We start from the raw sequence: 49,104 nt of genomic DNA on the forward strand, positions 1-49,104 counted from the left end.
ATGCCTCAATTTTCCCGCAATTACAAAAAAGGGTAAACATATAAATTCTGATACTACAAAAAAGCTGGCGACCTTTAAGTTAGTCGCCAGCTTTTGTTGGTTTCTTAATCATGCGAGCCTAAACACAATTCCGTGGCCGCCTTTTGGATACTCCCATTTGATGTTCTGGTACGGACAGCCAATCCGGCAGCTTCCACATTCATGGCAACCTTCATAGCCTACCTGCATTCGTATTCCTTCCCATTTGTAAACCTCTGCAGGGCAAAATACGGTGCAAAGCTTATCAGGGCACTGTGTCATGCAGACGTCATGGTCCAGAATGGTCAGATGCGATTTCGTGTCACACTTAAACCTTAAAAGAAATTGTTTTTCCTCGATGTTTGTTGTTGACATTATTTCACCGCCTTCCAGGCACGATAGATATCTTGCATGACCTTAAAGGATCCTTTTTCTGCCGTCACACTACGCATGATTTCCTTTTGTTTTTCTCTCTTGGATGTCCCATCTACTGTGAAGAATTTGCTCATTGCTTTGTTCATCATTGGCAGGTATTCCTTGAAGTATTGTGGGTATGTTTCAAAGGTATGTGCAGCATCCTTATACTTTTCAAGATCCTTGATGATAAAGCTTCCGAATAATGCTTCTTTATAACGATTCAGGCTACGCTCACTGAAGTCGCCATCTTTTTGGGCTTCAACAATCGCTTCCGCAGCCATTTGTCCCGATGCCATCGCCATGTTTGATCCTTCACGATGAATGGCATTGACTAGCTGGGCAGCATCTCCTACGACAAGCACTCCGTTGCCGGCAACTCTCGGCACGGAATGAAAGCCTCCCTCGGGAATCAAGTGGGCAAGATACTCAGCAGACTCTCCCCCTTCCAGATAGGGACGCACCATTGGATGCTTTTTCAAATAGTCGAGCAGCTCATATGGCTTTAGCTTTGCTTTGATCATGCTAGAAAGCGTAGTTCCTACTCCGATATTCAAACTTTCTTTGTTTGTATAAAGGAAAGCAGTGCCTAAATTTCCTTGTGTGGAATCACCAAAAATCTCAATCGTCGTACCGTGGTTTCCTTCTAGATTGAAGCGATCATTTATTTTTTCCTTTGGAAGATTGATGACTTCCATGACGGTCAGGGCCACCTCATCTGGCCGGAATTCCCGATGAAAGCCGAGTTGTTTGGAAAGCAGGGAGTTAACTCCGTCTGCCAGCACAACAACATCTGCAAATACTTCTCCATCTGGGCGGTCGGTCCTGACACCTACGACCTTGCCATTTTCAACGATACATTCGGTAACAACTGTTTCATTTATCAATAAAGCGCCTTGATCAACTGCTTTCTTTGCAAACCACTGGTCAAACTGTGCCCGCAGGACGGTAAAATTATTATAAGGTTCCTCTGCCCATTCGAGACCTTTGTAACCAAACTGGACAACCGATTCCTTATCCATCATCCAGAAACGCTGTTCTACAACTGGCCTTTCCAATGGCGCTTCCTTCCAGAATTCAGGGATGATGTCTTCCATCTGTTTTCGATAGAGGACCCCGCCCATAACGTTCTTTGAACCTGGATATTCCCCTCGTTCTATCAATAATGTTTTCAAACCATTTTTGGCGCAGTTGAAGGCACATGATGTGCCAGCAGGGCCAGCTCCTACGACGATGACATCAAATTTTTCAGACATAGCTCATTTCTCCGCCTTTCTCTATGCTGAGCTCCTGGAACTGCTTGATCAGCTTTGGCACAATTTCCAATGCATCACCGACTATGCCATAAGTAGCGACATCGAAAATTGGTGCATTCGGATCTTTGTTAATGGCAATGATCAACTCGGAGTTTTTCATCCCTTCCACGTGCTGAATTGCCCCGGATATGCCGATGGCAAAATAAATTTTTGGAGTTACCGTTTCACCTGTCTGGCCAACTTGTTGCTCATGCTTCAGCCAGCCTGCTTCTACGACATCCCTTGTCCCGCCAACACTCGCGCCAATGACTTCTGCTAGTTCGTGAATCAACTGAAAGCCTTGGATATCGCCCATTCCTTTTCCGCCAGCGACGATGACATGTGCTTCAGCAAGGCTCGCTTTTTTTGTTACGTCCTTCACAATTTGAAGCACTTTTGTGCGCATATCTTCTTCCTTAAGTTCCAGTTCTTCTTCGATGATGATTCCTTTACGGTCTCGATCAGGCTCGATAGCCTTCATAACTTTTGGGCGTACGGTTGCCATTTGCGGCCGGTGTTGTTTGCAGAGAATCGTAGCCATGATGTTTCCGCCAAATGCCGGACGGCTTGCTTCCAACAACCTTTTCTCCGCATCTACGTCCAGCATCGTTGTATCTGCTGTCAACCCTGTGCTTAAATCGGTTGCAACCGCACTGGCGAGATCCTTTCCATTTGGTGTCGCACCATAAAGGAATATTTCGGGTTTGTATTTTTCTGCAAGTATACAAACTCCCTTCATGAACGATTCAGTCCGATAATCTTTCAAGACTGGATGGTCTACAACATAAACTTGGTCTGCTCCGGCATATATTACGTCGTTGGCTAAAGGCAAAACACCTTCGCCGAGCATCACCCCTGAAAGCGGAACTTTCAGCTTGTCTGCAAGCCTTCTGCCCGCACCCAATAATTCCAGCGACACTCCTTCGATCTTTCCGTCATTTACTTCAATGAATACCCAGACTCCCTGGTTTTCTTCTTGCATCCTTTTATTCCCCCTTAAAAATCGCAATCAAGAGTTGGCTGTATTTACTTTCAATAAATCTTTTCGTTCAAGCAAGATTTCCATCAGCTGCTCTACTTGAGAATCCGGATTTCCTTCCAATCTTTTTCCACCTTCGAGCTTAGGAGGACTGAACATTTTTCCGACAATCGTTGGAGACCCTTTTAGTCCAAGCTGTGTTTTATCAACATCCGCAAGATCGTTCACGGACCATATTACTGGTTCATACCTGGCTGCCTTGATCATGTTTGGCATCGGTGCATACTCTATGGCATTAATTTCTTTTTCCACTGTCAATAAGCAAGGAAGCTGTGATTGAAGGACCTCATAACCGTCGATTTGCTTCCGCTTAAGAAGCACTTTTTTGTCTTCCTTATTAACCTCGGAAACTTCGATAACATTTGTGATTGGCGGTATATCAAGACGCCGGGCAATTCCTGGACCTACTTGACCTGTATCCCCATCAATTGCATGCTTTCCGCATAGGACAAGGTCGATCGGCTGCTGCCGTGAAATTTTCTCGAGCGCTTTTGCCAGAGCATAGCTTGTAGCCAGTGTATCGGCACCCGCGAATGCTCTGTCGGAGATCAAATAACCTTGATCTGCGCCAATTTCAACGCTCTTCTTGATGACAGCGACTGCCTGTGGCGGCCCCATGGACAAAACGGAAATGGTACCACCTGTTTTCTCTCTGATTTTTACAGCTTCCTGAACAGCATGGGCGTCATAAGGATTCAATATCGCAGGTGCACTCCTCCTGTCCAGAGTGTTCGTCTTCGGATTGATTTTAATAATCTTTGTGTCGGGCACTTGTTTGACACATACAACAATGTGCATACTCTCCTTTTCCCTCCTTTAATTGTAAACGATTACTTTTGGCTGTTTTCTGTATAGATCGTTCTTCTTTATAAGGTTAGTCTCGTCGATCAAAAATGGAAGGAACGAGTACATCAGAAAACAACGATTTATGAACGGCAATATTGACTGTTTCTTCTTCTGTGAAGAAGTATTCAGTCATTACAGCCAGATAAAAATAAAATGCATGTAATACGATATATGTATCACATTACAAGCATAGTACCAACAAGAAAAAAAGTGAAAAACAAAGATGTGAGGATGTCAGCTTTGATAAGCATCATTCACAGTTTTAGGCTTTCTGCGATCGTAATGGACCGCTCCTTTTCGGGCAGCATTGGCTTGTCATGGAGCAAAATTGATCAATAAGTTGTTGGGGAGTGTTGTATCGTGATGATAGAAACCTTTCTATGTTAAAAATATAGAAAAGAAGCGAATAAAAATATGATAAAAATCACACAAAACCAAATTATCGTGAAATTTTGAGCAAATTATTGCAGGTTTTTGTTCTATAAATGTTTTATTAGAACGGAGATCTCATTGGTGGTATGGTAGAATTAGCCTAAGATGGAACCACCGCCTGATAAGCGGTGGCCTAATATCCATTGAACTAGTATGCCTGTGACAGGATAGATCGTTTTTTGGTAAGCAGGAGCGCCTGTCTGTACAGAATATTTGTTTTTTTTCGCTGCAAACCTATCTTCCTGCATAATATTTGATATTCATAAATCAAAGTATCAAGTTCCTGACTGTAACGTACTGCTTCATCACTTGTGAATCCATTTTCGAGGGCAACAGTTATCATCATTTCCCGGACGCGATTAATTTCGTCCATTAAAGCATCTAGCATTTGGTACACTTCTATTTTCTCCTCTACTACTTTTTGCCTTACAAAAAAATAGATTACTTGAAGAAGTATTGCAAATGCTTGTGAAAATGTAAATAGAATCGCAAAATTAGACAATTTTCATTTCAAATATTTTTTTATTCGACAAAATTTTTGGTTAGTAACCGTTCTGGTGTGGATCCTAACCATACATTTAATGTAATGGCTGAAGGCGAGGAGGTTTTGCTTAATGTTGTCCAATATTAATTGGCCCGTCATTTTGATTATGCTAGGAATTATGGCTTTGGTTATATTCACCATCGTATTCGCCATCGTCAAGTTGATTTCTATATTTTCACAAAAAAAATAGCATACGCATGGTCTGCTGTGGCTATTTCCAAATTTGTTCTAAACCAAAAGCTGTACTGATTCGACCATAGCATGAACTGTGGTCTTTTTTTTGTTAGACGAACAATCTTTTATCTGTCAGCTTCCTGCTGATAAAAGCCACTCGAACGAAACCGATCAGATAGCTTCTTGTAATCATCGGACGGCCGACCGGTGAAGTCATTCTTTGACTTCATTTGTAGGACTGAAACGTCTCGGGGAGTTAGGCGCTGGAGCTAGACAATTCTCGCTTCCCTAAATCTGTAGCAGTTTTATTGGCGAAGATAGATCCATCACTCCGGTTTTTCCCACATTTCTTCCGAGTTCAATTGATAAATCCCATTTTCGCGATTCATAAAGGAATGGATGATGAATTCCCGCCTGATGGTAGCATGATCGTCATGAAACTTTTTAATGTACTCGTTCAGCTCTTTTTCTGGGTATTTCTTATCTGCTTCCAAACCACGGACCATGTATTCAAAAACCATCAGCTTCTTCTTCCGTTGGGCGGGTATATTTTTTAATTTGCCGTCTTTTGTCATGAAATTATCAATGACTTTCTGCCTTTCGATGTTCTGATCGGTCAATGTTTCCACCTTCTCTTCTTTTTTCAAATGGTTGACTCCGTCAGTTTTATATGCAACTCGTTAAATCGGAATCTAATGATCCTTTAATCAGATGTTCCTTCAGTGATTGGCAAATACAAATGAAAAGTAGTCCCTTGTCCCAGTTCGCTTTCCACTTCGATCGTGCCCCTATGTTCTTCCATAATTTTGAAACTAACCATTAGTCCGAGACCTGTTCCGGTTTCTTTTGTTGTGAAGAATGGTTCCCCAATCTTTTCCATGTTAGCAGCGGAGATTCCCTCTCCTTCATCCTTAATGGAAATATGTATTTTATTACCTGGTGCGTTACTGACTTCAATGTATACGAATCCACCTTTTGGCATGACTTCAATCGCGTTTTTTATGATATTGATAAACACTTTTTTTATTTGATTTGGTTCGCAAAAAAGCTTCGGTAAACTGTCGTCATAAAATGTCTTGAATTGAACGTCATGGAGAACAGCCTGCGCTGTCAGTAGATCAACCGTTTCCTTCATGATTTTCGCTATATCTTCTCTAACATACTTAATAGCCTGAGGCTTGGCAAGAATGAGAAACTCATTAATGATCGAGTCAATCCTCTGCAATTCAGACTTGATCACCTGGAAATAAAGAGAATATTGGTCACCAGAACTATTTTCTAGCAGCTGGATGAATCCTTTGAGTGCTGTCATTGGATTGCGAATTTCATGGGCGATTCCGGCTGCCAATTCTCCTAGTATATTCAAAGTGTCGGAGTTTTGCAGCTGTGCTTCCATTTCGAGTTTTTCCGTAATATTCCTGAAGTTTATCAAATTCATACTGTTTTCCAGATGCCGATTGGCTGTGTATTCTAAATGCCTCAGCCTGTCATCATCATAAGGAATCGTAATCCTTCCATCCAGCCTTCCTTTTCGCAGTAGTTCTTCCATTTTTTCATCAAGAAATGTCTCGGTTAAGCCTAGCCTTACCAAAAGCCTTCGAAAATTTTTTTCTTCCAGGTCTTCGGGCTTCAATCCCAGCTTCGATATACCAGAGGAATTGATCTCATATTGCTGGCAATTTTCATCCCAGAGAATCATCCCATCATATGAACTCTCAAAAATTTTCCTGAACTTTGCTTCGTTTTTTCGTATTTCCTGTTCCATCCGGTATCGATCACGGAATAAGCTTTTTACTAAAACCTCTTTGCTGAGAATCTTTTCATTAAAAGCAGTTGGAGTAGAATTTGCAGCCACATCGAGTTCATTCTGATCTTTTACGATTTCTTTTAATAAGGAATTTTCTTGTTTTAATGCGGCTATTTTTTCCTTCAGTGCCTTAATTTCATCCGGTTTGTTAGCACTATCCACCAGAAAGCCTCCTTGTCGGTTTCCTATTACTAGTGATTTCTACATTGAGGTTAAAAATCCCTTTATTTCGTGGTTTTTTCCCGGTATTAACGACACTTTTTGCGTAAAACCTAGCAGACTATCCAAAATAAAGAAACTGAATACTATATTTATTCTTTCTTAAAAAAAAAGCCGAGAATCTCGGCTTTTCCTTTTTTTATAGATATTCATTTTCGTGTTTGGCCTTTAGACGCTGCCATCTTTTTTCCACTTCTGTTTCGAATTCGATCAGCATGTCTTTGTTTTCTTCTGTTAACAAGTGCTTTGTTTTTCCCATGTATTTTAGCCAGTCTGACAAAGGAATTTTCTTGTTTTTCGCTTCAGGGTCATATGTTATGTTCGTAACCCCCTGCTCAACTTCATACAGCGGGAAGAAGTTGGAATTGACAGCTGCTTCGACGATTGTCTGTCCATAGCGATCTTCTGACTTCCAGTTAAGCGGGCATGTGATCAAAAGCTTGCCATACACCGTTCCAACATTTTGGGCATACCATTGTGCCTTTGCCGCCTTTTTCAAAAGATCCTGCGGGAACGCCTCTGTACCTGTGAAAACGTAAGGTATATTGGTGGAAGCCATGATTTGGGCAGTATCCTTATGATGGAACGCTTTGCCTTTTTGGGCCTTCCCTACATTCGAAGTGCTAGTCATATGTCCAAACGGCGTAGAATAAGAAAGCTGAGAACCCGTGTTCATATATCCCTCATTATCATATTCCAGCATGATCAGCTTGTGGCCGCGAAGCGCTGTTCCGATTGCCGATCCCATGCCGATGTCCATGCCGCCATCACCGGTTACCATTACGAATGTGGCATCTGCTGACACTTCGATTTCACCGCGGCGCTTTAATTCTAGGAAAGCTTCGAGCGTTCCCGACAAAGTTGCCGCCCCGTTTTGGAACAGATTATGGATCGTCGTCTGTTTATGGGAGGTGTGAGGATACGCAGTTGTAACAACATACGCACAGCCTGTTTGGAATAGGATGACAAGATCTCCTTCTATGCCTTTGAAGAACATTTCAAGGCCGCCGAAAATTCCGCAACCAGGGCAAGCGCCATGACCGGATGCGATCCGTTTTGGCTTTGAAGTCAGCGCCCTTAATGGTGGAATTTTAACATTCAATTTGTTTTTCTCTTCATCCCTTGTTACCTGGATCAATCCAGACTTATACACATCACCATGCTGCGGCTCAATGACAGGCTTTAGAATTTTTTCAGGTTCGCCCGAAATATGACCGTAGTAGTCAAACGGTTTTTCGGCGTAGCCTTTTTCCATAGCTTCCATTGCCATTGCGAAAAATGCTTCGGCATCATCTGCATAAAAGTCCTTCCCGCCCAAGCCGAACACTCTGCTTAGGACGATCGTTTCATTACTCTTGTCTTCCTGAAGTGCGGACTTGATTTCATGTGTCAGGTTTGGACCATGACCGCCATAAGAATCAGCTCTTTCCCCAACGAGAAGAGATTTCACATTCTTTAAAGCTTCCCTGATTTCCTGAGCAGGGAAAGGACGGATGATGTTAGGGCTGACGACCCCAGCTTTGATTCCTTTCTCCCTAAGCCTGTCGACAACATCCTTGGAAGACTCTGCAGCTGAGTTTAACAGAAATAACGCTACCTCCGCATCTTCCATTTTATAGAGATCGAGAATATCATAACTGCGTCCTGACAATTTTGCATATTCTGCAGTCACTTCTTTAAAAACATCTTTCGCCCTGTATATCGCTTCTGATTGCTGGAAGTGGTTGTTGATCAGGTCATCGCCATTCATATGCGCTCCGATCGTTAACGGCTTCTTTGGATCTCGGGCAAAATTGTATTCAGTCGGTACCTCTCCAACGAATTTTTGGACGACTGCACGGTCTTTGAAATATTTCACCTTCCGCTTTTGATGCGACGTAAAGAAGCCATCGTAAGCAATCATCACCGGCAGGCGGACATCAGAATGCTCCGCTATTTTCAGCGCCATGATATTCATATCATAAACTGCCTGTGGCGTTCTTGCTGTAAGAATTACCCATCCAGTATTAAGGGCAAAATACAGATCCGAATGATCACCACGAATATCTAACGGACCGCTGATGGACCGTGTAACAAGATTCAGTACCATTGGATACCGTGTGCCCGATTGGACTGGAAGCTGCTCTAGCATATACATCAAACCGTTCGCGCTTGTTGCGTTGAATACACGCGCTCCTGTTGCTGCCGCTCCATAACAAATACCAGCTGAACCATGCTCGCCATCTGCTGGGATCAACTTGATATCATGCTCGCCCCTTGCTTTCATCAAATCGAGAAACTGGGCAACTTCGGTAGACGGAGTAATCGGAAAATAACCCATTATATGGTAGTTAATCTGTGCCGCGGCCATTGCCGCCATTTCATTTCCCGATTCAAAAGTGGTCACCTGTTCTGCTGTGCTCATTGCTTTTGCGTTCTCTTCAAGAATGGACATTAAGATACCCCTCCAGTCACATAAGGATAATTTTGTTTTACTTGGTTTTCCTCAGCATAGCCAATCATTTCCCTCAATTCGCTTAATGCCGTTGTCGGACATGCTTCCACACATTTCAAGCAACCTTTGCAATATTGATAGTCGATTCCCTTTAAAAACATTTGCTTACGGCCTCGTTTGTCCTCACCTGCTTCCCAGACAAAGCAGTAATCAGGGCATGCAGTGTCACATGCCGCGCAGTTGATGCAGGCTGCCTGGTTAAATTGTGGCAGGAATCCTTGTCTGGAACCGCTTAAATCTTTGAGAATGCTGTTTGCCTGTGCAGTAATGACTCCGCCGAGTTCCTGTGTTTCATATCCAAGCAGCGGTATCGGACGCTTGAAATCCTTGCCTTGCGCTCCTTGTTCAGACTCGTATGTTTTAAAGTGGACCTCGTTATAGCCTCTTTCGAATGTTCTGATGTTGGATTCCACAAAATGCGGGTATTTCTTTTCGAAAGTTTTCCGGATTACATGCTTCATTGCTTCAGGATCTAGGAAGTCAATAATCCGGTATAAAGCTCCAAGCATTGCTGTATTCACTTTTGTCTTTTCCTCGACTGCGATGGACAGTGCATCGACAATTGCCAGTGTTCCATATTGCAAATGAAGGTCTTGTTTGATTTCATCAAAATCACGTGTTGAATTAACAAGCAGAATTCCATCCGGGCGCAAGCCACTGACAACATCTATTGTTTTGTACAATGCTTCATGGAAGACACCAACAACATGAGGCTCTTCTATCGGACTATGAACCCTAATTTCTGTTTCCGGATCACAAAACCGGACAAAGCTTTTCACCGGTGAACCTTTCTTCTCCGAACCATACGAAGAAAAGTTGGAACCGTTCAGCCCAAGACCGAGCACTCCTGCCTCAGCTAGCATTTTTCCGGCAAGGTTTGCGCCAAGTCCTCCAATCGATTCAAGTCTGATCTCATAAAACCCAAGTTCATTTTTCTTTGATAAGATAGACATAATCTCCCTCCCCAATTTTCATGTTAAGGTAATTGAATGTTACCATTCCCCATCTTTCATTTTATCGAAAGCAAGAAAAGAAAGCTGTGACATATATCAAACATTTGAATTTTTTTATTGCAACACACCTAAAAACAACTCGCCTAATCCATATGGTATAATGATTTCATGATATATAACAGAACGAAAAATGTATCAATACAGTATTAAGTCCTTAATCAGTTACAGTCTGCTGAATCAAAATTCATTTCCTTATTTTTTCATATAAACTGCTTTGGTTTAGCATCATTCTTAATAGGGTAAAACAAGGGGAGTCTTTTTCGGGGGTCTCTAATTAAGGGGGAACTATGAAACAGCGAGATTACTATTATGACAATGCAAAGTTCATCTTGATTTTTTTCGTCGTCTTTGGCCATCTGCTGCGATCCTTTATCGAGGACAATGAAATGATCTACAATATTTATAAAGTCATTTATACTTTCCATATGCCGGCCTTCATCTTGGTTTCTGGCTTTTTTGCACGAGGCTTTAATAAAAAGGGATACGTTAAGAAGATCGCCCAAAAATTGATTCTGCCTTATTTCATTTTCCAGCTGATCTATTCAATTTTTTACTATTTTCTTTACAGTAAATCGACCTTTACAATCGATCTGCTGAATCCTCATTGGTCCTTATGGTTTTTAATCAGTTTGTTTTTCTGGAATCTGATGCTGATTGGCTTTGCTCGGCTTAGCGCAACCACAGGCCTTTTGATTGCTTTTGGACTCGGCCTTGGCGTTGGATATGTCGACTGGATATCCAATTATTTGAGTCTTTCTAGGACCTTCGTCTTCTTTCCGTTGTTCCTGCTTGGATACCATTTAACGAAGAATCATATCCAGGCTCTGACGAGACCTTCGTTTAAAATTGGCGCGCTCCTTTCCTTTACAGTTGTATTTTTAGGCTTTTACTTCCATCCCGAGATTGACTATAAGTGGCTTCTTGGGTCAAAGCCCTATTCCATGATGGAAGCTGCAACGATTTCAAGCATGTTTACGCGCTTAGGCTTTTATTTATTGAGTTTGCTGATGGTTTTCAGCTTCCTGTCGATTGTGCCTAAGAAACAATATTTCTTTACTGAACTTGGGAAAAATACACTCTATGTGTATTTACTGCATGGATTTTTCATCCGGACTTTCCGCGAAAGCGAGGTCCAGAATTTTTTCCATAGTCCCGAACGGTTTATCCTCCTGGTATTTATCGCCTTGGTGCTTACTTTCATCCTGTCAAGCAAGTACACAGCTGCCCTCGCCCAGCCGTTAATTGAATTTAAGACATCAAGGATCAACCGGCTCAAAACCAGATTTGCTGCGATCGTACGCCTCTATCGCCGAAAGTTGTTGAGCCAGTAAAGACCAATTAGTGAATGTTAAGAGTCATTCTGTGAGAATGGCTCTTTCTTTTTTAAAAGTGGGATTTTAGCCTGTCCTTTTTGCCAATACTGAGATATAATTGGAAGTTGACTTACGGAGGATTATATAAAGGAGTTTTATTCATGAATATCGTCTTAACTACGCTAAACGCGAAATATATTCATACAAATCTTGCCATCAGGTATCTGAAGGCGTATGCTCAACCAAAATTTGATGCGAGCATTGTTGAATATACAATAAAAGACCCTGTCATCAACATTGTGTCAGACCTGATCCAAAAGAAACCGGATGTGATTGGATTCAGTTGCTATATTTGGAATATTGAAGAAACGATTAAAGTCATAAACATGATAAAGAAAATTAATCCTGACATTTTGATTGTCGCTGGTGGCCCTGAGGTAACCTATGATGTCCAAGAATGGATGGAGAACGTCCCAAATTTTGACGTGATTGTTTTAGGGGAGGGAGAACAGACATTTAAGCAGCTTCTTGAAGGGTACTCAACCGGACAGGACTTTTCAACAGTGCCTGGGATTGCCTACCGGAGTAAAAGCGGAATCCAGCTGAACCCTCAGCGCAACAAGCTTGATTTAAAAGACCTCCCTACACCTTATCGCTTTGAAGAGGATGCTGCACATCTCTCCAAAAGAATTACCTATGTTGAAACGAGCCGTGGCTGTCCATTCAGTTGTCAATTCTGCCTCTCTTCGATTGAAGTAGGTGTCCGTTACTTTGACAGGGAAAAGATCAAAGAGGATATCCGCTATTTAATGAAAAATGGCGCGAAGACCATCAAGTTCGTGGACAGAACCTTCAATATTAGCCGAAGTTATGCAATGGAAATGTTTCGTTTCCTTATTGATGAGCATCTTCCGGGAACTGTGTTCCAATTCGAAATCACTGCTGACATCATGAGGCCCGAGGTCATTTCCTTCCTGAATGAGGAAGCTCCTGCGGGTTTATTTCGCTTTGAAATTGGAGTTCAATCGACAAATGATTATACAAACGAATTAGTCATGAGAAAACAAAACTTTGAAAAACTAAAACGAACTGTAATAATGGTCAAGGAAGGCGGCAAAATTGACCAGCACCTTGACTTGATTGCTGGATTACCTGAAGAAGATTATCATTCCTTCAAAAAAACCTTCAATGATGTCTTTGCGATGAGACCAGAGGAATTGCAGCTAGGTTTCTTGAAAATGCTGAGAGGGACTGGATTGAGACTAAGAGCCGCTGACCATGACTATGTCTATATGGACCATTCCCCTTATGAAATACTCGGAAATAACGCACTGGATTTCTATGATATCATTAAGATCAAGCAGGTTGAGGATGTGCTGGAGAAATATTGGAATGATCACAGGATGGACCATACAGTTGAGTTCCTTGTCACGAGGATTTTCCCTTCCCCATTCGATTTCTTCCAGGAATTTGGCTCTTTCTGGGAAACAAAAGGGTGGTCGAGGATTGGACATCAGCTGGAGGATTTATTTAAACGGCTTTACGAGTTCCTGCAACAAAAAGAAGTAGATCACCTAGAGCAGATTGTCAGTTTAATGAAATATGACTATCTTGCCAGCATGAAATACAAGCCGCGTAAACCATGGTGGGAGTTGTCCTCAGATAAGAGACAACGGTCCGCCTTATATAGGGAAATCATCAAGAACCCCGAGGCTCTTGGCCAGCAGTTCGTGAATTTAAAGCTTAATGAAAAGGAACTATACAAGCATACCTTGCTTGTTGATATCAGCATCCATTTTGCTAAACTGATCGAAGAAGGAATAGTAGAGAAGGAACGTTCCCATCTCCTTGTCTATTTTGATTCTAAATCAGAAACACCTCATTTTTTCTCTGTTGACAAAGAAAATTTGGCAGAAAAGAAAGCTTAAAGTGCCAGCGCAAGCGTTTCATGACGCTTGCGCTTTTTGTTATTTGCAATCCTTTTCGGTTTTTTGCTTCCCCTTTTTATTAGCAAAAGGCTGTTCATAAAACTTCCCCGCATTTATATCTCCAAATTCCATGCCGAATTCAACATTCACAGGTTTTTGATGACGGCCATCCTGTTTTTTCATTATGCTCTTCCTTTCCTGCCCTGCTTTGAATTCCGGTTAGCAAATTTCCCTGGATCTTCTCCATGTGAAAATTCAGCAGAAAATTCACTTTCTTGAAGATTTTTCTTAGGAGTATTTGTATATTTAGCGACTGCATTTCTTTCTGCCTTTCGTTTAGCCATTTTAACACCTCCATCTTTCATTGTTTCTCAATCGGTCCTTTGCTATGTACGTTTTAATTTCCTTATTTTACAAAATGAACGGTCTTTTAAAAAAGCCAGATAAAACAAATGATAAACGTAAAAAGGAGGAGCAAAAATGGCAAAGAAGGATCAAGAACTAGAACCATTAGATATCGATGAAACATTCCCCCATCAAATCAATGCTCCAAGCTTCAAGGAAACTGGGATGAAAAGGAAAGCACCATTTACGAATAAGCATGGTGTGATCATTGGAGACAGCCTTTACGCTTCTGAAACTTCACCGCTGGAAAATTGGTCGGAAGAGACAGACCCTGCCATCATGGCCGGTGATGAATGGATTCATCCCACCAATGACATTGGCTGGAACACAGCAGAAAACAGAGAGCTTCTCGAGAAAATGAGAAAACCACAGGGCTATCCATTCATGCATCCAACAAAAGATGTCAGCAAGGGACAAGACTAAAGGTTCAAGAAGGACAAAGCTTTCTCCTACAGGCGGGATAAATGAAGCGGATATTCCTTTCTATAAAAAGTTACCAGTCATGATCTTGCCGGCAATGTCCAAACTATTCCTACAGAGAGCTCTCTCTGAAATCATAAAAAGGAGATGATTATATGGCTCGAAATTCAAATAAATTGCTTGTTCCTGGAGTGGAGCAATTCATGGATCAGGTAAAATATGAGATTGCACAGGAATTTGGCGTTACACTTGGATCCGACACTGTTTCCAGAGCAAATGGTTCAGTAGGAGGAGAAATCACCAAACGTTTAGTTCAGCAGGCTCAAGCACAGCTTTCTGGACAAAAACAAGAATAATGTAACCCGAAAAAAGAATATTGACATGGAAAAAAGTCCGGAATCGCATTCCGGACTTTTCTTATTTTTTAATGAGATTGCCTATCCTTTTCCCTGTTTCTCTTTGAGCGCTATTCTTGTTTTCGATCACGTTTCGTTTTATTTCTGGTTTGTATTTTTCAAGGTGAAGATCTGGCTTTATTCCCCCGTTATGAACGGGATGGCTTTTTTGGTTGCTATTGCCGTTCGACTCTGAATTCTTTTTTTCGTTTATTTTTTCCACAACTGGATTTCCTTGCTGTTTTACATCCGAACTGCCCTTTGGAAGCACTGGTTTGACTTTCTTTTCCTTTCCTGGAGCTTCTTGCTTTTTCAGCTCTCGTTCCGGTTCCTTCCTTATCGGCTGCTGGACTTGACTCTCTTGTGCGGCCTTTGGCTGGGCTTTCTGTTCCTTTACAGGCGGTGCAGCAGCAGGCTCTTTTGCCGGAGTGATATTCTTCTCTTTATACACACCAGCCGTAATCCCCTGCTTAACAGCCTTCTCCCTATCATCATTTGTTGCTTCCACAACCTTAAGGTTCAAATTCTCTTCTGCTGTTGTCTGTTTAATTTCCGCCACTTTTTGTTCTAATTTTTGGTCCGCTGATTTTCTCGCCTTCGACTTATGAACTGTTGCGATGATCACTGCATTTTGATTAGTGAAATAGCCATGGTCTTCTATTTTATCAAGAATCATCTTTGCAACAATGGCAGCATCTTTCTTCCGCCAATCCTCTATTTCTGTGATAATTTGTTTCCCTTCAGGATTGTATCCATTTATCTCCAGAACCTTTAACTCATCATTGACCGCCATTTCTATGCTCGGGTTAACATCGATGGACATATATGCATATACTTGCCCATCCTGGTAAATTGGCAGGACTGCGGCCATCATAAGCAGGAGCGCTGCAACCAGTATAAGCGACCTTGCTTTCAGGCTAGTGAAAAAAGGAGCGCGAAATTTTTTCCTTTTGTCCATTTCTGATTCTGGAAAAAAATCGATTTCCTCCCCGATTTGATAATCTTGCCGAAACTTTCGGGCGCGCAAAAACTCGCCTTCGGGGGTCAACAATGTTAGGTAAAGATCATTGATGGCAAGGATTACTCCTTTTCTCATGTCTCCAACACCCCTTTAATATAATCCTTTAAAAATACATAATCCCCAATTAAAATAAGTGCGATGGCAATGATATATTTTCTGTTTCTCTCTATCGTCTTTCTGCTGACATTGACCAATTCTTCAAGTTGTTTGATTGGCATCCGCCTTTTTTCGAGCAGAAAGTTCTTCAATTCTTCATTTTCTACCATTGCCTTTGCAACGAGCATGGCGTTTTTTCGGGCATCCGCATGTTTTGGCGACTGCTCCAGCAAATCCTGGAAGGACAAATCAAACTCAGATAATATCGTTTGGAATTGGAGGATTTCTTCTCTTCTCAAGTCCTGTTCTTTCTTTTTCTGAAACTCATCAAGTGATAAATTGTCTTCTAGTGTAGACCGGCGCTGTTCTTCTTCATTTGGATCCTGAAAGCTGTCAAAGCTCAAGTATTGACTCCGGCTCTGCTGGCGGATATAATCAATGACCCTTCGCTTAATCATGACTTCGGCAAAACTCAACAAAGAACTCCCTTTTTCAGATGAATATTTCTGAATTGCTTCATTAAAAGCGATGAGACCAATGCTAAATTCATCGTCAGACTCATGTATGTACCTCTTGCAGACAGACGAAACAGTCTTGGCAATAAACGGTTTGTAGGAATCAATTAAATCTTCTCGAAGATCAGCATCCCCCTGGTGGATTTTCTCAACGGTTTCCTCCAGCGGTCTGCGTTTTTTCTTTGCCATAAACAATAAACTTAGCAATAGCCTCACCCCATTTCTCCACACATTATACCATAACTGTCCATATATCATATGTGGTCAGGTAGGGAGAAAAACAGCATAAGGCGTTCCTGTAGTACTTGAAATAGTCTAAATCCTTTCTTTTTTTGAGCGATCGCTTTATCACTAAATGGGTACGATTGTACCTGAATGGTTATGGGGGTTTCCTAAAAAAATAAAAATTCCAGTCTGCGATCAATCGGAATTCATGTTTCTTCTTTTAAACAAACTCTGAAGTTATTGTCCATTACGATAAAATCTTAAAATTAGCTTCCTGATCAATAACCCGATCAATACACCTGGAATTACAAACATCATCGGTAAAAACACAGGGCCGGGAAACATTCCAAATATCTTGATTTTAGGCGAAATCATCAAACCGACAGTGACAAAATAGGCGGAAAAAACGAAAGGCAAAAAGGTGATTTTTTCCTCCTCCGGCATGACACTCCGATAGGAATCCCACATCGCAAACATATATAGACATGGGTAAAACATCAGCCACTGATAATCCATTACCTGCATGGCCATTCCTGTTTCACCAAGGAAACTATACATTATTCCTTTGTTAAAATTACTTTTTACGTTAACAAGGAACTCGAGGGAAACGAATAATATGCCCTTCACAAGATTGCCCGTTAGCAGTTGGGTGAATCCCGGCAGTGCGATGCTCCACATTACCGCTTCTAGTTTGGTTATTTTCTTTTTTATCGTCACGACAAGATTCATCCCTTTAGAATATTTATTGGACTTTCATTGTATGAGTGCGAAATTTCTTCCTGCTTCTACTTATTTTAGATTGTCCAAATTAGGCTTTGAATTATCACTTTTCCAGATAATTGTTAAGAAAAGAGCCGGCCATTTGGCCGACTCTTGATCCTTAAGATACATCCATAGGGTTATAAAGTTTTACTTCAGGATTCTTATCCTGGAACCATCTTAAGGCAAATTCGTTTTCAAACAGGAATACTTTTTTACCAAAGCGGTCACTCACTAACAGGCTTCGAGTGCTAGACAAGTTCTCGTTCACATTGTCGCCTTCAATCCAGCGGGCAATTTTAGAGCCTTGTCGTTCCATCATAACTTCCACATTGTATTCATTGCGCATCCTGGCTTCAAAAACTTCGAATTGAAGCTGACCGACTGCACCAAGAAGGTACTCTTCCGTTTTTAATGTCTTAAACAATTGGATGGCTCCTTCTTGGACAAGCTGCTGGATTCCTTTATGGAAATGCTTTTGCTTCATGACGTTCTTAGCTGAAACCCTGACAAAAAGCTCTGGTGTAAATTGGGGAAGCTTTTCATACTGAAACCCTTCCTTGCCAGATACAATCGTATCGCCAATCTGATAGGTGCCTGAATCGTAAAGCCCAATAATATCGCCGGCAACTGCTTCCTCAACAGTGCTGCGGTCATCCGCCATGAACTGGGTGGACTGCGCTAGCTTTAACGTCTTTCCTGTCCTGCTTAGCAGTACGGTCATCCCACGCTCGAACTTTCCGGAACAAATGCGAAGGAAGGCGATCCTGTCGCGGTGGGCCGGGTTCATGTTTGCCTGGATTTTAAAAATAAACCCTGAGAATACCTCTGAGTTTGGATCTACTTCGCCAACTGTGGAGTTTCTTGGCTGTGGAGCGGGTGCGAATTGAAGATAGGAATCAAGAAATGTCTGGACACCGAATGTTGTCAAGGCACTGCCAAAGAATACTGGCGTTAATGTTCCATCGATGATCCGTTCCTGCGAAAAATCATTTCCCGCTTCATCCAACAGCATGATTTCTTCTAAAGTCTGATCGAATAGGGAAGACTCTTTCAGAGAATGCTCCCCTTCAATTTCCCCGTCTTCGTTCAACTTCACAAAGCGTTTGTCCTCATCTACTCGAAATTGTTCAATTCGATTGTTGAATCGGTCATAAATTCCAAGGAACTCTTTTCCCATGCCAATCGGCCAGTTCATCGGATAAGATTCGATGCCAAGTACTTCTTCGAGTTCAGCTAGCAATTCCAGTGGCGCTTTCCCCTGGCGATCAAGCTTGTTGATAAAGGTGAAAATCGGAATCCCTCTCATACGGCAAACCTTGAACAATTTGAGCGTCTGGTCCTCAATCCCCTTTGCTGAATCGATGATCATCACCGCGCTGTCAACCGCTGTCAATGTTCTGTAGGTGTCTTCTGAAAAGTCCTGGTGTCCTGGTGTATCGAGAATATTCACCTTAAAGCCATCATAATCAAACTGCATAACACTGGAGGTAACTGAAATTCCACGCTGCTTCTCGATTTCCATCCAGTCACTTGTCGCAAACTTCCCTGTCTTCTTTGCTTTAATCGTACCTGCGTCACGAATGGCGCCGCCGAATAACAGCAGCTTCTCGGTCAGCGTCGTTTTCCCGGCATCCGGGTGAGATATAATCGCAAATGTTCTGCGTGATAAAACTTGATCTTGTAATTTTTTCATCATTTGATGTTTCCTTTCTGTTTCAAGCAATTCCTTCAATGCTATAAAATCAATCTTATCTTTCTGGAGGGAAGTTTGCAATCCTGGAAATACATATCATAATTTTCAGTTAATTCTGTTCAGGTATTGCTTGCCTGCATAAACAGGTCGAATTTTGCCCAGTGGAATCAACCTTTTTACGTAAAAGAGCAGCCGATTGGCTGCTCTTCCCTTATTACATTCTCGCTTCGATATCGTTCATAAGCTCATCTATAGTGACAGTGATGTCATTCGTTTTCCTGGCTACTGCAATCGTGAATTCCAGTAACTCTTTATATTTATCTACTGGAATCATTGAATTCGTCTTCTCGTATTCATTCATTTTAAGACCGAGATTTTGCAGGATCATAATTGCCTCTTCTATAGATCCTTTCTCCACTTCATACATTGTGATTCCCCCTATTTCTCTGGTTGAATTTCATTATGAAGGAGTGAAACCTTTTTTTAAATGGTAATTTTTTCATTTATCGCTCAATTATTCAATGGGAATAGGTCTTTTATCTTATGATTTTAGAGATACCAGCAAAACACAAAAGGAAACAGCTTTTTTATAGTAATAAATTACCCCTAAAGAACTACGTCTTATTTCCTGAAATTTAAGTTTTTTTATTGGATGATAGTAGCAATCGCTTTGATAAATTCATCCCCAGGCATCCATTTTCCTCCTCCTTGAACAAGCTGATCGCTGCCTCCGCCTTTGCCGTCTATTATTAAAAGGGCATGTTTTGACCATTCTTTCAAGTTTCCCTGAGCGTTCTTACCGCGGGCAAAAACAAATTGGAGGTTATCCTCGTTTTCGGCAACTAATAGGAATACCTTTTCCTCTGCTTGTCCAGTGAGCAATCTTGCAAGCTTTTGAAGTTCCTGGATACTCCTGTTTTGATAAACATGGCTGACAATATTCCCCGAATTGGCTGCAATCAATTCTGCAGCTTCATATTGAAGCAATTGGCTGCCCATTTCCTCGATGGTCTTTTTCTGCCCTAGCAGTCGATTGACAGACGACACCAAATCCTGTTCAGGTGCATTCAGCAGAATCGAGAGTTCCTTAAGGATTGCCTGCTTTTCCCACAGTATGCTCAACACCCTTTGCCCACATACAAACTCCACGCGGATTAGTTTCTTCTGTCTTTCCCATCCGAGGATTTTCAGATTGCCTGCTTCGCCTGTACTGTTTGGATGGGTTCCACCGCAGCCATTATAATCGAATTCTGGTATGATCACGAGCCTGATATTGTTTGCTACTGACAGCGGTTTTCTGAGCTTGTATTGCTTTACTTCCTCCCCATCGATCCATTTACTAAAGATTGGCCGATTCTCTAGGATTACCCGGTTTGCCAGTTTCTCCACCCTATCAGCTTCCTCCGTTGACAGTTTCTCTGTTTCGAGGTCGATTGTAAGCGTCTTTTTCCCTAAATGGAAACTAACTGTTTTATAGCCATACAGCTCTTCAAACGCTGCCGAAAGAATATGCTGTCCAGCATGCTGCTGCATATGATCAAACCGGCGGTCCCAATCTATTTCCCCCTTTATTGGCATTCCTTCTTCCAGCGGTTCTTGTATGTAATGGCGTATCTCACCGTCGATTTCCTCTACACCGACTACCTTTATGCCGTTCAGAACACCAGTATCAAATGGCTGTCCACCACCTGTCGGGTAAAAAGCTGTTTGCGTCAAAACTGCATAGTTCCTGCCTGATTCATCCGCACCTTGCCTGACTAGCTCGGCTGTAAAGGTTTTGGTGTAAGCATTTTGATAATATAACTTATTCTCCATGTTCCTCTTCACGCTCCCGATGACAACTTATAAATCCCAGTATACCATTTTCTAGAGCAGGAACTTAATCAGAACGGAGATCGAATGCTAGGTGTATTTACGTGAAAAGGTCTTTTTTGCACCAATACAGCTCATTGGTGACCTCTTTTCCCAACTTCTGGTTTTTTCGTGCACCAATACGGCTCATTGGTGACCTTATTTCCCTAATTTCTGGTTTTTTCGTGCACCAATACGGCTCATTGGTAACCTTATTTACCTAATTTCTGGTTTTTTCGGGCACCAATTCAGCTCATTGGTGACCTTATTTCCCTAATTTCTGGTTTTTTCGTGCACCAATACGGCTTATTGGTGACCTCATTTCCCTAATTTCTGGTTTTTTCGTGCACCAATACGGCTTATTGGTGACCCCTTTTTCCTAATTTCTGGTTTTTTTGAGCACCAATACAGCTCATTGGTGATCTCTTTTTCCTAATTTATGGATTTTTCGAGCACCAATACGGCTCATTGGTGACCTATTTTCCCGATTTCTGGTTTTTTCGGTCACCAATACAGCTTATTGGTGACCTTATTTCCCTAATTTATGGTTTTTTCGGGCACCAATACGGCTTATTGGTGACCTTATTTCCCTATTTCTGGTTTTTTCGGACGCCAATACGGCTTATTGGGTTCAAAAAAGATTTTCCATTAAGAAAATGCTGGGAATTTATCAGACTGCCAGCAAATTGGATGAGACTACTTAACTTTACAGCCGTCAAAAGGCAGTTGAGGTAACCTCTTTGTCCAAACTTGTATCCTTCTTGTTAACTGTCGAAACAAAAACGACTTTAAAAATTATGGAAGGTATCAATGTAGAACCTAAATGGACACAGTTTACAAAATTGGTATCAAATGAAGCTACTGTTTTACAGGTGAAGCACAAGCATCTGATCGAGACCACCGAATCTTTTCAAATATAGTCATAGTATTTAACCATTAAAATAGAGGTGATGTTTTGTGGTAAGAACTATTCTAATGATCATTGGGGCAATTGTCGTGAGCCGTTTCTTGTTCAGTTTGTTAGCACATCCTGTGCCTCGGAGGGCCTGCCAGTGAATTCGTTCTTTGACTTTATTGGCAGGACCGAAGCGTGCCGCAGCTTGACAAGCGACTTGAGGGGCTTTCGTAGGATCTAGACAATTCTCGAAGTGAATTTTATACTTTCTTAATCTTTCGAAAAAAAGGAGACCTAAATGAAATGGAAGGCCTCCTCTAATCTGTTATTTTGTTAAATGAAATACTATGGACTCATATGGACGAAGAGTAACCCGAGACAGATCATTGTTCGTATCAGCATAATTTGAGAGCAGAACTTGTACATGAAAGCCATCTATTCTCACAGTATCTGGCAATTCAAAGACCGTATCTTTTCCATAAAAATTGTTTACGACAAGCAACTTTTCATTCTTACCGTTTCTGACATAAGCAAATATCTCAGGGTTTTCTTCAAGGATCAGCTGGTAATCCCCAGATGTGATGATGTCATATTGCTTCCGAAGCTGGATCAGCTTTTTATAATGATAGAAAACGGAATTTATATCTGCAAGCGCCTTTTCCGCGTTGACAGTCTGATAATTTTTAGCGGTGCCAATCCATGGGGTCCCTTTTGTAAAACCGGCATTCTTTTCGGCATTCCACTGAACAGGAGTTCGTGAATTGTCACGCGACTTGCTCTGAAGAATTTTCAGGATTTCCTCCTCAGGCATGCCTTCTTCCAATTTCATTTGATACATATTCAAGGATTCTACATCGCGATAATCCTCGATTTTTTCAAAATAAGGATTGGTCATCCCTATTTCTTCCCCCTGGTAAATATATGGTGTTCCTTGCATCATATGAATTGCCGTTCCAAGCATTTTTGCTGATTCCCGGTGATATTTCCCGTCATTACCATAACGAGAGACAATACGAGGCTGGTCATGATTGCACCAGAACAAAGCATTCCATCCTCCGCCTTTATGCATTTCTTCCTGCCATAAAGATAAAATCCGTTTAAGTGCGAGGAAGTCGAAATCAGCGAGTGTCCATTTATCGCCATTTTGATAATCAACTTTTAAATGATGAAAATTAAATGTCATGCTCAATTCTTTACGCTCTGGATTCGAGTATTTGATACAGTTGTCTATTGTGGTCGATGACATCTCACCGACCGTCATGCTGTTATATTTCGAGAATACTTCTTGGTTCATTTCCTGCAAAAACTCATGAATTCGCGGGCCATCTGTATAAAATTTCCGACCATCTCCAGGAGGAACAGAACCGTCATCATCCGGAAAAGTTGGATCCTTTGAGATCAGATTGATCACATCTAGTCGGAAGCCATCTACCCCTTTTTTAAACCAAAAGTGCATCATCTCATATACATCATTGCGCAGCTTTTCATTTTCCCAGTTCAAATCGGCCTGAGTCACATCGAATAAATGCAGATAGTATTGTCCCGTCGCCTCATCATACTCCCAGGCATTGCCGCCAAATTTGGACTCCCAATTAGTCGGGGCGCTTCCATCGTCTTTTGGATCCTTCCAAATATAATAGTCGCGATAGCGGCTGTCCTTTGATTTCTTTGCCTCTTGGAACCACTCATGCTCAGTTGATGAGTGGTTGACAACGATATCCATGATTAGTTTCATTCCGCGTTTATGGGTCTCTTGAAGAAGACGGTCGAAGTCTTCCATCGTCCCATATTGCTCATAAATCTTAAAATAATCTTTAATATCATACCCATTGTCTCGCTGAGGTGAATCATAGATTGGCGTAAGCCAGATGATATCCACCCCAAGTTGGCTCAAGTATTCCAGTTTGGCGATAATTCCCGGAAGATCGCCTGTTCCATTGCCAGTCGTATCGTAAAAACTTTTTGGATAGATCTGATACACAACCGACTTCTTCCACCATGGTTCAGTCATGAAATACTTCCTCCTCCATCTGGATCATTCAGTTCATTCTACTTCTTTCTTTTTCCTAGTCTTGGACATAATGAAGGTCAGTACAAACGGTACAACAAGCGCAATGGCCATTCCAATGAAGAACACTCCCCAATACTCCGTATAGATGGATAGGAATGCAGGCAGGCCACCGACTCCAATCGAAGGCGCCATGACACCACTCAGTGTAATGACTACTCCGGCAATGGCTGAACCAATAATAGCGGCAATGAAAGGGTATCTGTAGCGCAAATTCACACCAAACATCGCAGGCTCGGTAATTCCAAGCCAGGCTGAAATAGCCGAAGTCATCGAAAGACCTTTTAATTTCTCATTATCTTTGTCAGCAAACATCATCGCAAACGCCGCTGATCCTTGAGCGATATTGGAAAGTGCCACCATCGGCCAGAGGAAGGTGCCGCCAATCGATCCGATCAGCTGTAAGTCCACCGCAAGGAAAGTATGGTGCATACCGGTGATAACAAGCGGCGCATAAAGTGCACCGTAAATTAATCCACCAATGATAGGGGCAGCATCAAACAAACCAACAACCCCGTCCGTAATCAGATTGCCAATTGCAAAAGTAATTGGTCCGATCACGATAAATGATAAAAATCCAGTTACAAGCAAGGCAATTGGTGCAACTGTAAGTAGCTGGAAAGCATCAGGTATTCGCTTGCGCAAAAAGATTTCCATTTTCGCCAATACATAAGAAGCAAGCAGGACTGGCAATACTTGTCCTTGGTAACCGACTTTCTCAACGGTCAATCCAAACAAATTCCAGGTTGGGATTTCGCCTTTCTGTTGTGCTGCTCCATATCCCCAAGCATTCAGTAAATCAGGATGTACTAGCATGAGTCCAAGTACAATACCAAGCAGCGGGTTTCCGCCGAACTTATTGACCGCACTCCAGCCAATCAGACCAGGCAGAAATACGAACGCAGTATTGGCAATTAAATTGATGATACTTGCAAAATCAGCCCAGCCTGTATAAACTTCGATTAGCGCTTTTCCTTCAAAGAAAATATCTTTCCCGGTTAGAATGTTATTGATTCCCATTAATAAACCAGCAGTCACAATTGCCGGCAAGATGGGAATGAAGATATCTGCCAGTGTCTTGATCGCCCTTTGCAGCGGATTCAGGTTCTGGGCAGCTGCATCTTTGATGTCTTGTTTTGATGCTTCCCCAATCCCGGTAATCGCTACCATTTCTGCATATACCTTATCGACGAGTCCCTGGCCAATGACTACTTGGAATTGACCGTTCGCCGAAAATGATCCTTTTACGAGATCATTGTTCTCTAATTTCTCCTTGTCTACTTTTCCTTCATCCTTTAAAGCAAAACGAAGCCTTGTCACACAATGAGTAGCTGCGGCGATATTCTCTTTGCCGCCCACTGCCTCAACTATTTGTTCAACAGCTTTGCGATCCATAGTCGATCTCCTCCTGTTACCGTTTTCATTTAATATAAAAAAATCGCTTTACATCTGAACACTTGTATATACATCATGTTGCGATTTTATTTTACTTGTATATACAAGATAAGTCAACTGCTTTACTCATTCTTTTTATATTCCCCAAAACAACTGATTAAAAACGACATTCTCAGCAGATGTCTATTCGAACAAAACCGAATGAACAAGGAGGACAGAAACAGGTTAGCAAACTGGCTAGGAACGAAAAACTAAAGAAACTGCCAACAGAAATTCATTTTGCTTCTGCGGGCAATCTCTTTAGTTTCTGTGTTTATCCTTTTGTTCCAGATGAGAGATTCGAGCCTTCGATAAAGTACTTTTGGAAAAAGAAAAACAAGAAAATGACTGGAAGCAATACTGTAACAGACATTGCCATTAAATAATGCCACTGTGTTTGGACCGTACCTTTAAAGGTTTGCAAGCCTATCTGCAAAGTGTACATGCTTTCATCATTAATATACAGCAATGGTCCTAATAGATCATTCCATGCCCCATTGAAAGAGAAAATCGCCACCGTGATTAAAGCCGGTTTTGTCAATGGAAGCATGATATGCCACCAGATTTGCAAATGTCCCGCTCCATCTAGTACAGCTGCCTCCATCAGTTCATTCGGTATCCCTAACATAAACTGGCGAAGCAAAAAAATGAAAAAGGCACTGCCGAGGAATGCAGGCACTAGCAAAGGCAAGTATGTGTTTACCCATCCAAGTTTGGAAAACAGGATATATTGCGGCACCATTGTAACAAATCCGGGAATCAGCATGGTGGAGAGAACGAGAATAAAAAGTGGATTTCTGCCTTTAAAGTGGATTTTAGCAAAACCGTAAGCAACCAACGAGTTCACTAGCACACTACCGATCGTTCCAACAGAAGCTAGAAAGAGAGTATTCAATGCCCAGCGAGTGAAAGGCGCAGTCTGCCAGGCCTCAATGTAATTGTTGAAATGGAACTCCTTTGGGAAAAATGTCGGTGGATATTGGGCAATCTCAGCAGGGGACTTAAGTGAAGTCGAAATCATCCACCATAATGGCAGCAAAATCAGCATACTGCCAGCAATTAACACAAATGTAACAAATGTGTATTTAACCTTATCCTTAAACTTTTTCGTCTCGTAAAATTTTGGGGCAGACACGGAACTCACTTATCATTTCCTCCTTCATAATGCACCCATCTCTTACCGAGCTTCATATTCACTGAGGTCAAAATCATCACGATGAGAAATAACAGCCATGCCATTGCCGAAGCATATCCCATGTTAAAGACTTCAAAGGCGTTATTCCACATATGCAAATTATAGAACAATAGCGAATTCCCGGGTCCTCCGCTGCCATTTTCCGTCATGACATATGCTTCTTGAAAAATTTGAAATGCTCCAATCGTACTGGTGATAACATCAAAAAAGATAATGGGAGAAATCATTGGCAAGGTAATATAATAAAACTTTTGCCACGGCGAGGCCCCCTCCATGTCAGCTGCTTCATACATTTGCGGCGATACCCCCTGCATAATAGCCAGATACAAAAGCATTCCTCCGCCAACACTCCACATTTTCATCAATAGCAATGCAGGCTTGGTCCAATCAGGATCAAACAGCCACGCTGGCCCTGTAATTCCGATCCAACCTAGCATCGTGTTCACGAGACCAGTTGATGGACTCAATAGCTGCATCCAGAGAAGATAGACTGCCACACCTGATAACACCGCCGGCAGATAATAGATGGTTCGGAAAAACTTCATGCCTTTGATTTTCTGGTTCAGGAGAACAGCCAGAATGATCGCACCGGCAGTCGTCAATGGAACTGAAAATACAACATAATAAACGGTATTAAACAGGGAAGTACGAAATAAATCGTCCATCGTAAACATACTTTTATAGTTTTCTAACCCGACGAAATTCATTTTTGAGGTAATATTGTAATCAGTAAAACTTGCAGCCAGACTGAACAGTAACCCATTGTCAATCCAAGGAACCCAATGATCCATGGGGAAATGAATAAGTACCCTGCTAGATTATCTTTTGCTTTTTTACTTAGACCTTTTTTCACAGTTGCTTCTGGATCTTTACTTTCCGTGGGCACTTTTGGCCCAACTTCTGTGTGCACTAATGTACTTTCAGATATTTTCATCATTCCTAAACCTCCACTTGCAATTTCATTAACACTAGTTCTTATCAAAAAGAGAAGGGCAGTTGCGCCTTCTCTCTTTTTTGCATTATTTCTTCATTTTTTTAATATCTTCTTCCGCTTGCTTGAGTGCTTTTTCAGGTGCAGTTTTTCCTAATAAAGCATTGTCAATATGCGGATTCAATCTGCTCATATAATCTGGGTAATCTATCGGTACCGGGAACATTTTTGTTTGCTTCAAATTTTTGACTGTCGCTTCATAAACCATTTTATCCGGCCCTTTTAGTTCATTTAGAGCTGACTCCGCAGCTTCACTATTCGCCACATTATCATAATTTTTGACGGCCCAGTATTTCTGAGCTTTCACATCTGTCAAATAGCGGATAAAGTCCATCGCTTCTTTTGGATGCTTAGAGCCTTTGGGCACTTCTACAACGAAACCGCCTCCTTCAGCCCAATTTCCTGCACCTTTTTCTTTGGCTGGTATGGGCGCAACGCCAAACTCAACATCCTGACCATAATCCCGTAATTGAGTATAGAATGTACCTACATCGATCCACATGGAAACCTTCCCTGCAATGAACGGATTGGACTGTTCGCTGCCAAATTCAGCCTGGAAAGCTTGGACTGTCCTTTCACCGAGCCCTTCCTTCCAATCAAGAATCCAATTTAGCGCCTCCACTTTTTTTGGGGTGTTAATGGCGAGTTCTCCATCTGCAATAAAACCTTTTCCACCATCTGCATTTATCATCCAACTGGAAGCACCAACACTTCCCCAAAGAGGATAGAACCCAATCCGATCATATTTATCGCCATTTTTCACATCCAATTTTCGAGCATATTCCTCCAGTTCAGACCAAGTTGCTGGTGGTTTATTTGGATCAAGTCCCACTTCTTTGAAAGCTTTTTTGTTATAAAATAGGAGACGTGTATCTGTATTGAATGGAACTGCGTATGTTTTTCCATCCTGTTCGACTGTATCCCACAAATAAGGATAAAACTGCTGTTTGAATGAATCATCCACATACTCACTAATATCCTCTACCTGTTTGTTTTCAGCACGCTGAGCTACGGTATTAATATCATTGACAATTACATCAGCTGGATTGCCGGCTGCAACGGACGCAAGATTCTTGGTCCAAATATCGCCCCAAGGCAAAAAAGTGTGCTTTACAAAGACTTTGTCCTGTGACTGATTGTAATCATTCACTATTTTTTCAATAATTGGCCTGCGTGTTTCTGATCCCCAGAATGTCCAGAAATCAATTACTACCTTCCCATCTTTCGTTTTTTCAGCTTCTGCACTTTGCTCACCTGAGCACCCAGCCAGCAAGCTGATAATCATTGTTACTGCTAGAAAGAAAGCTAGACCCCTCTTCATCACTGATCCTCCTGTAAAGTAAAGTTAATTCATAAATACAACCTCACTATTACCACTCTCACTGACTTTCTAAACTTTTTATGATGGAATGAAAAAGGTGCTTGCACCAATGGCACAAGCACCTATTATCTTCTTATTCCAATCCTTAGAGATAACATGAGCAGCCGACGATAATCAACAGGATAAACAGCACAACGATCAAGACAAATCCGTTGCCGTTTCCAACTCCTCCTACACTACAGCCGCCATATCCACCGTATCCGTACATTCTAAAACCTCCTACCCGAAGTTCAACTTAGTAACCAAAACCCCAAGACGCTCCGATAATGATTAAAAGAATGAACAAAACAACAATTAAGGCAAAGCCTCCGCCGTAGCCGCATCCTTCTGACATCGTAACAACCTCCTTTTTTGTGTCCCTATATCCTATTCAACCGGGGATATTTGTGCAATTAAACAACAAAAAAATACTAGCCCAATTCGAAATGTGGGATAGGGGCACGCAAATAAAAAAAGATTGCCATTTAAGTTGCAATCTTTTTTGAGAATTAATTTATAGGTCCAGTAAAAATTTTGCATATCTTGTCATGCGATCCTTCGTCCATTTAGGGGCAGAAACCATTTTGATGTCGATATGCTCGAGGCCTTTCATCTGGTCTGTTAAATGTTCCCGGGCAGAGAGGGCGATATAATCTGCAAGCATACAATTCTCATTCCTGGTGGTCATTACGATTTCCACATCATGATCGTTTTTGACACTGACTTCATAGACGAGGCCCAGGTTCACAATATCGACTCCTAGCATTGGTTCTTTTACTTCCTCGAGCATTTTATAAATATCTTGCTTATCCATATTGCGAACCTCCCTGCCTTCCCTTTTCTATTTATATGATAAAAGATGGCGGATCGATTTTGGAGCGACATAACTAGTTTTCATATTATTGTCAAGATTAAAAGGCTAATTTGTGTCCTTTCCTGATTTTACAATTAGGGAACGCATAAAATTGCAGACAATCGTACTGATAGCCTGCGGAAGATTCAACCGGTTATTTTTTCTTTTTCCTGCTGTTTTTGTAAGTATAACAGTGTGTCTTTATCGGATGATGTAGGGAGTTCATATCTCGTTTGATATTCCTCAGGACCTTTACCGGTGATTAAAATCCATTCCCCTAAGCTTGCGTTTTCCCATGCATCGCGGATCGCTATCGTTCTATCGGTGATAACCATCCCTTTATTCATCCCATACTGTTTATTTAGTTCCTGCAGCTGATTCTTCATTTCCTCTTCAGAAACACCATTCAAGTCATCGAAAGTCAAAATAAATTCATCACTCATTTCTGCAGACGCTTTGACCATATATTCTCTCTTTGTCGTATCTCGCTCTCCGCGAAATCCGAATATATGCTTTATTTTAACAGCATTATGTTCTTGTGCTGCCTGCAGACAGTATTCGATCGCATCCTTTGTGTGGGCATAATCAATAATGAAGGTTGCACCCTCTGGATGTGAAATCATTTCAAATCTTCCAGGAACACCTGGGAAAGTCTTTAAAGCCTCCGTGATTGCATTAGGATGAATGCCAATTTTGACAGTTGTCAGAAAGGCCATTGCGGCGTTATAGGCATTATGGAGACCAGGGGACGGCAGAGTCAATGGATAAACGATTCCGCCCATTTTTATTTTAAATTTGGTTTCCCCTTTTAGCTGAATATCTTCTATTTTTACATCATCGGTTTGAAGATTGCCCATTGTATAAGTAGGAATCTCTTTAGCGTTCAATCGAACAGTTAATATTTTTCCCCACTTGCACAATCGGCTGACAATTGCCGATCCTGCTGGTTTCATGTAATTGTACATTAGTGTTTTCGCCTCGAAATAATCCTCAATCGTTGGATGGTAATCCAGATGGTCATGGGAAAGATTCGTGAACAGCCCATAATCCAGTTCCAGTCCTTCAATTCGATATTGCTTTAAGGCATGTGATGATACCTCTAAAACAACAAACTCATCGTTGCTTTTGGCCAGCAATTCCTGAATTTGCAAAGCATCTGGGGTTGTATTCGAGGGCTTGTACACCTCATTGTTTATCAGATAAGACACCGTACCAAGCAAGGAACAGCTTTTGCCCGCATACTCTAGAATATGTTTTATCATATAGGAAACAGTCGTTTTCCCGTTTGTACCGGTAACGCCTATCACCGTATGCTTCCTCGATGGATGTTGAAAATAAGCACTGGCGACTCTCCCTAGAGCCATTCTGCTGTCAAACACCTGGATATATGGCACAGCCAAATGATGCTCATTTTCTCCTATCACGGCAGCAGCCCCTTTTTCCATTGCTTCTTGAATAAACTGATGACCATCAATTTGAAATCCAGAAATCGCAACAAACAAATCTCCTGGCTTCACTTTGCGCGAATCCATTTGGATGCCTGTCAATTCAAGGTCTGCACCATTTATGTATTTTTTTAAACTGTTGCCGAGAGCATCCAGTACTTCTGATAACCGCATCTTCAAAAACTCCCTTTTTTCCGCCTGTAAATTACCCATCCGTAACGTAGAATCGGATAGAATTTATCTCCTTTTATATTCCCCTAATTTTTTAAACTATTCCTCGTCTATCGTATAAGAAATCCCTTTTAAAAAAAATGAGCTGAAAGGAGCAGAAGGAGATAAGCGTATCATATCGGACATTGGAGCCAGGCCACACTATAAAAGGCCGACAGTACTGCCAGCCTTTTCCAGTTTTTTAGGTTCATTAATTGGAATATTGAGCCAAATACTTAGAGTTTAGCCTGCTATGTTGCTGTAGCATAAAGGCTGATGTGGTCGAGTCCTTTTTTCTGAGTGTGTTAAGCGCCTCGATCATTTCCTCTGCTGTTCCAATTCCAATTCCATGACCATAGTATAATTCCTTTCCAAGAAAAACCGCGTTTTCGCCTCTCCAAATCGGCATTTCATAATCTGGATTCATGAAATAGACGACATCCCCGGGAATGAATTCACTCCCTTCCAAGGTGATGATCGCCAAATCATGGTCGTAATTCCAGTTCCAGACAAGCAATCCCCTGAATAGATAGTCAAAATCCGTCACTCTGATGGAATCGAGGACCGCTTTGTAGAAAATAATCACCATTGCGGTAGAGCATTCAAACCCATATTCCTGCCCGTTCGTAAAAATGTCAGAAATGGCATCTGACGGTCTCACATTAGGATTCAGTAAATAGCCACTTGGACCTTTTGTCCAATAGACTGGATTGAATTTAGAGTATTTAAATGAGGTAAAGGCTACCGAAGCATTTTTCAGGCCCAGCGCCGCTTCAATGATATTTCCCCTTAACCTAATTTCAAATAAGAGTTGAAAGTTTGTATCAAACTCAAACAATGTCAGGCTATGATCCAGAGCTTCGAATATTTCCTTCTGTTTTCCAGACAGATTTTGCAGCTTTTGCTTCCCATCCGCATCTGGAAACCGGATAATTATCATGATGCTTCCCCTCCATATTCCAATAATTAAACATACATTCTAACTGTATGAAGGATTACGGCACAAAAGACATTGGACATCGGGTAAATTGGAATTGTGAAATCATTAGAAACGATAATGTTTTAAATAGACTTAAAAGGGGTACTTTCGTTGTTAAAAGGTTTGATAATCACAAAAAACTCGAAAGCATGGTTCCATTAGAACAGAAAGGGAGCCAGATGAAAAAGAGAGGTGAAAAGGATGGTTAAAAAGTCAACTCCTGTAGATAACACGCAAAACATGGACAATCCAGAACAGTATAGTACCCGAAAAAAAAGTCTCCATGATACATTCAAAAGTGAGTTAACTGTTGATCCCATTCCAATCGAAGACCTTAATCAGGAAAAGCAAGAAGAAAAGGACGGTCATCATACAAAGGATTCATCTTCAAGCGAAAAGAAATATATGGATAGTGATCAATAAAAATTAGCCCTGGGAATCCAGGGCTAAGCTGTTTAATGACAGAAAAAACAATTATTGTTCAAACTTTTGTTAAAATTAACAGTAGATGTAGAAGATGACTTGATTCCATAAGAAGATTATAGTAATCTATTGGTATAAAGAATGTGAATTATTTCACAAAAATGATTATAAAAACCAATTCTAGGTTTTATTTTTTTTCATCGGTATTGTGAAATATATCACAATGATAAATCGGAAAGAAGGAGATCCAATGAAAACTCCCAAAATAGTGATACTCGGTGCAGGGTATGGCGGCTTGATTACAAGCCGGCAACTGGAGAAATCACTGAGTGACGGCGAAGCAGAAGTAACGTTGATCAATAAACATGATTACCATTATATTTCAACCCAGCTTCATAAAACTGGCGCCGGAACGGCATCAGACGATAAAATCGCGCTGCACATTCCAAATTTGCTCAAGACAAATAAGATTCACTTTAAAAAAGGAACCGTTCAGAATGTTGACTTCGGTAAAAAGAAAGTCTATCTTGATTCTGGCGATAAAATAGAGTATGACTACTTGCTGATCTCTCTAGGTTTTGATGTCGCTACCTTTGATATTCCAGGAGTAGAAGAAAATGCCTTTAAAATCAAAAGCTTTCAAAGCACAAAAGCTATTTATAACCATATTCTCAGACAGTTCGCTGCTTACAAAATTGATTCTGATCCATCTAGACTTACCTTTGCGGTAGCCGGAGCAGGTTTTACCGGTATTGAAATGGTGGGCGAACTCATTGAAGCATTGCCAAATCTTTGCCGCGCCTATGATATTCCTTTTTCCAAAACAAGAATCATTACTATTGAAGCTTGTCCCACCATTCTGCCAGGATTTGATCAAGAAGCAATTGATTTTACAACCACTTATTTTAAAAAGAACAATGTTGAATTAATGACCTCTACTAAAATACGAAAATGTTCTCCAACTTCAATTGACTTGGACAATGGAGAAGTACTTCCGTCCAAAACATTGATTTGGGCTGCTGGTGTTCGCGGTAATTTCCTCCTAGAAAAACTAAATTTGCCTATTTCAAGAGGCCGTATTCCGGTTGATGAATTTTTACGGGTAAAAGGTGTAGAAAATGTCTTTTGCATCGGGGATGCTGCATTATGCATGAAGGATGAGAAAAATGCCCTTCCTCCGACTGCACAAGTGGCCTTACAACAGGCAGTTTTATGTGGTCCTAATATGATTGCCAGCCTGAGGGGGGAACCGCTTAAACCTTTCATGTATCATCATAAAGGCACGGTCGCTTCCATTGGAAATAAGGTGGCCGTAGGAAAAGTGTTCGGGTTGAAAATCTCCGGTTCATTTGCTGCTTTAATGAAGCAGGTGATCGAGGCGCGCTACCTCTTAATGCTTGGTGGTCCTAGCCTCATCATTAAGCAGCTACTTAAAATCAAAAAGCCTTATACAGATGTTTCCACTGTCTCCAATCAAAAATAACATACCAAAGCATCGGTGCAGTTCCTAGGAATCCTGCCCGATGCTTCAGTTAATTTTGTGATGCAGTCAGCGAGTTTTGCGGAGGCCGTTTCCCACGTTGCAAATCATCAATCGTTAGTCCGAAACGCATTTCAAAATGAGGATAATCTTTAAAGTGCTCCCAATCTCCTCCCCATTGAAATCCAAGTTCCTTGGCTATAGCAACTACCTCCATCCAATCCGATTTTCCGTTCCCATTTCCGTCATAGGCTGTATCCCACAATGCTTTCCCTTGTTTATCCAATAAGGCAAAATCTATTGCTAGGCCAAAATTATGATAAGAATCCCCAGCTTTTGCGTGGGTGACAATTTGACCATCTGTCGTCCTGCCCTTTTGATACAAAAAATCTTGTTCCTGGAAACTCCTGAATCCATCCGTCACAATGATGCTGATCCCTGAATCAGCAGCCGTCTTGACCAACGTTTCCTTTTTCTCCAAGACAAGCGGATGGAGGTCCTTTGGCAGAGTAGCATCTTCCTGTACTTCCGATCTATTAAGAAACTGGGAATATAACAGAAGCACCATCAAAATCAACAAGAAAGTGACGGATGCATTCCCAAACAGCTTTTTATTCACGATAAAAATCCTTTCCGTAAATCTTTCAGTCTATTATAATACGAATTGGAGCCATTAAGGGTTTCATAGAAAAATAAAGGAATGCTTCCGAAAATTCCCTCTTGCTAACACATCTTGCTCATGATATATTAATCAAGCGATGAGCTGAATTGTGTAAGCCGGTTGACACTCCTTCGCGGAAATGCACGATGTGGCGTGCAGTCAATCGCCTCAATACGCAGAAAGACGCCTTCTAGGCGTCTTTCTTTTTTATGTCTTGCTTTCTGTTTAATCAATTTTACTCCTCTTTTATCTTGGTAACCTCTAAATAGGCAATATGGTATTCATCGATCTCAATGATTTTGAAAAGAAACCCTTCTTCCTCAATCTCGTCACCAATTTCCGCATCCATATTCTTGGTCATGAACCACCCGCCAATAGTGTCCACATCTTCTTCGGAAATATGGATGCCTAGCAGATCATTCACTTCATCAATCAATACTCTTGAGCTGAAAAGATAATGGCCTTCTTTTATCTTTCTAATTTCGGCTATTTCATCTACATCAAATTCGTCACGGATGTCCCCAACGATTTCCTCCAAAATATCCTCCACAGTTACGAGGCCAGAGGTGCCCCCATACTCATCGATCAAGATTGCCATATGGATGCGTTCTTTCTGCATCTTCACGAGCAAATCATGTATGGGAATGTTCTCAATCACCTTAATGACTGGCTTAATAAATGATGACAAAATCGATTCTTTTTGGAGCTCCCTTTGTGTCAATTTCGCAGTCAGTATTTCTTTGATATTAATCATTCCAACAACATTATCCTTTTCCCCATCGACTACAGGGTATCGGGTGTATTTCTCCTCTTGAATCACATCAATAATTTTTTCCACATCGTCCGAAATGTCAAACGTAACAATTTCCGTTCTAGGAACCATAATTTCTTTAGCGATCCGCTCATCAAATTCAAAAATATTATTAACAAAGTTCAATTCATTCTGGTTAATTTCTCCACTTTCAAAGCTCTCCGATAATAGAATCCGCAGCTCCTCCTCTGAATGAGCTATATCATGTTCGGAGGCCGGCTTTATGCCAAATAAACCGACCAAAAGCCGGGCTGATCCATTCAGCGCCCAAATAAAGGGATACATTATTTTATAAAACAAAATAATTGGCTTTGAAAATGCCATGCTGATTGCTTCTGCTTTTTGGATAGCAACCGTCTTAGGGGCAAGTTCTCCCACTACAACATGCAAAAAAGTAATCGAAGCAAACGCGATAGCAAACGATAAGAGACCAGATAATGACTCATTTAGATGCAAGCTTTCAAAAACGGGATGGAGCACCGCTTCCACTGTCGGTTCCCCTAACCAGCCTAAGCCAAGAGCCGTTATGGTAATCCCAAGCTGACAGGCAGACAAATATTCATCGAGATGCGTGATGACATGTTTAGCTGATTGCGCCCCTTTCCTTCCTTCTGCAATCAGTTGATCAATCCGTGAACTCCTAACTTTCACAATTGCAAATTCAGTTGCAACGAAAAAACCAGTCAATGCAATTAACAAAATCACTAACAATAAATTCGTAATAATCAATGGGCAAGCCTTACATATTGTAAGGCATTCACCTCCTACAGAGCAGTTCCTTCAAAATTTCATTGAAATCATTCTTTACATTATACCCTTTTGTTTAACAGCTAACACCTTTTATTCACTTAGTCCAAGTATTCGAAACTTTTAAAAGTAAGAATGCATAATCTTAATTTAGAATTTTCCGCTTAACTATTTTTAAATTTTACCGAAAATAACAATAACGATATTTTCGCTAGGCAGAATCAAAAGGAGTGGACAAATTGCGTTTTATGAAAAGAAAGATCGCTGTTAAAAAGAAAAAAGCAGTCGGACCCCTACTCAAAGGGCATATGAGTTTAAAGCTGAAGATCGTCTCCTTGAGTATCATTTCCATCCTTATCCTTGCAATTGCAACAACTTTATATGCCCAGTATACGATAAAGTCCAGTAATTTCGAGTCAATGGAAGCTGAACTCATGACCATTTCAAGCTTATTGGCGGATCAGGTATCCGTTGGAAAAGCTAATACCATCATCGGCAATCCATCTAAGAACAATCCCGGTGTCACTTCAATGCAAAAACAAATGGATCTAATTCTTAAGGAAAACCCCTTAATACATAATCTCTATTTGATCACTCAGGATGGAAATAAATTCATCGTTCCAACGATGAGTTCAGCAATGATGAAGGATGACCTCACCTATGGTTCACAATATTCCAGCGGAAAAGCGTTTGATCAAGCTGCAATGGAGGCTTTTAAGGAAAACAAAAGAACGACTACGGATATATTTAAGTCAGATACTGGGGCAAAAATGACCGGGTTTGCTCCCATTACCGACATGAGCGGAAAGGCAATTGCCTTATATGGGGTCGAGTTTGACGTTTCCCAAATCAATAAGAAAATCAATCGTGAAGTTGCAGGGATTTGGGTCATGTCGATCATTATCCTGCTCCTTTCAAGCACAGCTATGTATATCTTGGTTTCAAGGCTGATTAAACCATTAAATAAGATTAAAAATTTGACGTCGAATATTGCAAATGGTGATTTATCGCAAGATGACATCAAGGTACGTTCAAAAGATGAGATCGGTGCCTTAGCAGAAAGCATCAATGTAATGACTTCATCGCTTCGCACCTTGGTTTCACAGGTGCAAGCAAGCACGAAGGAAGTTTCCAATGAAACAACAGGGTTATCAAGTGTTGCTTCCAGCTCTGTTGAAGCCATCAGGGAATTAACGGCAGCGAACCAACAGGCGGCAGCAAGTACACAGGAACAGAATGCCAATATTGAGGAAATGCAAGCAACATTGGAAGAAATCAATGCAGGAATTGAAGAAATTAACGCTTCCGCACAGCAGGCTAGCTTCATTGCCAAAAATTCAACTGCCACTTCCAAAGAAGGCACGAAAAGGATTGATGAAATGCTGGAGGGACTGGAATTAGTTGACGAAAACACAAATCATCTGGCTAATATTATTACAGAGCTGGAAAAGCAATCAGACAAAATTACCCAATTCGTTAAGATCATTAACACCATTTCGGACCAAACAAACCTGTTGGCATTGAACGCAGCCATAGAAGCGGCAAGGGCTGGTGAACACGGAAAAGGGTTTGCAGTGGTCGCAAGTGAAGTCAGAAAGCTTGCTGAAGAGAGTGCGAAGTCAGCTGCAACCATTATTACCATTGTAAATGAAAATGTCCAAAATACACGCAATGCAGTAGATTACATCTTTAAGACAAGAGAAGCAGTACAATACAATAAAAACCTGTCCACTCACGCCAAAGAAACACTGAAGGATATATATGAAACCACTTTAGAGATTGAGGATAACTCAAACAATATTGCTTCGGCGATTGAACAGCAGGTGATTGCGATCGAACAAATCACAAACTCACTCGACACCGTCTCACAGGCTTCCCAGCAGATTGCAGCAGGAACTAGCCGGACAGATCAATCGACTCAGGAACAATTGCGAATCGCTGAAAATGTGAATGAAACAACGAAAACCCTGCAACAAACAGCTTTAGAGTTAGAAAAACTGACCGCCCAGTTTAAATTATAGAAAAGATAAAAAGGATGCCTGTGGCATCCTTTTTATCTTTTCCTGAATCCTTCTTCTTCTAAATACTGTTTTGCTTCATTATAAGATAGAAATGTGCCATCCAAATTTAGGCCGGCATATACATTCCAGCTGTCTTCTTCATGAACTAAGATTAGCGTGTGATTCTCTGTATTGACCCAGCGCTCGTCTTTATAGTCTTCGATAATAGCTGATTCAATCGTATTGCTAGCTGTAAGTGACTCAATGGAGAGTTCAATGATCGTTTTTAGCTCGTCCCCAGTAAAATCGCGAATATTCACCATCCCCTTCCCATCAGACTCATATCCATCTAAAAATTCTCCATAGACATACCCATTTCCGTTTGGATGTAAGTGATAGACAACAATTTTCTTATCATAGCTGCTATCTGGATAATGAAAGTTCACACGGTTCATAGAAACATTTTTTCGTTCAAGCTCTTGGAAAGATTCAATAATGGAAAGTTTTTGATCAAAAGTCAGCATAATTGCCTCCAGATTCAGAAAGATTTTATGATTCTGTTCATTATAACATTTGGCAAACACATAACAAAAAATTACTTTATTATTGTCAAAGCCTTATTCAGACAGAACCAAAGCAGTCCGGACCCATTGGACTTCTTCCCGAAACCTGTCCGAACTTTGGACTACTTCGGACTACTTTTGCCTGTTTTCCCCTAAACCTATCCGAACTTTGGCTAACTTCGGACTACTTTGACCTATTTTCCCTGAAACCTGTCCGAACCTTGGCTAACTTCGGACTACTTTTGCCTGTTTTTCCTAAAACCTGTCCGAACTTTGGCCTACTTCGCTACTTTTTCCGGTTTTGCCTGAAACCTGTCCGAACTTTGGCCTACTTCGGACTACTTTTGCCGGTTTTGCCCGAAACCTGTCCGAACTTTGGACTACTTCGGACTACTTTTGCTGGTTCTGTCCGAAACCTGTCCGAACTTTGGACTACTTTTGCCTGTTTTCCCCTAAACCTATCCGAACCTTGGCTAACTTCGGACTATTTTGACCTATTTTCCCTGAAACCTGTCCGAACCTTGGCTAACTTCGGACTACTTTTGCCGGTTTTTCCTGAAACCTGTCCGAACTTTGGCTAACTTCGGACTACTTTTGCCGGTTTTGTCCGAAACCTGTCCGAACTCCGACCTACTTTGGACTACTTTGACCTATTTTCCCTGAAACCTGTCCGAACTTATTCCATTAATCTATGAGAGTTATTCATAATAAGTATCAGAAGTCCTACCAGTTGATACGTAGTTCTTCTTCAAAACTTTCGTAATTGTTTTCTTACTGATTTTTCCATCGCACCATTCATTGATAATCTGCGTCGTTATTTTAATTTCCGGAAAGAGAATTTTTAAATCTTGAATAGATCGCAGAACAGCTTGTTCAATCCTTTCCTGTTCACCACATTTACCGCAAACCAAATCAAAATTTTTAATCTCCGTTTTAAATGAACCACAAATATGGCAGTACATCCCTTTTTTCAATTTTTCATAATTATAGTCTGGCAGAGTGGTATACGGATTTTTCTCATGATGCAATTCAAGTAATTTTTGGGCGAGTAGTTTATGATTCTGACCTAACTTAGAAGGTGTATCATTTAGTTCTTTTAAAAAACGATTTATCTGGGTTGGTAAAATAATTGGCTGGTCCATAGGGGCTTGATATAGCGTGAATTCTAGGTTGTTAAAAACAAGAGAAGCCTGGACGAGGTAATCAAATTTGAGGTTTTGAAGTAGTTGACGAAATAGTGTCTCACTCGGCTTTAATTGGATAACAGAATTTTTGTATTCTTTGCCATTTTTCACTGAGTAAAGTCTATCTGATTCTAAATAAAAATCCCCTTCATGATATTTCACATCCAATAGATGGATCAACGCCCCACTAATTATTACCTTATCAATTTGAAAAAAAGAATTATTTACTTCAAGCAAAAGATCATCAATTATATACCTTTCTTCTGAAAGGTTATCAGTCAACCGATCAAATTCAACCTCTCCTTTATATCCCTTTTCCAGATTTGCAAGATGAAATTTTTCTTTTGAGGACCACTCCATTCTAGTGTTTAAACACCTAGATGCAATTAATTCCAACGATTCCGATCTTTTTTTAAGTATCATATGCCACTTCCTTTCTTTAAGTTTATTGTAATCTAATTAGCCGTCCATCTTTATGAATATTTCGTTAACATTTTCCCCGCATACAAAACCCGCCTGAATTTGTTTCTTCAGACGGGTTTTCCTTCTATTCTTCCTGCTTTACTTTTGCTTGAATTCCATTCCGAATTTCATCTGTAGATGCTTCGATGCTGTTTTTGACATTGGCTTTTCCTGAGAAGTTCTCGATCAGTTCTTTGACATCAATACCTGATGATGCTTTTAGTGATTCCTGGAGTGTTGACATTAAATTCGTCGCATAGCTGGTTACTTTGTTTGCTCCGCCATTGGGCCCACTGCTACCAGTATCGACAACGGTAATTTTATCTATGTTGCCAAGAGGAGCTGCTATCTGCTTCGCGTATTCAGGAAGCATTTTTACGATCATATCGAGAATAGCTGCCTGGCCAAACTGTTCAAATGCCTCGGCAATCTTTTCTTTTGCCTCTGCTTCCGCGATTCCTTTCAGGCGGATGATTTCAGCTTCTGTTTCCCCCTGTGCTCGCTCGGCATCAGCCTTTGCGAGTCCATCCATGCGGATTCTTTCTGCTTCGGCACGAGCCATTGCTTCAATGCGGTATTTATTTGCATCTGCTTCGGCGATTTGTCTTGCTTTGTCTGCGGCTGCAGATTGCTCAACTGAGTAGCGGTCTGCATCGGCTTTTTTCTTGACCTCGGAATCATATTGCCGTTCACGGCGGAGAATTTCTTTTTCCTCGAGCTCGATTTGCTTTTGGCGCTCGATGATCTTGACCTGCATTTCCTGTTCTGTTACCTCTTGCTGGGCTCGGGCATTTTCGAGGTCATATGCTTGGTCGGCACGAGCCTTGGCAATGTCTTGTTCACGGCGGAACTCAGCCCTTTTCAACCCATTGATTTTTTCAGCTTCGGCGATTTCAGTCGCACGTTCAAATTCGGCTTTCTTCGCTTCTTTATCTGCTTCCGCTTTTTTGATGCGTGTTTCTTTTTCTGCATCAGCAGTTGCGATATCTGCATCACGTTTTACTTGGGCAATTCGAGGTTTCCCTAGAGAATCAAGGTACCCATTTTTGTCTCGGACATCTTTAATCGTAAACGAAACAATCACTAATCCCATTTTTGCAAGATCCTGGGAAGCAACGCGCTGGACTTCCTGGGAGAATTTATCACGATTTTTATAGATTTCTTCGACAGTCATCGATCCTAAAATCGATCGAAGATGCCCTTCTAATACTTCTTTCGCTTCATTTTCCCGATCTTCTTTTGACTTGCCAAGGAACTGTTCAGCAGCAGTGGCGATTTCAATAATGGATCCGCCAATTTTGATTATCGCAGTACCGTCTGCCATCACGGGTACTCCCTGTTCTGTGTAGACCTCCGGAGTTGTTACTTCAAGTTTACTGGACAGCAGGCTGAGCGGGCGAGATTGTTGAAACACCGGAAGGATGAATGTACCCCCGCCCCTGATGATCTTGATCTTATTATTCGATTCATCTGTATGCACATTGCGGCTGCCAAGGAAACTTCCTGTCACAATCAAGGCTTCATCCGGTCCAGCCGTTTTGTATTTTGTGATGAAAACGGCGACCAATGCGATGAGTAAAAAAACTACAAAACCAATTACGATAAACATTAGATCCATACCTTCTCCTCCTAAAAATCGGTCTCTAATTCTTCATATAATTTTACTTGCAGCACTCCGTTTTCAATGTCGATCACGAGTACTTTTTTGCCATAAGGAATATTGGTGTTTGTGAAGCTGACTGCCGGTTTGGAGATGCGGCCACTTATATTCTCAAGCAAGACTTCCCCATATCCATCTGACGGAATCCCAGTGATGACGGTACCAATTCTTCCCCGCAAGTCACTCTCTTTGTAGACAAGTGACTCCTCAGCTTTCGATAAAGGAAGTAACACAAACACATTCATTAAAGTGACAAGAATAAGAGCAATAATGGCTGCTGCTCCAGCAATCAACAAGCTGTTCAGCCTAGTGAAAATTTCGCTTAAATATCCCCCTGCAGAAAAAATTGTCACAAATGAAAAAATCAATGTCGGATTCACAAAAGGAATTGCTTCTGTCAGTCCTTCAAGGGCGTCACCGAAAAAAAGATAAAGAATCGTGATAACACCCGAAATCACCAATCCGTATAAGTAAATTGTTTCTATCGGCATGCCCAATCACCCCTCGCTAAAATCGAAATTCCTACCCTCCCTTATTCCATATATTTCTTGATATGTAATACGATTGAACTGGAAAAAAGTTTCAAGCTTTATTAAAATGATTCATTTCTCCTTCACTGGATGCAAATTAGTCCTTGACCGAAAATAAGCTTAGCGAAAAAAGACCGCAAAGAGATTCGATGGAAATCGACCCTCTCTGCAGTCTAAATCTGTTTGCAGGCTTCCTGGCATTATTTTTTATTTTTATCCTGTTCATTGCTTGCCGCTTTCTCCAGTCTCCTGAATCTCCTTAAATCTGCCGGTCTAATTGGCAATGGTTCTTTTTTCAGGAGCTTAAGGATCGAAAATATCAACAGCAGAAGCAAGACTGTAAATGGAAGTGCGGCAATTAAGGAAGCAGTCTGTAAAGCTTCCAGTCCACCGGCGTATAGAAGGACTGCAGAAATAGCAGCCATTAGTGTACCCCAGACAATTTTAGCAAAAATGGGAGGATTTAAGCTTCCAGATGTGGTCATACTTGCAAGGATATAGGTTGCTGAATCTGCTGAAGTGACCAGAAATGTGAAAATCAAAATAATCGATAGAATCGATAGGATGGTTGACATTGGTAAAACTTCAAATGTCTTGAATAAAGCAGATGTTAAATCAGCATCGACTGCTGCAGCAATACCCGTGTCATTCTGCAGATCATTCCATAATGCCGTCCCGCCGAATGCGGCAATCCATAGACAAGCGATCACAGGAGGAATCACCATGACACCAAAAATATATTCGCGTATTGTTCTGCCCTTTGAAACCCGGGCCACGAATGCCCCAACAAATGGCGACCAGGCAATAGCCCATGCCCAGTAGAAGATTGTCCAGTCCCTTGTCCAGGTTCCTTCCTGGTAAGGCTGCAGCCTGAGGCTGTACTGAATGAAGTTGGCAAAATAATCCCCGATTGCAAGTGTGAAGCTTTCCAAAATAAAAACAGTAGGCCCGGCAATCAGAACGAACAATAAGAGAACCAGGGCAAGTCCTAGATTTAGATTGCTCAACATCGCAATTCCTTTATTAAGCCCAGTGGAAGAAGAAATCATATAGGCAATGAAAATGACTAAAATAATCCCCAATTGAATCATGATTGAATTCTCCGTATCAAAAACAGCATTCAATCCGCCATTCATTTGCAGAACACCAAGCCCCACAGATGTGGCGATTCCCATCACCGTTGCAATAACTGCGAGTGTGTCAATCGTATTTTTCACTACAGGCTTTGTACCTGTAATCGGCTCAAGAGCTGTAGAAACCAAGCCGTCTTTTTGTTTCCTGAACTGAAGGAAACCAATTACCAATCCAACAATCGCAAACACGGACCACTGACTTACACCCCAGTGAAAAAAGGAATATCCCATCGCAACTCTTGCTGCACTGCGGGATTCCCCTTCTATATTTGAAAACGGAGTAGCGAAGAAATGACTCATTGGTTCTGCGATTCCCCAGAAAACAAGCCCTGCTCCGAATCCAGCTGAAAAAAGCATGCCAATCCAGGTGAAAAAGGAGAATTCAGGTTTTTCTCCTTCACCGCCAAGGCGGATGGATCCATATTTACTAACAGCCAGTCCAATCAGGAATAAAACAATAATGAACACGGCAAGCAAATAGAACCAGCCAAAATTCACCGTCGTAAATCGAAACAAATCACCAGCTACCGCGCCAAATCTCTTAGGCATGGCAGCACCAACTACGACGAACAATAAGATCACCGCAGCTGAAACTGTAAAAACAAAGTTCGATAAAATATTTTTGAGCATGTCAGCCTCCATAAGATCTATGATTTTTCCGTAATGCAAAAAGAAAAGCGCAAGCGCCTTGGTCAGCCCCGACAAACGCTGCCCGCCTAGAATGCCACGTCCTGTGCCTCGGATTGCCGACCAGAGAAGTCGTTCTTTCTTATTCTTTTTAGTTAATTTGTATTCTGCATTCTTTTTCCCTTAAATATCCTCAACGCAACGAACTTTTCCCGCTTGTTCCCGTCCAATAAACAAACGCTTAGAAGCCTAAGCGTTCAAACATTAAAAAATATTGCTTAAAAACTCACGTGTGCGTTCTTCTGTTGGATTTTCAAAAAACTCTTCTGGCCGTCCGACTTCGACGATTCTGCCTCCATGCATGTATACAACCCAATCAGCCACCTCGCGGGCAAATCCCATTTCATGTGTAACGACGACCATTGTCATTCCTTCTTCTGCAAGCTCCTTCATCGTTGTTAAAACTTCTCCAACTAATTCAGGATCGAGAGCTGAAGTTGGCTCATCAAACAACATGATGTCAGGTTTCATCGCTAGGGCTCTTGCAATAGCTACCCTTTGCTTCTGTCCACCTGACAGCTTGGATGGATATACTTTTTCTTTATCGGCAAGTCCAACCTTTGCAAGTAGTTCTTTTGCCTCTTTGATCGCCTGTTCCTTGCTGACACCCTTCACATGGACTGGTGCCTCCATAATGTTCTCAATCACGTTTTTATGAGGAAATAGGTTAAAGTGCTGGAAAACCATGCCGATTTTCTGACGTACTTTATTCAAATCATGGCTATCAGCATTAATTTCCTCCCCTTCAATGATAATTTGCCCATTATCTTTGATTTCCAAAAAGTTCAGGCAGCGCAGCAAGGTGCTTTTTCCCGAGCCGCTGGCGCCAATCAGGCAGACCACGTCACTTTCTTTGACATTTATATCGACATCCTTCAATACATGAAGATCGCCAAATGATTTATTCAATTTCTTAACTTCAATCATATCCCGTCCGTCCAAATTTATTTCCTCCTTAGTCACTTACGGATAGTTTTTTCTCAAGCAATCTAACTACAATAGATATCAAATAAACAAGGAATAGATAGTAAACGGCAACTATGAGCAAATAGGTCATATTGTCAAAATCGTTTGATCCCATTGTTGTTGCGACATTGAATAATTCATACATTCCAATGAAGGCTGCTAGTGATGAATCCTTGAGGCCGATGATGAATTGATTCCCAAGCGGAGGCAGGGCACGGCGAAAAGCTTGTGGCAGGATAATTCGTCTCATGCTAAGGGATCTGCTCATTCCTAGAGACCGACCTGCTTCCATCTGGCCTTTGTCAATGGATTGGATAGTTCCTCGGAAGATTTCCGCAATATACGCCCCGTTATGGAAAGCAAGACCAAGTGCTACTGACCAGAAGGCCGATATATTAAAACTCGTCATTCCAAAATAGAAGATAAAAATCTGGACAATTAATGGAGTTCCTCTAACCAGATAAATATAGGCATCCGCAATCCATTGCAATACTTTGACTCCTGAAATTTTTAAAAAGGCGAAAAATAGCCCAATAAAAATTGCGATTAAAATCGAAATTGCTGTAACTTGCAACGTGAGCATCATGCCTTTGAGAAAGACATCATACGTGGCAAAAAAAACATCTATAACATGCGTTAGGCTTGGCAAAATACATTCAACTCCCTATTGGCTCATATTCATTCATTCATTCATGTTATCAAACAGGATATTTAAGCAGAAACGAATGTGCGGGATAACCGCACATTCGCCAAAGTTAACAACCTATTATTCCGGTTTGACCGTGATGTCTTCACCAAAATAGTTTTCACTGATTTTTTTCAACGTTCCATTTTCTCTCAAAGTATCCAAGGCTTCGTTGACTTTTTTCAGCAGTTCATCGTTGTCTTTGGCTATTGCAATTGCCTGCTCGCTTCGGCCAAGAAGCTCTTTTCCTTCAATCTCAAGGCCAGCGCCAATTGCTTCCTTACCTGTAATAAAGTCCGTTATAACAGCGTCGTGCCTGTTGTTGGCTAACGCTTCCAAAGCAGTTACGTCACTGTCATAAAGCACAATATTATCTGTCACTTCTTCAGCAGATGTTGCATAAGTGGACCCTTTTGCAACAGCTATTTCCAATCCTTCTAAATCTGAAAGCTTCTCAACCTTACTGTCAGGTCTGACAAAAATCTGCGGTCCCGAATAGTAGTATGGAGTAGAAAAATCAACATGCTGCGACCGTTCTTCATTGATGGTATGACTTGCCACAGCAGCATCAAAGCGTCCTGTTTTCACACCTTCCACAATGCTCGCAAACTTGAATTTTTGTTGGTTCGGTTCTAGACCGAGCTCCTTAGCTACTGCTTCGGCGACATCGATGTCAAAACCAGTCATCTGTCCCTCTCCATTCGTTACGCTGAATGGCTTGAATTCACCCGAGGACGCAAAAGTGAACTTTCCGTTCTCAGCCAGCTTCATTCCGCCTGCACCTGATGTTGTTTCCTCGCTGCCACAAGCAGCCAGTAGACCTGAAATGGTCACAATAGAAATAATTAACGAAACTATTTTCTTCACTGTTTAAAACTCCCCCTCATAATCTATAAACTTTTTATCTGTTAATCGGCATCATAAAATTATTTGAAAACCGCAACATTCAACCTTGCAATCATCTACCCTCTTTTCTTCCGAACGAAACTTTTTCTGCAAAACAGTTCTTTTGACCTCTTACACAGGATAAGTTTACCTGGACAAGAATATATTTATAAATATAATTGTAACAATCGTGTAATATTCATACAAAATCCTAATTGTCTGATAATTAACGAAAATAGGTGATAATACTTCTTCTCCTTCACTCAGCTTGGCGAGCCTCCCTATTCCCGTCCTATACTCATCGATGCGCTCGATTCTTCATTGTACGACAAGATATGCGGAAAAAACACACTATATAAAAAAAGCCAGAACCACTAAATGCATGGCCTGGCATTACTCTAAAGATGTTATGAAGTTTTCAGAGGGGTAGACAAGAAAAATGGACGCGATCAAACTCCGGTGAAGTCAATAACGAACCTTACAACCACCTAAAACCTTTTCGTTCTTCTCCTTCTTCTCCCACATCAGAGTTGCTTTCTTCTTTTCTTTCATGATCTTCATCGGTATCAAGTGCCTGACTTTTTCGCGGACCATAAAAAGCGAAAGGGTGCCTTCTTTCCCCTTGCTGCTCTCTTTCCACGTCGTGAATGATTTTTACTTCCTTAGCATAGATTGTCAGTTGATCAACATGAATTTCCTTGCCCGGTTTTTCCTTTGACATCATTTCACCTCCAGTATTTTTGTTCAGTACTATTCTATTCTTTCTCTAGGGAAAGGGTATAGGCAATAACTTTTTCTCTTTTCCCATAATGAGGAAGTTAGATCTTGATTTTTAAGTTCCTGAGTTCGTTTATAATCATTCACCTGGGGAAAAATTCAACAGACTATTTTTTAACCCTATGAAGGAGGTTCTAACTTCATGTTCGGTTTTTCAGATTTTTTAAGTTTTCTCCTTGCCCTATTTTTCATTTATCCGATTGTTTCACTCGTCCATGAATTAGGACATTCCTTCTTTGCATGGCTGTTCGGCGGCAAATTCAGTTTTTCACTTGGACGAGGGAGAACAGTTTTTAAAAAAGGACCCTTTATCTTGAATAGCATGTATTTTTTGGATGCCTTTTGCGAATACGGCCAGTTAAAATGGAATAATAGGCTTACCCACTTTCTAGTCCATGCCGGAGGAGTAATTTTTAATCTTGGCTCCGTAGTGGTCCTAAACATTCTGATTTCCAAAAATATCATAGAACCTCAAACATTTTTTGTCCAATATTCCTATTTTTCAGTCTGGTTGGCAGCTTTTTCGTTGATACCAGTCGATTATGGAAATGAAAATTACAGTGACGGCCTTTCCATTTACCACGTCCTTAGAAACCATAAATGGCCAAAATTAACCGGGTAAAGAAGAAAAGCCTGAATCCCTTGTTAATCAAAGGATTCAGGCGTCAGTTCCAATATGATTCCTACTGGGTTCGAACCAGCGACCTCTACCCTGTCAAGGAAAGCTCCCAAGTTGGATGTATTCCAAATTAATTTGAAGAACCCTTATTTGTCGGCTGTTTCAACGACCTATTTCCGATGTAAAATGGTGTGTTTGGAGGTACTATGAAAGAGTTTCACCCGCAGTTCACCCTCATAGTTAATTATTTAGATACGTTTCTGTACCAATAGTTAGGAGATATTTTGTTTCATAAAGTGCCTTGTAAAATATGCTCTTGTATCTTCATGAGTCAAGGTTTCCAATACTTCCTGTTTTTCAATAAACTTAATCATGTTTATTTCATCATCTATTGGCTTTAGACCTTGTATATACAAAGCGTGAATGTTTTAGTTCGGGTTGAGTAGCCTGTTCTTGTCTGCGCACCTTGTCTAGTGCTTCAT

General features: G+C 41.2%; 46 protein-coding genes and 1 pseudogene. 8 read left to right on the forward strand and 39 right to left on the reverse strand.

Going from position 1 to position 49,104, the window contains the following annotated elements; all coding sequences use genetic code 11:
* Nucleotides 1–108 precede the first annotated feature (108 nt).
* From UB32_RS12290 to UB32_RS12330, 9 genes and pseudogenes are all read right to left on the reverse strand, one after another.
* Nucleotides 109–393, reverse strand: a complete 285-nt coding sequence (locus UB32_RS12290; protein WP_044394200.1) for a ferredoxin family protein — start codon at nt 391–393, stop codon at nt 109–111.
* A complete protein-coding gene (locus UB32_RS12295) occupies nt 393–1,688 on the reverse strand; it encodes an FAD-dependent oxidoreductase (RefSeq protein ID WP_044394201.1) in 1,296 nt (431 codons plus the stop codon). Before UB32_RS12295 ends, UB32_RS12290 begins: the two co-directional genes overlap by 1 nt.
* Nucleotides 1,681–2,709, reverse strand: a complete 1,029-nt coding sequence (locus UB32_RS12300) for an electron transfer flavoprotein subunit alpha/FixB family protein (RefSeq protein WP_044394202.1) — start codon at nt 2,707–2,709, stop codon at nt 1,681–1,683. Before UB32_RS12300 ends, UB32_RS12295 begins: the two co-directional genes overlap by 8 nt.
* A 27-nt stretch (nt 2,710–2,736) precedes the next feature.
* Entirely contained in the window at nt 2,737–3,564 is an 828-nt protein-coding gene (locus UB32_RS12305; RefSeq protein ID WP_044394203.1) for an electron transfer flavoprotein subunit beta/FixA family protein, read from the reverse strand.
* A 628-nt stretch (nt 3,565–4,192) separates the two neighbouring features.
* Nucleotides 4,193–4,432 carry an aspartyl-phosphate phosphatase Spo0E family protein gene (locus UB32_RS12310; RefSeq protein ID WP_044394249.1) on the reverse strand — a complete coding sequence of 80 codons (240 nt, stop codon included), beginning with the start codon at nt 4,430–4,432 and terminating at the stop codon, nt 4,193–4,195.
* 656 nt (nt 4,433–5,088) lie between these two features.
* Nucleotides 5,089–5,352: pseudogene (locus UB32_RS12315) on the reverse strand (DUF2087 domain-containing protein); the annotation flags it as partial.
* A gap of 113 nt (nt 5,353–5,465) precedes the next feature.
* Nucleotides 5,466–6,731 (reverse strand): PAS domain-containing sensor histidine kinase, encoded by a 1,266-nt coding sequence (locus tag UB32_RS12320; protein WP_128721542.1) that lies wholly within the window; start codon nt 6,729–6,731, stop codon nt 5,466–5,468.
* 196 nt (nt 6,732–6,927) lie between these two features.
* Complete coding sequence (locus UB32_RS12325; RefSeq protein ID WP_044394204.1) at nt 6,928–9,222, reverse strand: thiamine pyrophosphate-dependent enzyme; 2,295 nt, start codon at nt 9,220–9,222, stop codon at nt 6,928–6,930.
* Entirely contained in the window at nt 9,222–10,235 is a 1,014-nt protein-coding gene (locus UB32_RS12330; RefSeq protein ID WP_044394206.1) for a 2-oxoacid:acceptor oxidoreductase family protein, read from the reverse strand. Before UB32_RS12330 ends, UB32_RS12325 begins: the two co-directional genes overlap by 1 nt.
* A gap of 347 nt (nt 10,236–10,582) precedes the next feature.
* On the opposite strand from UB32_RS12330, the gene UB32_RS12335 reads away from it, so the two are divergent.
* Together UB32_RS12335 and UB32_RS12340 are read left to right on the forward strand one after the other, a co-directional pair.
* Entirely contained in the window at nt 10,583–11,626 is a 1,044-nt protein-coding gene (locus tag UB32_RS12335; RefSeq protein WP_044394208.1) for an acyltransferase family protein, read from the forward strand.
* Nucleotides 11,627–11,769: 143 nt separating this feature from the next.
* Nucleotides 11,770–13,536 (forward strand): B12-binding domain-containing radical SAM protein, encoded by a 1,767-nt coding sequence (locus UB32_RS12340; protein ID WP_044394210.1) that lies wholly within the window; start codon nt 11,770–11,772, stop codon nt 13,534–13,536.
* 39 nt (nt 13,537–13,575) lie between these two features.
* Here UB32_RS12340 and UB32_RS20185 read toward each other — a convergent pair whose 3' ends face one another.
* Both UB32_RS20185 and UB32_RS20190 read right to left on the reverse strand, forming a co-directional pair.
* Complete coding sequence (locus UB32_RS20185; RefSeq protein WP_198528196.1) at nt 13,576–13,719, reverse strand: hypothetical protein; 144 nt, start codon at nt 13,717–13,719, stop codon at nt 13,576–13,578.
* Nucleotides 13,719–13,880, reverse strand: coding sequence for a hypothetical protein (locus UB32_RS20190; RefSeq protein WP_170169087.1), 162 nt, complete (start codon nt 13,878–13,880; stop codon nt 13,719–13,721). The genes UB32_RS20185 and UB32_RS20190 overlap by 1 nt, the downstream gene beginning before the upstream one ends.
* A 136-nt stretch (nt 13,881–14,016) precedes the next feature.
* Here UB32_RS20190 and UB32_RS12345 point away from each other — a divergent pair, with 136 nt between their 5' ends.
* Complete coding sequence (locus UB32_RS12345) at nt 14,017–14,364, forward strand: DUF3905 domain-containing protein (protein ID WP_044394213.1); 348 nt, start codon at nt 14,017–14,019, stop codon at nt 14,362–14,364.
* Nucleotides 14,365–14,516: 152 nt separating this feature from the next.
* A complete protein-coding gene (locus tag UB32_RS12350; protein ID WP_044394215.1) occupies nt 14,517–14,717 on the forward strand; it encodes an alpha/beta-type small acid-soluble spore protein in 201 nt (66 codons plus the stop codon).
* A gap of 61 nt (nt 14,718–14,778) precedes the next feature.
* Here the strand turns inward: UB32_RS12350 and UB32_RS19050 are convergent, their stop codons facing one another.
* From UB32_RS19050 to UB32_RS12425, 17 genes are all read right to left on the reverse strand, one after another.
* Nucleotides 14,779–15,852, reverse strand: a complete 1,074-nt coding sequence (locus UB32_RS19050) for an anti-sigma factor domain-containing protein (protein WP_052807026.1) — start codon at nt 15,850–15,852, stop codon at nt 14,779–14,781.
* Complete coding sequence (sigI, locus tag UB32_RS12360) at nt 15,849–16,595, reverse strand: RNA polymerase sigma factor SigI (protein WP_044394254.1); 747 nt, start codon at nt 16,593–16,595, stop codon at nt 15,849–15,851. The genes UB32_RS19050 and sigI overlap by 4 nt, the downstream gene beginning before the upstream one ends.
* Nucleotides 16,596–16,850: 255 nt before the next feature.
* Nucleotides 16,851–17,342: a hypothetical protein gene (locus UB32_RS12365; protein ID WP_044394216.1), complete on the reverse strand. Its 492-nt coding sequence runs from the start codon at nt 17,340–17,342 to the stop codon at nt 16,851–16,853.
* A gap of 151 nt (nt 17,343–17,493) precedes the next feature.
* Nucleotides 17,494–19,071: a peptide chain release factor 3 gene (locus tag UB32_RS12370; RefSeq protein WP_044394256.1), complete on the reverse strand. Its 1,578-nt coding sequence runs from the start codon at nt 19,069–19,071 to the stop codon at nt 17,494–17,496.
* Between the two features lie 211 nt (nt 19,072–19,282).
* A complete protein-coding gene (locus UB32_RS12375) occupies nt 19,283–19,495 on the reverse strand; it encodes a hypothetical protein (RefSeq protein WP_044394218.1) in 213 nt (70 codons plus the stop codon).
* 218 nt (nt 19,496–19,713) lie between these two features.
* A complete protein-coding gene (locus UB32_RS12380) occupies nt 19,714–20,883 on the reverse strand; it encodes a serine-tRNA(Ala) deacylase AlaX (RefSeq protein WP_044394220.1) in 1,170 nt (389 codons plus the stop codon).
* A gap of 1,256 nt (nt 20,884–22,139) precedes the next feature.
* Entirely contained in the window at nt 22,140–23,825 is a 1,686-nt protein-coding gene (gene treC / locus UB32_RS12390) for an alpha,alpha-phosphotrehalase (RefSeq protein ID WP_044394221.1), read from the reverse strand.
* Nucleotides 23,826–23,858: 33 nt separating this feature from the next.
* Nucleotides 23,859–25,277 carry a PTS system trehalose-specific EIIBC component gene (treP, locus tag UB32_RS12395; protein WP_044394223.1) on the reverse strand — a complete coding sequence of 473 codons (1,419 nt, stop codon included), beginning with the start codon at nt 25,275–25,277 and terminating at the stop codon, nt 23,859–23,861.
* Between the two features lie 313 nt (nt 25,278–25,590).
* Nucleotides 25,591–26,460, reverse strand: a complete 870-nt coding sequence (locus tag UB32_RS12400; RefSeq protein WP_044394225.1) for a carbohydrate ABC transporter permease — start codon at nt 26,458–26,460, stop codon at nt 25,591–25,593.
* Complete coding sequence (locus UB32_RS12405) at nt 26,457–27,176, reverse strand: carbohydrate ABC transporter permease (RefSeq protein WP_347230913.1); 720 nt, start codon at nt 27,174–27,176, stop codon at nt 26,457–26,459. The genes UB32_RS12400 and UB32_RS12405 overlap by 4 nt, the downstream gene beginning before the upstream one ends.
* A gap of 38 nt (nt 27,177–27,214) precedes the next feature.
* Complete coding sequence (locus tag UB32_RS20780; protein WP_347230914.1) at nt 27,215–27,448, reverse strand: hypothetical protein; 234 nt, start codon at nt 27,446–27,448, stop codon at nt 27,215–27,217.
* Between the two features lie 82 nt (nt 27,449–27,530).
* A complete protein-coding gene (locus UB32_RS12410) occupies nt 27,531–28,823 on the reverse strand; it encodes an ABC transporter substrate-binding protein (RefSeq protein WP_044394226.1) in 1,293 nt (430 codons plus the stop codon).
* 145 nt (nt 28,824–28,968) lie between these two features.
* Nucleotides 28,969–29,091 carry a YjcZ family sporulation protein gene (locus UB32_RS19505; protein WP_084221826.1) on the reverse strand — a complete coding sequence of 41 codons (123 nt, stop codon included), beginning with the start codon at nt 29,089–29,091 and terminating at the stop codon, nt 28,969–28,971.
* 27 nt (nt 29,092–29,118) lie between these two features.
* A complete protein-coding gene (locus UB32_RS19510; protein WP_084221827.1) occupies nt 29,119–29,217 on the reverse strand; it encodes a YjcZ family sporulation protein in 99 nt (32 codons plus the stop codon).
* Nucleotides 29,218–29,376: 159 nt separating this feature from the next.
* Nucleotides 29,377–29,676: a metal-sulfur cluster assembly factor gene (locus UB32_RS12415; protein ID WP_044394227.1), complete on the reverse strand. Its 300-nt coding sequence runs from the start codon at nt 29,674–29,676 to the stop codon at nt 29,377–29,379.
* Between the two features lie 185 nt (nt 29,677–29,861).
* Entirely contained in the window at nt 29,862–31,334 is a 1,473-nt protein-coding gene (locus tag UB32_RS12420) for a UDP-N-acetylmuramoyl-L-alanyl-D-glutamate--2,6-diaminopimelate ligase (protein ID WP_044394257.1), read from the reverse strand.
* A 247-nt stretch (nt 31,335–31,581) separates the two neighbouring features.
* A complete protein-coding gene (locus UB32_RS12425; protein ID WP_044394229.1) occupies nt 31,582–32,310 on the reverse strand; it encodes a hypothetical protein in 729 nt (242 codons plus the stop codon).
* Nucleotides 32,311–32,550: 240 nt separating this feature from the next.
* Here UB32_RS12425 and UB32_RS12430 point away from each other — a divergent pair, with 240 nt between their 5' ends.
* Nucleotides 32,551–32,772, forward strand: coding sequence for a hypothetical protein (locus UB32_RS12430; RefSeq protein ID WP_044394230.1), 222 nt, complete (start codon nt 32,551–32,553; stop codon nt 32,770–32,772).
* Between the two features lie 250 nt (nt 32,773–33,022).
* Nucleotides 33,023–34,255, forward strand: coding sequence for an NAD(P)/FAD-dependent oxidoreductase (locus UB32_RS12435; RefSeq protein WP_044394232.1), 1,233 nt, complete (start codon nt 33,023–33,025; stop codon nt 34,253–34,255).
* 49 nt (nt 34,256–34,304) lie between these two features.
* On the opposite strand, the gene UB32_RS12440 is transcribed toward UB32_RS12435, so the two are convergent.
* Both UB32_RS12440 and UB32_RS12445 read right to left on the reverse strand, forming a co-directional pair.
* Nucleotides 34,305–34,871, reverse strand: coding sequence for a M15 family metallopeptidase (locus UB32_RS12440; RefSeq protein ID WP_241768499.1), 567 nt, complete (start codon nt 34,869–34,871; stop codon nt 34,305–34,307).
* A 277-nt stretch (nt 34,872–35,148) separates the two neighbouring features.
* Complete coding sequence (locus UB32_RS12445; RefSeq protein WP_044394234.1) at nt 35,149–36,453, reverse strand: hemolysin family protein; 1,305 nt, start codon at nt 36,451–36,453, stop codon at nt 35,149–35,151.
* Nucleotides 36,454–36,719: 266 nt separating this feature from the next.
* Between UB32_RS12445 and UB32_RS12450 the strand changes: the two genes are divergently transcribed.
* Nucleotides 36,720–38,492, forward strand: coding sequence for a methyl-accepting chemotaxis protein (locus UB32_RS12450; RefSeq protein ID WP_241768501.1), 1,773 nt, complete (start codon nt 36,720–36,722; stop codon nt 38,490–38,492).
* 32 nt (nt 38,493–38,524) lie between these two features.
* Here the strand turns inward: UB32_RS12450 and UB32_RS12455 are convergent, their stop codons facing one another.
* From UB32_RS12455 to UB32_RS12495, 9 genes are all read right to left on the reverse strand, one after another.
* On the reverse strand, nt 38,525–38,995 hold the full coding sequence (locus UB32_RS12455) for a hypothetical protein (RefSeq protein WP_044394235.1): 471 nt from the start codon (nt 38,993–38,995) through the stop codon (nt 38,525–38,527).
* A 737-nt stretch (nt 38,996–39,732) separates the two neighbouring features.
* The gene (locus UB32_RS12460; protein ID WP_044394236.1) at nt 39,733–40,641 is read right to left on the reverse strand and encodes a nuclease-related domain-containing protein; all 909 of its coding nucleotides are present in this window, start codon (nt 40,639–40,641) and stop codon (nt 39,733–39,735) included.
* Between the two features lie 124 nt (nt 40,642–40,765).
* Entirely contained in the window at nt 40,766–42,298 is a 1,533-nt protein-coding gene (locus UB32_RS12465) for a flotillin family protein (RefSeq protein WP_044394238.1), read from the reverse strand.
* A gap of 11 nt (nt 42,299–42,309) precedes the next feature.
* Entirely contained in the window at nt 42,310–42,831 is a 522-nt protein-coding gene (locus UB32_RS12470) for a membrane protein (RefSeq protein WP_044394239.1), read from the reverse strand.
* Between the two features lie 239 nt (nt 42,832–43,070).
* Complete coding sequence (locus UB32_RS12475; RefSeq protein WP_044394261.1) at nt 43,071–44,633, reverse strand: BCCT family transporter; 1,563 nt, start codon at nt 44,631–44,633, stop codon at nt 43,071–43,073.
* A gap of 261 nt (nt 44,634–44,894) precedes the next feature.
* Nucleotides 44,895–45,617: an amino acid ABC transporter ATP-binding protein gene (locus tag UB32_RS12480; protein WP_084221829.1), complete on the reverse strand. Its 723-nt coding sequence runs from the start codon at nt 45,615–45,617 to the stop codon at nt 44,895–44,897.
* A gap of 28 nt (nt 45,618–45,645) precedes the next feature.
* Nucleotides 45,646–46,305: an amino acid ABC transporter permease gene (locus UB32_RS12485; RefSeq protein ID WP_044394242.1), complete on the reverse strand. Its 660-nt coding sequence runs from the start codon at nt 46,303–46,305 to the stop codon at nt 45,646–45,648.
* 117 nt (nt 46,306–46,422) lie between these two features.
* Entirely contained in the window at nt 46,423–47,208 is a 786-nt protein-coding gene (locus UB32_RS12490) for a transporter substrate-binding domain-containing protein (protein ID WP_044394244.1), read from the reverse strand.
* Between the two features lie 496 nt (nt 47,209–47,704).
* On the reverse strand, nt 47,705–47,947 hold the full coding sequence (locus tag UB32_RS12495) for a hypothetical protein (RefSeq protein WP_044394245.1): 243 nt from the start codon (nt 47,945–47,947) through the stop codon (nt 47,705–47,707).
* Nucleotides 47,948–48,145: 198 nt separating this feature from the next.
* Between UB32_RS12495 and UB32_RS12500 the strand changes: the two genes are divergently transcribed.
* On the forward strand, nt 48,146–48,625 hold the full coding sequence (locus UB32_RS12500; protein ID WP_044394247.1) for a hypothetical protein: 480 nt from the start codon (nt 48,146–48,148) through the stop codon (nt 48,623–48,625).
* Nucleotides 48,626–49,104: the final 479 nt, after the last annotated feature.

Source organism: Mesobacillus subterraneus (assembly GCF_000934845.1).
GTDB classification, from domain to species: Bacteria; Bacillota; Bacilli; order Bacillales; family Cytobacillaceae; genus Mesobacillus; species Mesobacillus stamsii.

Coding starts and splice junctions, on each gene's coding strand:
- UB32_RS12460 (WP_044394236.1), bottom strand. CDS start 40,641: ATGATACTTAAAAAAAGATCGGAATCGTTGGAATTAATTGCATCTAGG.
- UB32_RS12405 (WP_347230913.1), bottom strand. CDS start 27,176: ATGGACGATTTATTTCGTACTTCCCTGTTTAATACCGTTTATTATGTT.
- UB32_RS12305 (WP_044394203.1), bottom strand. CDS start 3,564: ATGCACATTGTTGTATGTGTCAAACAAGTGCCCGACACAAAGATTATT.
- UB32_RS12295 (WP_044394201.1), bottom strand. CDS start 1,688: ATGTCTGAAAAATTTGATGTCATCGTCGTAGGAGCTGGCCCTGCTGGC.
- UB32_RS19050 (WP_052807026.1), bottom strand. CDS start 15,852: ATGAGAAAAGGAGTAATCCTTGCCATCAATGATCTTTACCTAACATTG.
- UB32_RS12410 (WP_044394226.1), bottom strand. CDS start 28,823: ATGAAGAGGGGTCTAGCTTTCTTTCTAGCAGTAACAATGATTATCAGC.
- UB32_RS12425 (WP_044394229.1), bottom strand. CDS start 32,310: ATGATAATTATCCGGTTTCCAGATGCGGATGGGAAGCAAAAGCTGCAA.
- UB32_RS12500 (WP_044394247.1), top strand. CDS start 48,146: ATGTTCGGTTTTTCAGATTTTTTAAGTTTTCTCCTTGCCCTATTTTTC.
- UB32_RS12420 (WP_044394257.1), bottom strand. CDS start 31,334: ATGCGGTTATCAGAAGTACTGGATGCTCTCGGCAACAGTTTAAAAAAA.
- UB32_RS12335 (WP_044394208.1), top strand. CDS start 10,583: ATGAAACAGCGAGATTACTATTATGACAATGCAAAGTTCATCTTGATT.
- UB32_RS12380 (WP_044394220.1), bottom strand. CDS start 20,883: ATGGAGAATAAGTTATATTATCAAAATGCTTACACCAAAACCTTTACA.
- UB32_RS12345 (WP_044394213.1), top strand. CDS start 14,017: ATGGCAAAGAAGGATCAAGAACTAGAACCATTAGATATCGATGAAACA.
- UB32_RS20780 (WP_347230914.1), bottom strand. CDS start 27,448: ATGATGAAAATATCTGAAAGTACATTAGTGCACACAGAAGTTGGGCCA.
- treP (WP_044394223.1), bottom strand. CDS start 25,277: ATGGATCGCAAAGCTGTTGAACAAATAGTTGAGGCAGTGGGCGGCAAA.
- UB32_RS12310 (WP_044394249.1), bottom strand. CDS start 4,432: ATGCTAGATGCTTTAATGGACGAAATTAATCGCGTCCGGGAAATGATG.
- UB32_RS12465 (WP_044394238.1), bottom strand. CDS start 42,298: ATGGATCTAATGTTTATCGTAATTGGTTTTGTAGTTTTTTTACTCATC.
- UB32_RS12430 (WP_044394230.1), top strand. CDS start 32,551: ATGGTTAAAAAGTCAACTCCTGTAGATAACACGCAAAACATGGACAAT.
- UB32_RS19505 (WP_084221826.1), bottom strand. CDS start 29,091: ATGTACGGATACGGTGGATATGGCGGCTGTAGTGTAGGAGGAGTTGGA.
- UB32_RS12375 (WP_044394218.1), bottom strand. CDS start 19,495: ATGTATGAAGTGGAGAAAGGATCTATAGAAGAGGCAATTATGATCCTG.
- UB32_RS20185 (WP_198528196.1), bottom strand. CDS start 13,719: ATGAAAAAACAGGATGGCCGTCATCAAAAACCTGTGAATGTTGAATTC.
- UB32_RS12415 (WP_044394227.1), bottom strand. CDS start 29,676: ATGGATAAGCAAGATATTTATAAAATGCTCGAGGAAGTAAAAGAACCA.
- UB32_RS12470 (WP_044394239.1), bottom strand. CDS start 42,831: ATGCCGATAGAAACAATTTACTTATACGGATTGGTGATTTCGGGTGTT.
- UB32_RS12340 (WP_044394210.1), top strand. CDS start 11,770: ATGAATATCGTCTTAACTACGCTAAACGCGAAATATATTCATACAAAT.
- treC (WP_044394221.1), bottom strand. CDS start 23,825: ATGACTGAACCATGGTGGAAGAAGTCGGTTGTGTATCAGATCTATCCA.
- UB32_RS12350 (WP_044394215.1), top strand. CDS start 14,517: ATGGCTCGAAATTCAAATAAATTGCTTGTTCCTGGAGTGGAGCAATTC.
- UB32_RS12330 (WP_044394206.1), bottom strand. CDS start 10,235: ATGTCTATCTTATCAAAGAAAAATGAACTTGGGTTTTATGAGATCAGA.
- UB32_RS12495 (WP_044394245.1), bottom strand. CDS start 47,947: ATGTCAAAGGAAAAACCGGGCAAGGAAATTCATGTTGATCAACTGACA.
- UB32_RS20190 (WP_170169087.1), bottom strand. CDS start 13,880: ATGGCTAAACGAAAGGCAGAAAGAAATGCAGTCGCTAAATATACAAAT.
- UB32_RS12480 (WP_084221829.1), bottom strand. CDS start 45,617: ATGATTGAAGTTAAGAAATTGAATAAATCATTTGGCGATCTTCATGTA.
- UB32_RS12300 (WP_044394202.1), bottom strand. CDS start 2,709: ATGCAAGAAGAAAACCAGGGAGTCTGGGTATTCATTGAAGTAAATGAC.
- UB32_RS12475 (WP_044394261.1), bottom strand. CDS start 44,633: ATGCTCAAAAATATTTTATCGAACTTTGTTTTTACAGTTTCAGCTGCG.
- UB32_RS12325 (WP_044394204.1), bottom strand. CDS start 9,222: ATGTCCATTCTTGAAGAGAACGCAAAAGCAATGAGCACAGCAGAACAG.
- UB32_RS19510 (WP_084221827.1), bottom strand. CDS start 29,217: ATGTCAGAAGGATGCGGCTACGGCGGAGGCTTTGCCTTAATTGTTGTT.
- UB32_RS12290 (WP_044394200.1), bottom strand. CDS start 393: ATGTCAACAACAAACATCGAGGAAAAACAATTTCTTTTAAGGTTTAAG.
- UB32_RS12365 (WP_044394216.1), bottom strand. CDS start 17,342: ATGAATCTTGTCGTGACGATAAAAAAGAAAATAACCAAACTAGAAGCG.
- UB32_RS12435 (WP_044394232.1), top strand. CDS start 33,023: ATGAAAACTCCCAAAATAGTGATACTCGGTGCAGGGTATGGCGGCTTG.
- UB32_RS12450 (WP_241768501.1), top strand. CDS start 36,720: ATGAAAAGAAAGATCGCTGTTAAAAAGAAAAAAGCAGTCGGACCCCTA.
- UB32_RS12455 (WP_044394235.1), bottom strand. CDS start 38,995: ATGCTGACTTTTGATCAAAAACTTTCCATTATTGAATCTTTCCAAGAG.
- UB32_RS12370 (WP_044394256.1), bottom strand. CDS start 19,071: ATGATGAAAAAATTACAAGATCAAGTTTTATCACGCAGAACATTTGCG.